85 protein-coding genes and 1 pseudogene are annotated in these 51808 nt (G+C 36.2%); 11 read left to right on the plus strand and 75 right to left on the minus strand.

The annotated features are described in order from the left end of the window. The first annotated feature begins 377 nt into the window (after positions 1–377). Genes GH715_RS02255 through GH715_RS02265 form a run of 3 tightly spaced genes read left to right on the plus strand, consistent with a single transcriptional unit; the run spans position 378 to position 860 of the window. Entirely contained in the window at positions 378–554 is a 177-nt protein-coding gene (locus GH715_RS02255; protein WP_163578409.1) for a hypothetical protein, read from the plus strand. After that, a complete protein-coding gene (locus tag GH715_RS02260) occupies positions 554–715 on the plus strand; it encodes a hypothetical protein (RefSeq protein WP_153834036.1) in 162 nt (53 codons plus the stop codon). The genes GH715_RS02255 and GH715_RS02260 overlap by 1 nt, the downstream gene beginning before the upstream one ends. Position 716: 1 nt before the next feature. Further along, positions 717–860 carry a hypothetical protein gene (locus GH715_RS02265; RefSeq protein ID WP_163578410.1) on the plus strand — a complete coding sequence of 48 codons (144 nt, stop codon included), beginning with the start codon at positions 717–719 and terminating at the stop codon, positions 858–860. 259 nt (positions 861–1119) lie between these two features. Here the strand turns inward: GH715_RS02265 and GH715_RS02270 are convergent, their stop codons facing one another. From GH715_RS02270 to GH715_RS02500, 50 genes are all read right to left on the minus strand, one after another. Then, complete coding sequence (locus GH715_RS02270; RefSeq protein WP_153834035.1) at positions 1120–1998, minus strand: peptidoglycan recognition protein family protein; 879 nt, start codon at positions 1996–1998, stop codon at positions 1120–1122. An 11-nt stretch (positions 1999–2009) separates the two neighbouring features. Beyond that, positions 2010–2243, minus strand: coding sequence for a phage holin (locus GH715_RS02275; protein WP_153834034.1), 234 nt, complete (start codon positions 2241–2243; stop codon positions 2010–2012). 12 nt (positions 2244–2255) lie between these two features. Next, the gene (locus GH715_RS02280) at positions 2256–2528 is read right to left on the minus strand and encodes a hemolysin XhlA family protein (RefSeq protein WP_153834033.1); all 273 of its coding nucleotides are present in this window, start codon (positions 2526–2528) and stop codon (positions 2256–2258) included. A gap of 168 nt (positions 2529–2696) precedes the next feature. Further along, the gene (locus tag GH715_RS02285) at positions 2697–2879 is read right to left on the minus strand and encodes a hypothetical protein (RefSeq protein ID WP_153834032.1); all 183 of its coding nucleotides are present in this window, start codon (positions 2877–2879) and stop codon (positions 2697–2699) included. 15 nt (positions 2880–2894) lie between these two features. After that, the gene (locus GH715_RS02290) at positions 2895–5120 is read right to left on the minus strand and encodes a phage tail protein (protein ID WP_153834031.1); all 2226 of its coding nucleotides are present in this window, start codon (positions 5118–5120) and stop codon (positions 2895–2897) included. Between the two features lie 286 nt (positions 5121–5406). Then, entirely contained in the window at positions 5407–8091 is a 2685-nt protein-coding gene (locus GH715_RS02295) for a hypothetical protein (RefSeq protein ID WP_153834030.1), read from the minus strand. Between the two features lie 12 nt (positions 8092–8103). Further along, a complete protein-coding gene (locus GH715_RS02300; RefSeq protein ID WP_153834029.1) occupies positions 8104–8940 on the minus strand; it encodes a phage tail family protein in 837 nt (278 codons plus the stop codon). An 11-nt stretch (positions 8941–8951) separates the two neighbouring features. Further along, positions 8952–11054 carry a phage tail tape measure protein gene (locus GH715_RS02305; protein ID WP_153834028.1) on the minus strand — a complete coding sequence of 701 codons (2103 nt, stop codon included), beginning with the start codon at positions 11052–11054 and terminating at the stop codon, positions 8952–8954. A gap of 4 nt (positions 11055–11058) precedes the next feature. Continuing rightward, positions 11059–11703 carry a Gp15 family bacteriophage protein gene (locus GH715_RS02310; RefSeq protein ID WP_153834027.1) on the minus strand — a complete coding sequence of 215 codons (645 nt, stop codon included), beginning with the start codon at positions 11701–11703 and terminating at the stop codon, positions 11059–11061. Positions 11704–11708: 5 nt separating this feature from the next. After that, positions 11709–12107 (minus strand): hypothetical protein, encoded by a 399-nt coding sequence (locus GH715_RS02315; RefSeq protein ID WP_153834026.1) that lies wholly within the window; start codon positions 12105–12107, stop codon positions 11709–11711. Between the two features lie 44 nt (positions 12108–12151). Next, positions 12152–12913, minus strand: a complete 762-nt coding sequence (locus tag GH715_RS02320) for a phage tail tube protein (RefSeq protein ID WP_163578411.1) — start codon at positions 12911–12913, stop codon at positions 12152–12154. A gap of 11 nt (positions 12914–12924) precedes the next feature. Beyond that, positions 12925–13311, minus strand: a complete 387-nt coding sequence (locus GH715_RS02325) for a phage tail terminator protein (protein WP_153834025.1) — start codon at positions 13309–13311, stop codon at positions 12925–12927. Between the two features lie 11 nt (positions 13312–13322). Then, positions 13323–13667, minus strand: coding sequence for a minor capsid protein (locus tag GH715_RS02330; protein WP_153834024.1), 345 nt, complete (start codon positions 13665–13667; stop codon positions 13323–13325). Next, positions 13668–13994, minus strand: a complete 327-nt coding sequence (locus GH715_RS02335; protein WP_163578412.1) for a putative minor capsid protein — start codon at positions 13992–13994, stop codon at positions 13668–13670. Continuing rightward, positions 13984–14403: a head-tail connector protein gene (locus tag GH715_RS02340; RefSeq protein WP_153834022.1), complete on the minus strand. Its 420-nt coding sequence runs from the start codon at positions 14401–14403 to the stop codon at positions 13984–13986. The genes GH715_RS02335 and GH715_RS02340 overlap by 11 nt, the downstream gene beginning before the upstream one ends. An 11-nt stretch (positions 14404–14414) precedes the next feature. After that, complete coding sequence (locus tag GH715_RS02345) at positions 14415–14606, minus strand: hypothetical protein (protein WP_153834021.1); 192 nt, start codon at positions 14604–14606, stop codon at positions 14415–14417. A 13-nt stretch (positions 14607–14619) separates the two neighbouring features. Then, the gene (locus tag GH715_RS02350; RefSeq protein WP_153834020.1) at positions 14620–15609 is read right to left on the minus strand and encodes a major capsid protein; all 990 of its coding nucleotides are present in this window, start codon (positions 15607–15609) and stop codon (positions 14620–14622) included. Between the two features lie 21 nt (positions 15610–15630). Further along, entirely contained in the window at positions 15631–16215 is a 585-nt protein-coding gene (locus tag GH715_RS02355) for a phage scaffolding protein (protein WP_153834019.1), read from the minus strand. Between the two features lie 174 nt (positions 16216–16389). Further along, positions 16390–16527: a hypothetical protein gene (locus tag GH715_RS02360; protein WP_163578413.1), complete on the minus strand. Its 138-nt coding sequence runs from the start codon at positions 16525–16527 to the stop codon at positions 16390–16392. A gap of 183 nt (positions 16528–16710) precedes the next feature. Further along, positions 16711–17817, minus strand: coding sequence for a phage minor capsid protein (locus GH715_RS02365; RefSeq protein WP_153834018.1), 1107 nt, complete (start codon positions 17815–17817; stop codon positions 16711–16713). Next, on the minus strand, positions 17817–18056 hold the full coding sequence (locus tag GH715_RS02370) for a hypothetical protein (protein ID WP_153834017.1): 240 nt from the start codon (positions 18054–18056) through the stop codon (positions 17817–17819). The genes GH715_RS02365 and GH715_RS02370 overlap by 1 nt, the downstream gene beginning before the upstream one ends. Then, positions 18028–19554: a phage portal protein gene (locus GH715_RS02375; protein ID WP_228760232.1), complete on the minus strand. Its 1527-nt coding sequence runs from the start codon at positions 19552–19554 to the stop codon at positions 18028–18030. The genes GH715_RS02370 and GH715_RS02375 overlap by 29 nt, the downstream gene beginning before the upstream one ends. Before the next feature lie 12 nt (positions 19555–19566). Then, positions 19567–20871 carry a PBSX family phage terminase large subunit gene (locus tag GH715_RS02380; RefSeq protein WP_153834016.1) on the minus strand — a complete coding sequence of 435 codons (1305 nt, stop codon included), beginning with the start codon at positions 20869–20871 and terminating at the stop codon, positions 19567–19569. Then, positions 20858–21355 carry a terminase small subunit gene (locus tag GH715_RS02385; protein ID WP_153834015.1) on the minus strand — a complete coding sequence of 166 codons (498 nt, stop codon included), beginning with the start codon at positions 21353–21355 and terminating at the stop codon, positions 20858–20860. The genes GH715_RS02380 and GH715_RS02385 overlap by 14 nt, the downstream gene beginning before the upstream one ends. 121 nt (positions 21356–21476) lie before the next feature. Then, positions 21477–21671, minus strand: a complete 195-nt coding sequence (locus GH715_RS02390; protein ID WP_163578414.1) for a hypothetical protein — start codon at positions 21669–21671, stop codon at positions 21477–21479. Positions 21672–21751: 80 nt separating this feature from the next. After that, complete coding sequence (locus GH715_RS02395) at positions 21752–22207, minus strand: sigma-70 family RNA polymerase sigma factor (RefSeq protein ID WP_153834014.1); 456 nt, start codon at positions 22205–22207, stop codon at positions 21752–21754. A 222-nt stretch (positions 22208–22429) separates the two neighbouring features. Then, entirely contained in the window at positions 22430–22576 is a 147-nt protein-coding gene (locus GH715_RS02400; protein WP_153834013.1) for a hypothetical protein, read from the minus strand. Positions 22577–22659: 83 nt separating this feature from the next. Continuing rightward, positions 22660–22842: a hypothetical protein gene (locus GH715_RS02405; RefSeq protein ID WP_153834012.1), complete on the minus strand. Its 183-nt coding sequence runs from the start codon at positions 22840–22842 to the stop codon at positions 22660–22662. A gap of 11 nt (positions 22843–22853) precedes the next feature. Next, entirely contained in the window at positions 22854–22976 is a 123-nt protein-coding gene (locus GH715_RS21725) for a hypothetical protein (protein ID WP_267463668.1), read from the minus strand. A gap of 18 nt (positions 22977–22994) precedes the next feature. Then, positions 22995–23162, minus strand: coding sequence for a hypothetical protein (locus GH715_RS02410; RefSeq protein ID WP_153834011.1), 168 nt, complete (start codon positions 23160–23162; stop codon positions 22995–22997). A gap of 3 nt (positions 23163–23165) precedes the next feature. Beyond that, a complete protein-coding gene (locus GH715_RS02415) occupies positions 23166–23495 on the minus strand; it encodes a Holliday junction resolvase (RefSeq protein ID WP_240469337.1) in 330 nt (109 codons plus the stop codon). Between the two features lie 32 nt (positions 23496–23527). After that, a complete protein-coding gene (locus GH715_RS21730) occupies positions 23528–23653 on the minus strand; it encodes a hypothetical protein (protein WP_267463667.1) in 126 nt (41 codons plus the stop codon). A gap of 10 nt (positions 23654–23663) precedes the next feature. Further along, positions 23664–23870, minus strand: coding sequence for a hypothetical protein (locus tag GH715_RS02420; protein ID WP_153834009.1), 207 nt, complete (start codon positions 23868–23870; stop codon positions 23664–23666). A gap of 1 nt (position 23871) precedes the next feature. Then, the gene (locus tag GH715_RS02425) at positions 23872–24192 is read right to left on the minus strand and encodes a MazG-like family protein (RefSeq protein WP_205601831.1); all 321 of its coding nucleotides are present in this window, start codon (positions 24190–24192) and stop codon (positions 23872–23874) included. 15 nt (positions 24193–24207) lie between these two features. Continuing rightward, positions 24208–24753, minus strand: a complete 546-nt coding sequence (locus GH715_RS02430; RefSeq protein WP_153834008.1) for an NUMOD4 domain-containing protein — start codon at positions 24751–24753, stop codon at positions 24208–24210. Further along, positions 24754–24927, minus strand: a complete 174-nt coding sequence (locus tag GH715_RS02435) for a hypothetical protein (RefSeq protein WP_153834007.1) — start codon at positions 24925–24927, stop codon at positions 24754–24756. A gap of 5 nt (positions 24928–24932) precedes the next feature. Continuing rightward, positions 24933–25223 (minus strand): hypothetical protein, encoded by a 291-nt coding sequence (locus GH715_RS02440; protein WP_153834006.1) that lies wholly within the window; start codon positions 25221–25223, stop codon positions 24933–24935. A gap of 12 nt (positions 25224–25235) precedes the next feature. Continuing rightward, positions 25236–25505: a hypothetical protein gene (locus GH715_RS02445; RefSeq protein WP_153834005.1), complete on the minus strand. Its 270-nt coding sequence runs from the start codon at positions 25503–25505 to the stop codon at positions 25236–25238. A 114-nt stretch (positions 25506–25619) separates the two neighbouring features. Then, on the minus strand, positions 25620–25781 hold the full coding sequence (locus GH715_RS02450) for a hypothetical protein (protein WP_153834004.1): 162 nt from the start codon (positions 25779–25781) through the stop codon (positions 25620–25622). Between the two features lie 4 nt (positions 25782–25785). After that, positions 25786–26481: a sigma-70 family RNA polymerase sigma factor gene (locus tag GH715_RS02455; protein ID WP_163578415.1), complete on the minus strand. Its 696-nt coding sequence runs from the start codon at positions 26479–26481 to the stop codon at positions 25786–25788. Next, a complete protein-coding gene (locus GH715_RS21735; protein WP_267463666.1) occupies positions 26465–26590 on the minus strand; it encodes a hypothetical protein in 126 nt (41 codons plus the stop codon). The genes GH715_RS02455 and GH715_RS21735 overlap by 17 nt, the downstream gene beginning before the upstream one ends. Beyond that, the gene (locus GH715_RS02460; RefSeq protein WP_153834002.1) at positions 26587–26859 is read right to left on the minus strand and encodes a hypothetical protein; all 273 of its coding nucleotides are present in this window, start codon (positions 26857–26859) and stop codon (positions 26587–26589) included. The genes GH715_RS21735 and GH715_RS02460 overlap by 4 nt, the downstream gene beginning before the upstream one ends. Beyond that, entirely contained in the window at positions 26859–27032 is a 174-nt protein-coding gene (locus GH715_RS02465) for a hypothetical protein (RefSeq protein WP_153834001.1), read from the minus strand. Before GH715_RS02465 ends, GH715_RS02460 begins: the two co-directional genes overlap by 1 nt. Positions 27033–27042: 10 nt before the next feature. After that, positions 27043–27261, minus strand: a complete 219-nt coding sequence (locus tag GH715_RS02470; RefSeq protein ID WP_153834000.1) for a hypothetical protein — start codon at positions 27259–27261, stop codon at positions 27043–27045. A 30-nt stretch (positions 27262–27291) separates the two neighbouring features. Beyond that, positions 27292–27549 carry an IDEAL domain-containing protein gene (locus GH715_RS02475; RefSeq protein ID WP_163578416.1) on the minus strand — a complete coding sequence of 86 codons (258 nt, stop codon included), beginning with the start codon at positions 27547–27549 and terminating at the stop codon, positions 27292–27294. A gap of 10 nt (positions 27550–27559) precedes the next feature. Beyond that, a complete protein-coding gene (locus GH715_RS02480; RefSeq protein ID WP_153833998.1) occupies positions 27560–27991 on the minus strand; it encodes a hypothetical protein in 432 nt (143 codons plus the stop codon). Further along, positions 27981–29228: a replicative DNA helicase gene (locus GH715_RS02485; protein ID WP_153833997.1), complete on the minus strand. Its 1248-nt coding sequence runs from the start codon at positions 29226–29228 to the stop codon at positions 27981–27983. The genes GH715_RS02480 and GH715_RS02485 overlap by 11 nt, the downstream gene beginning before the upstream one ends. 2 nt (positions 29229–29230) lie before the next feature. Further along, positions 29231–29509, minus strand: a complete 279-nt coding sequence (locus GH715_RS02490; protein WP_153833996.1) for a hypothetical protein — start codon at positions 29507–29509, stop codon at positions 29231–29233. A 4-nt stretch (positions 29510–29513) separates the two neighbouring features. Next, positions 29514–30323, minus strand: coding sequence for a conserved phage C-terminal domain-containing protein (locus tag GH715_RS02495; protein ID WP_153833995.1), 810 nt, complete (start codon positions 30321–30323; stop codon positions 29514–29516). 14 nt (positions 30324–30337) lie between these two features. Beyond that, positions 30338–30559 (minus strand): helix-turn-helix domain-containing protein, encoded by a 222-nt coding sequence (locus GH715_RS02500; RefSeq protein WP_153833994.1) that lies wholly within the window; start codon positions 30557–30559, stop codon positions 30338–30340. A gap of 170 nt (positions 30560–30729) precedes the next feature. Here GH715_RS02500 and GH715_RS02505 point away from each other — a divergent pair, with 170 nt between their 5' ends. Beyond that, a complete protein-coding gene (locus GH715_RS02505) occupies positions 30730–30951 on the plus strand; it encodes a helix-turn-helix domain-containing protein (protein ID WP_153833993.1) in 222 nt (73 codons plus the stop codon). A gap of 156 nt (positions 30952–31107) precedes the next feature. On the opposite strand, the gene GH715_RS02510 is transcribed toward GH715_RS02505, so the two are convergent. From GH715_RS02510 to GH715_RS02590, 17 genes are all read right to left on the minus strand, one after another. Further along, positions 31108–31620 (minus strand): hypothetical protein, encoded by a 513-nt coding sequence (locus GH715_RS02510; RefSeq protein ID WP_153833992.1) that lies wholly within the window; start codon positions 31618–31620, stop codon positions 31108–31110. A 19-nt stretch (positions 31621–31639) separates the two neighbouring features. Continuing rightward, a complete protein-coding gene (gene rpmF, locus GH715_RS02515) occupies positions 31640–31837 on the minus strand; it encodes a 50S ribosomal protein L32 (RefSeq protein WP_153833991.1) in 198 nt (65 codons plus the stop codon). Between the two features lie 12 nt (positions 31838–31849). Further along, positions 31850–31987 (minus strand): hypothetical protein, encoded by a 138-nt coding sequence (locus GH715_RS02520; RefSeq protein ID WP_153833990.1) that lies wholly within the window; start codon positions 31985–31987, stop codon positions 31850–31852. Between the two features lie 4 nt (positions 31988–31991). Beyond that, complete coding sequence (locus GH715_RS02525; RefSeq protein WP_153833989.1) at positions 31992–32405, minus strand: hypothetical protein; 414 nt, start codon at positions 32403–32405, stop codon at positions 31992–31994. Beyond that, the gene (locus tag GH715_RS02530) at positions 32386–32724 is read right to left on the minus strand and encodes an HNH endonuclease (RefSeq protein ID WP_153833988.1); all 339 of its coding nucleotides are present in this window, start codon (positions 32722–32724) and stop codon (positions 32386–32388) included. The genes GH715_RS02525 and GH715_RS02530 overlap by 20 nt, the downstream gene beginning before the upstream one ends. 24 nt (positions 32725–32748) lie before the next feature. Next, on the minus strand, positions 32749–33393 hold the full coding sequence (locus GH715_RS02535; RefSeq protein WP_153833987.1) for an ERF family protein: 645 nt from the start codon (positions 33391–33393) through the stop codon (positions 32749–32751). After that, on the minus strand, positions 33394–33927 hold the full coding sequence (locus GH715_RS02540; RefSeq protein ID WP_153833986.1) for a host-nuclease inhibitor Gam family protein: 534 nt from the start codon (positions 33925–33927) through the stop codon (positions 33394–33396). 104 nt (positions 33928–34031) lie between these two features. Further along, a complete protein-coding gene (locus tag GH715_RS02545) occupies positions 34032–34256 on the minus strand; it encodes a hypothetical protein (protein WP_153833985.1) in 225 nt (74 codons plus the stop codon). After that, positions 34249–34497: a hypothetical protein gene (locus GH715_RS02550; protein ID WP_153833984.1), complete on the minus strand. Its 249-nt coding sequence runs from the start codon at positions 34495–34497 to the stop codon at positions 34249–34251. Before GH715_RS02550 ends, GH715_RS02545 begins: the two co-directional genes overlap by 8 nt. After that, complete coding sequence (gene sinI / locus GH715_RS02555) at positions 34481–34606, minus strand: DNA-binding anti-repressor SinI (protein ID WP_153833983.1); 126 nt, start codon at positions 34604–34606, stop codon at positions 34481–34483. Before sinI ends, GH715_RS02550 begins: the two co-directional genes overlap by 17 nt. Positions 34607–34770: 164 nt before the next feature. Continuing rightward, on the minus strand, positions 34771–35058 hold the full coding sequence (locus GH715_RS02560; RefSeq protein WP_228760231.1) for a hypothetical protein: 288 nt from the start codon (positions 35056–35058) through the stop codon (positions 34771–34773). Between the two features lie 239 nt (positions 35059–35297). Beyond that, entirely contained in the window at positions 35298–35561 is a 264-nt protein-coding gene (locus tag GH715_RS02565; RefSeq protein ID WP_153833982.1) for a hypothetical protein, read from the minus strand. Positions 35562–35580: 19 nt separating this feature from the next. Further along, complete coding sequence (locus GH715_RS02570; RefSeq protein ID WP_153833981.1) at positions 35581–35820, minus strand: hypothetical protein; 240 nt, start codon at positions 35818–35820, stop codon at positions 35581–35583. Between the two features lie 13 nt (positions 35821–35833). Continuing rightward, on the minus strand, positions 35834–36118 hold the full coding sequence (locus GH715_RS02575) for a helix-turn-helix transcriptional regulator (RefSeq protein WP_153833980.1): 285 nt from the start codon (positions 36116–36118) through the stop codon (positions 35834–35836). Positions 36119–36356: 238 nt separating this feature from the next. Further along, the gene (locus GH715_RS02580) at positions 36357–36599 is read right to left on the minus strand and encodes a hypothetical protein (RefSeq protein ID WP_153833979.1); all 243 of its coding nucleotides are present in this window, start codon (positions 36597–36599) and stop codon (positions 36357–36359) included. Continuing rightward, complete coding sequence (locus GH715_RS02585; RefSeq protein ID WP_153833978.1) at positions 36596–37369, minus strand: phage antirepressor KilAC domain-containing protein; 774 nt, start codon at positions 37367–37369, stop codon at positions 36596–36598. The genes GH715_RS02580 and GH715_RS02585 overlap by 4 nt, the downstream gene beginning before the upstream one ends. Continuing rightward, positions 37369–37623 carry a helix-turn-helix domain-containing protein gene (locus tag GH715_RS02590; RefSeq protein ID WP_163578418.1) on the minus strand — a complete coding sequence of 85 codons (255 nt, stop codon included), beginning with the start codon at positions 37621–37623 and terminating at the stop codon, positions 37369–37371. The genes GH715_RS02585 and GH715_RS02590 overlap by 1 nt, the downstream gene beginning before the upstream one ends. 158 nt (positions 37624–37781) lie before the next feature. Here GH715_RS02590 and GH715_RS02595 point away from each other — a divergent pair, with 158 nt between their 5' ends. From GH715_RS02595 to GH715_RS02605, 3 genes are all read left to right on the plus strand, one after another. Next, positions 37782–38135: a helix-turn-helix domain-containing protein gene (locus tag GH715_RS02595; RefSeq protein WP_163578419.1), complete on the plus strand. Its 354-nt coding sequence runs from the start codon at positions 37782–37784 to the stop codon at positions 38133–38135. 549 nt (positions 38136–38684) lie between these two features. Further along, positions 38685–39248, plus strand: a complete 564-nt coding sequence (locus GH715_RS02600) for a hypothetical protein (RefSeq protein WP_153833975.1) — start codon at positions 38685–38687, stop codon at positions 39246–39248. Between the two features lie 38 nt (positions 39249–39286). Next, entirely contained in the window at positions 39287–40720 is a 1434-nt protein-coding gene (locus tag GH715_RS02605) for a recombinase family protein (protein WP_153833974.1), read from the plus strand. A 27-nt stretch (positions 40721–40747) separates the two neighbouring features. Here the strand turns inward: GH715_RS02605 and GH715_RS02610 are convergent. The 4 genes and pseudogenes from GH715_RS02610 to yjbM form a co-directional block, all read right to left on the minus strand. After that, positions 40748–40837: pseudogene (locus tag GH715_RS02610) on the minus strand (ribose 5-phosphate isomerase A); the annotation flags it as partial. Positions 40838–40918: 81 nt separating this feature from the next. Beyond that, entirely contained in the window at positions 40919–41815 is an 897-nt protein-coding gene (locus GH715_RS02615; protein ID WP_153833973.1) for an RluA family pseudouridine synthase, read from the minus strand. A 19-nt stretch (positions 41816–41834) separates the two neighbouring features. Continuing rightward, positions 41835–42641 carry an NAD kinase gene (locus tag GH715_RS02620; protein WP_153833972.1) on the minus strand — a complete coding sequence of 269 codons (807 nt, stop codon included), beginning with the start codon at positions 42639–42641 and terminating at the stop codon, positions 41835–41837. 14 nt (positions 42642–42655) lie between these two features. Continuing rightward, positions 42656–43279 carry a GTP diphosphokinase gene (gene yjbM / locus GH715_RS02625; protein ID WP_018933327.1) on the minus strand — a complete coding sequence of 208 codons (624 nt, stop codon included), beginning with the start codon at positions 43277–43279 and terminating at the stop codon, positions 42656–42658. A gap of 142 nt (positions 43280–43421) precedes the next feature. Here yjbM and GH715_RS02630 point away from each other — a divergent pair, with 142 nt between their 5' ends. From GH715_RS02630 to GH715_RS02640, 3 genes are all read left to right on the plus strand, one after another. Next, entirely contained in the window at positions 43422–44003 is a 582-nt protein-coding gene (locus tag GH715_RS02630; RefSeq protein ID WP_153833971.1) for a CYTH domain-containing protein, read from the plus strand. A 183-nt stretch (positions 44004–44186) separates the two neighbouring features. Then, positions 44187–44588: a globin domain-containing protein gene (locus GH715_RS02635; RefSeq protein WP_018933329.1), complete on the plus strand. Its 402-nt coding sequence runs from the start codon at positions 44187–44189 to the stop codon at positions 44586–44588. After that, positions 44585–45478 carry a ClpXP adapter SpxH family protein gene (locus GH715_RS02640; RefSeq protein WP_018933330.1) on the plus strand — a complete coding sequence of 298 codons (894 nt, stop codon included), beginning with the start codon at positions 44585–44587 and terminating at the stop codon, positions 45476–45478. Before GH715_RS02635 ends, GH715_RS02640 begins: the two co-directional genes overlap by 4 nt. A 229-nt stretch (positions 45479–45707) precedes the next feature. Here the strand turns inward: GH715_RS02640 and GH715_RS02645 are convergent, their stop codons facing one another. Beyond that, entirely contained in the window at positions 45708–46712 is a 1005-nt protein-coding gene (locus GH715_RS02645) for a nuclease-related domain-containing protein (RefSeq protein ID WP_153833970.1), read from the minus strand. 29 nt (positions 46713–46741) lie between these two features. Here GH715_RS02645 and GH715_RS02650 point away from each other — a divergent pair, with 29 nt between their 5' ends. Further along, on the plus strand, positions 46742–46918 hold the full coding sequence (locus GH715_RS02650; RefSeq protein ID WP_018933332.1) for a hypothetical protein: 177 nt from the start codon (positions 46742–46744) through the stop codon (positions 46916–46918). 178 nt (positions 46919–47096) lie between these two features. Here the strand turns inward: GH715_RS02650 and pepF are convergent, their stop codons facing one another. From pepF to GH715_RS02665, 3 genes are read right to left on the minus strand one after another with little or no spacing between them, the layout of a single operon-like run. Continuing rightward, entirely contained in the window at positions 47097–48914 is a 1818-nt protein-coding gene (gene pepF / locus GH715_RS02655) for an oligoendopeptidase F (protein ID WP_153833969.1), read from the minus strand. A 55-nt stretch (positions 48915–48969) separates the two neighbouring features. Then, positions 48970–50055, minus strand: coding sequence for a competence protein CoiA (locus tag GH715_RS02660; protein ID WP_153833968.1), 1086 nt, complete (start codon positions 50053–50055; stop codon positions 48970–48972). A gap of 52 nt (positions 50056–50107) precedes the next feature. Next, positions 50108–51502 (minus strand): DHA2 family efflux MFS transporter permease subunit, encoded by a 1395-nt coding sequence (locus GH715_RS02665; protein ID WP_153833967.1) that lies wholly within the window; start codon positions 51500–51502, stop codon positions 50108–50110. Between the last annotated feature and the right edge of the window lie 306 nt (positions 51503–51808).

The raw sequence follows: 51808 nt of genomic DNA on the forward strand, positions 1-51808 counted from the left end.
GAACCAGTATATACTATAGACGCATAAAGTGTTGACCGATAGTTATGTTATGCTATAATATAAACACAAGTATAAGGTTTGACACCGCCATTTTATTGTGGCGGTTTTTTCTTTTGTGTGGTATAATATAAGTAATCTTGCTTTTTCGGTTGAAGTATACTAATTAAACTCTCGGCATGGAGAACTACATTGCAAAACCGATAATACGCTGATCTGACATGTTTCAGAAACAGACTGTCTGACTTCGCAATGCGATAACAGACTTTTAAAACGGCCATCTTCGGTTAGAGGAAACCACTTGATTACATTAGTAGTTGAGTGGTTTTTTCTTGACTTCATTTACTACGCATAGTAAAATATAGTTAGAAGGTGATAACATGAATCAAACAGAATATAACAAGAAATGGCAAGCTAAGAATAAGGAACGTGCTAGATACTTAAGTAACAGGTCAAGAGCAAGAAGTTTTATCAAGAATCAAGCTACATTAGAAGATACAGAAGAATTTAAAGAGTTGATCAAGGAAAGAGAATCTAAATTAAAGGAGGTGAAGTAATGGCTTTTTATATTTACCATTGTGACGCACCAGGTTGTGATATGGATTATGCTGTGATAGAAAAACCGTTATCATGTCCTTATTGTGACGCAGGAGCATTGGTTGATGAACCCGTTTCAATAATAAGTAATTATAAAGTAGAAAAACTAAAGGAGGAATAACTTGAGTTTCAAGTCCTTGATCTATAAGATATTAAAGTATTCTAATGATGTAGATGCGGTTAGAAAGGGTAAAGTAGGAAAGCGTGTTGGAAGAAGGGTAGCTGGTAAAGCTACAGGGAAGATGTTGAAAAATATATTTAAGTAGGTGCTGATATGGAAATTATTAAATATATAATGCTTAGTATTATATCGTTTGTGCTTATCGGATATTTTCTTTGTATCATCCCAATATTTTCGGATAAATCTGAAACAGAATATGAACTAAAAGAGAATCTAAAATCATGCTTTGTTATATCTGCATTTTTAGTTGTAATCTTTTGGTTTATGCGTTTTATATCTTAAGGGTAGGTTTTCCACGCCTACCCTTCTTTAACTACATAGATTATATTGTATTCACGACTTACTTAAGAAAATAATTGTTCAAATGTGTTAGGTCCTGCTATACCATCTACACCAAGACCGTTATCACGTTGAAATGCTCTTACTGCACTTTCTGTGTTCTTACCAAAGATACCATCTACACCTAATGTGTCATATCGCTTGCATGTGAGAATAGCTTGTAAGATCCACGTTAAGTTACCTTCTGCACCTCTTTTGATGTTAACAGATGCCCTTTTTGTTTTAGGTCCCCATATTCCATCTACTGCAAGACCTCGTTTGAATTGTTTGTTTAATTCCCTTTGATAGCCTTTAACAAGTGCTTTTTTAGTTTCAGGACCAAAGATATTATCTACTGCAATTTTCAATCCATAACGGTCATTTAACGTCTTTTGGATATATGCAATAGTACCTTTTGTTGTCGTTTCAGACTTAACCTTTGACTTTGGTGCATCAACTTTGGATCCTTTTAACCTTGCCCTTACTTTCTTCATATCGATACCAGGGCATGCTGTATTTGTTCCACTAAATTCATTATGACCATTCACATCATTTACAGATAAATTGAATCTTTCCATGTTGTATTTAGCGCGTTCATCAAACGCTTTTTCTTGTGCAGCTGTGAAATTACCATTACCCACTAAACAAATGTGATACGTGGTGTTATTGTGTCCATAGATACCGTTTGTGACTACGTTAGAATCATAGTTGAGTTGTACAGTTCCATCACGCAAGATAACCTCATGATAACCACCTGTTACCCAACCTAAGCTTTTCCAGTGACGCTGAAAAGAAAACACGTCACCTACATCTGTTGCGCTGTGGTGACGTGCTATGTTTTTGATTGTAGATCGTTTAGAGTTACCGCCCATTGTTTTACCTCGTAAGTCTTGTATTTTAGCCATGATATCCCTCCTTATTTAGTTAATCCATTACGATCTAATACTTCTTTTTGCTTTTTACCAGTAGCAGTTACATAGTTATTTTTAAACCATGCCCATACTGCTGCACCAATAGTGATAGCAGAAGAAATAACTTCTCCCCACACTTCCTCACTACCAGGAATAGGGTTTAATCCTGTTGTTACTAATACCTGGTTAATTAACGCAACAACAAGCACTGCTGTACGAATAAATGTTTTCTTATCCATGCTTTCACCTCCTTATAATTGACTAAAAAATAAAGCAATCACACCACCGATTACTGCTGTTGCAATGGCGGTTATAATTGCTTTAGTTATCGTTCTTCTTAACCATTTTGTATCTTCTTTTATTTCGTAAAGCATCTGTTTAAGATAGGATATTTCTTTGTCTTGATCTGAATCCTTATGCTTCAAATCTTTGATGTCATCTTTCATGATATGTTGATCTCTCTTGATGTCATCTATTTCTTTCCTGACACTCTCCTTCCAGATATCCATTTCATTCCCCTCCATATTAGTACCCCCTATGCGTTCGTTTTTGCGAATTACGCACAAACTATAGATTTTTATACGTATTTACGCTTATACTATAAGTAGCACCGCATTTCCTATGCGTGCGGTGTTAGGTCGGTAGATGATCCCTACCGGCCGATCTGGTTTATTGCAATAAAAAAAGAACCTCTATTGAGATTCATCTTCCATTTCTTCTATTTCCTTATTTCGATACTCTGCTAATTCTTCTTCAAGTTGCTTTATCTTTTGGTTTTTCTCCACAATTATTGCGTCCCTACTTGCTAATTTTCCTGCATTTTCTGCGATTTGACCGATTAGCGACTGAACAACATATTCTTGATTTTGTTCCATTATCAAGACCTCCTATTATGCGATTTTATTTCCTTGCTTTGGTGGTCGTTCTTCCATGTAATCATTTTCGAATCCTTTTCTTAAACCTAAGACTGAAAAAATGACATCTGCATCTCTGTCGTCCATTACCTCAACAACAAAGTTATCAGTGTTTTCCTGTAATATCCTTACCTCTACCCCGTTTCTGACAAATGGCAATACATAAAAACCATTAATAGTTTCTAAGAACATTGGGTCTATATCAATCGTGTGTTGTCCTTTAGGTAATGTTTCTTTGATATACGTTTTGAAATAACTTTTCGTTGATTCCTCTGAATACATTAATCGATCACCATAACTATCAGTAGGGACAACAGCGTTTTTTGCTCCTGTTACTTCAAAATCTCCATATACTCGAGCACTTCCGTTGCTACCACCAGAACCCACGTTAACTTCAAAAATTGAATAATCATCAACATCTGAAATAGTGAAAGTCTTTGAACCTACCATTGACTTTAATCCTAGTTTAGTATCAGATCCAGAATTATATTGAACAAATTCCCACGCTCTTTCGATGTCAAATCTCATTCTTTTAATATCAATAGAGTTTACATTTGTTATGTTCCATTGCTCCATGTCTATATCAAGGAAAAATCTAGATACATTCGCGTTAAAATCCAATTCTAGCACGGGTGAAGCTACTCTTGTGTCTGGATCACCGGCATCAATCGTAAACCCATCACTAAAACTTGTGACTGTGAACAATCTATCTCCGGGATTGTTTTGTTTCCAAGAAACACCTAAACCTCCAATTAAGGAACCAGGATTCGGATTAGGATCGTCGGTGCCGCTATCATAGAAGTGTGCTTGGTGATTGGATATTAACACACCTAAAACACCATCTTCGTACGTATGCACTCGACCATCTTCAATTAATACTCGATCACCATTGCCGCTATCACTTATGATGGTGATACCACTCAATGTACCAGCAGTGATATAGTCAGCAACAATACCATCACCTGTTATCGCGTTCGGAAAAGTGTTGCCTCCATCATTCGATACACCTAATCCACCAGATGTTAAAGCGACCATCTTGTTGGGATCGTTTTTATCAACTGCCAATATCCCACCACTGTCCGGGAATTGCAATTCAGTTTCTGCATTCTTAATAGATTTTGTCGCTTGTGCTACTGCTTCATCTAATACACTGAATGGTATTTTAGTTCTTCCTTCCATGATAGCGTTGATTTGTTCTGTTGCAGAACGCAAATTAGATTGATACCGTTGCACAATACCAGGTGTTCCTAGGTCTACTTTTAAATCTCTTACTTTACCTTGCCAATCTTTTTGGATTTGAATTCGTACAATACGTACTTCTTCGTCAAAATCAATGCGCTCATCTATTAAAAATACCCTGTCACCATTCATAGGTTGCGCTAACGGATATCCCTGTTCCCGTAAATCGTGAATGTCCGTGGTCACGCTAATTTTTAATGATTCATTTACTAATGTTTCTAATCGTTCGTCCATTGTTTCTTGAGATGTAATCCGACCATCTTTAATCGGTGGAGCTTCTCGTGGTCCGAGTATGTCTGCTAATGGCGATGTATATTCTCTAATTAAATTAGCACTTTGCCATCCATCTTCTTCCGCATAGTCACCATACCCTTTGGCATAGGTGTAATAAGCACTAGCATCGTTTTCCTGCGATATATTAGAGGCGTTTAGTTTATATCGATACATAAAGCTTGTATCACGCCCGACTTGTGATTCAAGATAAATAGTATTACCTGATCTTCTAAACTCACACCCATAGCGATTTAAACCGTCTTGGAACACTTCCATTTTGGTTGCACCACCGCCAAGTCCTTGCCACGATTGAGCGTTAAATGAATCAACTAATACATAGTTATAATCAATGTCATCAAATACTAAATCAAAGAACGCACTAGCTGTCATGCTGCCGTTGTACTCGTCCTCGATTCGTTTCACTGATAAAACATCATAAAAAAGAGGAATAGCTTTTATCTGTACTGATAAAGTATTCCCCTCACCTTGTTTCTTTGCATATATGATTTTATATTCCTCATCGTCATGGTCTACTATCTCCCACATTTCTGTTATATCATTAATAAACAGCTTGTTAACCTTTGTTGGTAATATGCGACACGATAATGTGATATTACCGTTTAATTCACTATCAACAGTATAGGTTACTTGAATAGGGTATTCATTTCCTTCTAAGTCTCTTACGTACATGTATTCACCTCTTTTCGGACATAATAAAAAGAGCACCTAGTTAGATGCTCTTTTATTGCAGTTTGTTTTCGTGGTGTTTTATCTTTGTTTTTATTTTTAGATGCATTTTGGGGTCGATACAATCTTCGAGTAATTGATAAAGAAAAATGAGACGAAATTTATGCCATAACTTCAAAATAACACCACCCGTTTACTCCATTTTACTATAATTTTGCATATAATCAATCTTTAAACCCAGTGGAATAACAGAATATTTTTAGGTAGTTTTAAGGGCTTTAATGTTACTTTAGATAAAGTAATTGGTATTGACATAGCCATCTAAATTGGTAGGATATCCTGTAGTTCCCGTGCGTGCTGAATTACCCATCGCTCTGATATTTCTTGTGTCTATTCCGATATGCGTTGATGTTATATCTCCTGCAAATATATTGTTCAAAAATTGAATTCTGAAATGACCATTGATATTCGTTCCGTCCATTTCGCTGTATTCTATTATAAAATCCCCCACGTTTTCTGCGGTTTGTGATGTGTCCGTTTCGAAAATCCTTGTTATACTACTGTCGATAATTTTAACCAAGGAAAAAGAATCTTCGTGTGATTTATAATTTATATTTCTACAATCCGCAAAAATATATTCAAAAATTCTAGTTGCATCCACATTTATTGATTGTATATAGCAAGAGTCTCCGCCATTGTTAAACTCTATATTTCTAACTTTTATTTTTGTTTCTCTCGAACCATCGAAATGTTGGTCATTCCTAATAAAATGGTATGCGTAAAAACTACCACTGTACCCCTCAACAATAACATTGTCTATATCAATCGTTCCCCATGAAGTTTGAGGAAATTGATCATCATTAACCCTAAAAAAACGTAATGAACTAGGGGTAGATTGTGGAGTTATTGCCAAATCACGAATTATTGTTTTTTCTGGTCTTTTCATCTTTCGGCCATAGTCAAAAGTGTTTGGACTAGATTCATCCGTGCTAACCGCAACAAGCTCGCCGCCGTTAGGTTTCCAATCGCAATTTTCTACTACCCACTTACCAGCAAGTTCTTTTGTGTCCGCTCTTAACTTTGTCAAATTCTTACCACCAATGAGTTCAGAATTTCTTATTTTAAAATCCTTACCGCATACCGTTGTAACACTAGCGCCAACCTCTTCGGTAATAAGTTGTGCGTTATCTATATAAAAACCATCCGCCCAGTGCGTATCTACGGGAGATGTTATCGGTGAATGATAAACACCACCATTTACAAAAACCCTCTTCTGATGACGTCCTGTAAGAGCGTGTCTGCATTCTGTAATATTTCCGTTATTGATGACGACGTTTGAGGTGTCGTACATAGTGATTCCGTAACCGGACCCTGTTTTTTTGAACCCTTTTATTTTCGGTCTTTCAAAATTGATATTAGTTGATTTTCTGGTTGCGATTGCGGCGTTTAAATACCCGTTATCTTGCATGTTTTTTATGTCTACATCCACAACGTTTACATCACTTCTTATAACTTCTATAACACTACTTAAAGTTTCGTCGACTGTTCCTGTTACTTCTATTTTTAGATTGTTAATAATTAAAGCAGCTTCCTTGGGATAAAAGGTAACAGTTAATTGCGATGGGTCATACGTGTGTTCAAGTGGTGGGTAGATTTTCCCGTTCCCGTTTATTATCTCGGATGTTTCACGCTTTGTGTAGGAAGGGTTACCACCAGTTCGTTTTATTAATTCCTCTGTTGAATAGAAGTATAAAGTTCCGATTCTACCTTCTAAACCAGTTATTAAAGTTGATTCTTCTGTTAATCCTCCTAATGTGTTTGGATCAATGTTCTGCTCCGGCAAAATACGATTGATGTAAATTTTGTTTCCGATATCTGCATTAATAACAAAAGTACCTATACACTCTAAATCCGTATAGATAATAACGTCTTTCTTAATTTCAAATTTACCATTCGGAACAAAGACTTTGCTGTTGATATTTTTTGCGTAATTGCTTGCTTCTTGGATGGCTTGCGCGTCGTCATGTTCTACACTTGCACTTAAAACATCTGTGTTAGCACTATCTGCAATTGTAAAGGTAGTACCATTTATTGCTATGATTTCTGTTACTAAGTTATTTCCTCTAGCACCTTGCGTAGTAGTTGTCATTGTCCCTGTTGCACCAGTTCCGTTATCGTTGTATACGGCATCTTGCTTTTCTCCTGCAGTATCACAAGTGAATGTGACTGTATCCGTTCCTGCCGTTCCTCCTGTTGTCCATCCAGTGAATGCTGTATTACGTATTTTGTCAGCTACCGCAATAGCTGTATCTTCAACAGCAGGATCAACCGCAATAGCTGTAGAAATGCCGTCCAATGTCACAAGTACATCTCCTGCTGTTGTCGGTGCAGACGTAATCTGTAATTCTGCAACTTCTGCAACTCCGCCTGGTCCAGCACCTTCAATTAAAATACCTTGTCCTACTTCAAAATCGATAGCATCTGTAACGGTTAATTCATTACTTCCGGATGAAATACTACCCGTTGTGGATTGATCTGAACCAGAAGCGCCAAACCATTTTACATTTACTCCGCGTTCTGCGAATTCATTTTCCATTTTTTCTATTACACTTGGATCAAATTCTCTAAATTGTGTTATATCTCCTAAGTCGTTTACTATTTGGCTATATGGCCCAGGGTCTATTTGGAATTTGTATTTCCATTCCGTTCCGTTATATCTATATACTTTACCTTCGCTAATAACGCCAACTGCATCACCAATAGAAGGATTGGGGTGTGTTGTTTCTATATCAGCAAATGTATCAACTGGCGGTGTGAGATAGTTTAATCGTATACCATCTTCTACTTGTGATACTGCTTCATCAATTGTTTTTTGAACAGCATTATTAAAGTTATTCTCGATCATATCCCAGTTATCATTTGTTCTAATTCGTTGCTCTCTATCCCATTTCACGCCATTTCTATATAATTTCATGCCATCACCTCTTTAGTAGTAATAAAACCTAAAATCAAAAGCTACCCTTGCACTTGTCGCCCCTGTCACTTGAAACTCATTCCAACCAGGTACAAGCGATATAAACTTTCGATTCGTGCTACGTAAAAAAACCAAACCATTGCTTGTGACGTTAGCGCCATCAAGTACGATAGTTTGACTGTCTGAAACTGCTTCTGTTACTTTGAATTCTGTTCCGTTTGTTGTATTCCTTAATACCAATTCACTTGTTGATCCTTGTACATTGTCTATCGTTATTTTTAATTCTTGTTCAAACGGATGAAGCACATCGATATTGCTAGGATTCCATATTTTGAATGATGTTCCTGTATGCGTGTATATTAAGCTGTCATCATTAGCTATTAATCCCATGCCGAAACCCCATACCTCGTCGTTTGCATCTATGCCATTCTCTTGGATGAACTGTGAAGTTTCCAATGATTCCGCATAGACGGTGTTACAAATCATATCTACATCAAATTTACCTAGTGTATAGGCTCGTTCCGGTTCAAATTCACCATCTACTTTAACCTTATACCGTTTCACGGGATATCGTCTGTCTATTAAATAGAATGGTTGCTTTGTTCGGAATATATGAAATACTTCATCACGCATTAAAACATAGTCATCTAAATCATAAGAAAATAGCGTGAATTGTCCTGTTATTGGTCGCGGTCCATAATCAGTACCCTTGTCTACTTCGCCATCCCTACCATCAATAGCGCTCGTTGTATGTCGTGAAGGGGGTGACGATACAATGATTTCTCTTGTTCGTATTCCTAATTCTTTTAAATCATAGGTTGTTCCATCTAATCGTTGAATATATGTCATTTATCCCCCTCCTATCTGCTGAAAAATCTTCCTTTTTGATCTATTGCATTTTCTTCATTTACAGCTGTAGCAAATGTTCTTCCATTCATATTGAAATTAAAGTTTAGATATTTTGCCATTGTTTTACCTAGTTTGTCATAGTCCATGCCACCATCACCTTGATATGGTCCTGCATGTTCAGCAGGTACAATCTTTTCTCCTGCGTGAATCATGGCTAAACCATCACGGGTAACAAGGTCTGTACCTACGTCAAGGCTTGGGATATTCGGTATATTAGGGAAGCTGATAGAACCGCCACCTTTACCGCCCATACCTGGAACCCAATCCGGTATTTTAGGTAAATTGATGTTCAAGCCATTTAAAGCATCAATCATGCCGTTAATGGCGCCGATTACACCATTTATTGCTCCTTTTACTGAATCAGTAATACCATTCCAAATATCGTCTGTAGATGATTTAACACTATCCCACACACCGGAAATAGTATCTTTGATAAAGTTAAACGCTGTTTTAACACTTGATTTCAAGCCATCCCATATGCCTGTTATGGTTGATTTAATACCATTCCACACGCTAGATGTAACGCTTTTTATCGTGTTCCATACGCTTGATATGAGACTTTTGACAAAATTCAAGCGATTCATGAATAAAGCTTTAATCGCATCCCAAACACCAGTAAAAAAAGCCGTTATTCCATTCCATACGGAAGAAGTAATGGTTTTGATAAATTCCCATGATGTTTTTATGAGATTTACCGTAAAGTCAATGGCTACTTTGAATGCTGTCTTGATTATTTCCCATGTAGCACTAAAGAACGCCCCTATAAAGGTCCATGTAGCGACAGCATATTCTTTGATTGTGTCCCAATTTGCCCACAACGCCACACCAATTGCAATTAATGCAGCAATACCGGCTATAACTGCCAATACTGGCCATGTAATACCCATTACCGCCAATGCTAATGATCCCGCCAACATAATAAGTGGTGGTAAAATAGCGATAATGGCACCGATGACCACGACAACTTTTTGACCGGTAGGAGATAGGTTTTGAAACCATTCAGCAACTGATTCGACAGCTTTCAACAGAGGTGGTATAGCGTTTTCGGCTAAATTAAGGAATATATCACCTAATGGCGCAAGACTTACATCAGCTTTATTCTTAAGTGTTCCCATCTTATCGCCGAATGTCTCTGTTGCTTCGGTGTTATCTTCTACTGCTCCCTTTGAATCTTCCATCGCTTTCCCTAAATCATCAAGCGCAGGAAGTGTACCATTTCTGATAGCAGTCATTAATCGTTGCGCACCTTCTGCTCCAAAGGCTTCTGTTGCAATAGTTAACTGCTCCGTTTCAGTTTCAGCGCTTTTCATACTATCTATCGTTTTTTCTAACTCTTCTTGCGCATTTTTACCTTCTTCTGCCCATTTACGAAAACCCATATTCAAACCAGGCATAATCCTAGAAACAGAAATACCATTTGCTTCTAACCTACTCATTAATTCCGCTGATTCTTCCATTGAAAATCCTGCATTATTCAATACGGAACCATATTCTGTTAGGTGGCTAGAAATTTGTTGCAAACCTACACCGTAATCTTGCGTCAATTTGAATAAACCATCTAACGCTTCCGAACCATCTTCTGCAGGTATTTGCCATTGCGCTAATGCTTTCCCAAATGCTTCACTATTTGCTACGCCATCTTCGCCAAGAGAACGAGAAGCATCGAGCACGTTCTCAGTAAGGTTTTGCAAAGTTTCTCCTGTAGCTCCTGTCAAAGTGTTTAGGGTAGCAAGTGAATCTGCTACTAAATCAGCACTGTCAGGAACTTCCGAGAATACTTCCTTAAAGTCTTCTTTCAGACTCTCAAGCGCTTCGCCAGTCGCTCCAGTTCCTGTTTGTATTTTTCCGTAAGCCTTATCTATATCATTAGCTGCTGCGAATCCTGCTGCGCCTAATGCAACTAATGGCGCTGTGATGTATTTGGTCATTTGACCGCCTACTTTTTGCATTTTCTTAGCTGAACCTTCAACGCTTTTCTGTAGGCTTTTAACACCTTTTTCAGCGCCTTTTTTATTGACTTTCGTATCAATGGTTATCTTACCGTCTGCTGCCATTTAATCACCTGCCTTTTTTAGCAGAATCCTTTAATGACTGTGCTAATGAATCCATATGAAAATCTATTTGTTTGACAGCATCTTCTTCTTTTTGTTCTAAGCTGTATAATTGTTTTAACTTTCGTAAGTTTCGCACTTCTTCTCTGTTGTGCTTTGTCTCTTTTGGTATGTCTTTCACTCTAATATGGACCACCTTTTTAAAGATGGAATCATCACTAAGGTTGTTTAAAAGAGCGACAAATTTCTTCCAATGTAATTTTCCTTGTTGCTCGAACAGATCAATGTTATAGTCATACAAAAAAGACGCATAGATTAAATCTGCGTCTTGGACTAAATCATGCGTTTTCTTTTGTGGTACTTCTTCTTGGTTTTCTTCCTCTTGCTCTTCCTGTACCTGTTCTTTTACAGTATCTTTTTCCACCAATTCATTTAGTATTTTTTCGATAATCATACTTTTTTCTTCTAAATCTAAAGGTTGCTCGCAATTAATCACTAGATTATCAAACATAATTACTATTTTTTCAGCGTCGCTTGCATCTTCTGCGTCATACAGTTCATACGTTCTTAAAATATTGTCAAAAGTAAAGTCTAATTTATATTCAATGCCCCTTATGTTTATCGTATCTTCTAAGTAATCTGTTAACCGCATTTACATCACTTCTTGCGCTTTGTTTTGTATTTGGAAGATACCTTGTCATTAACCAGTGATGTTTTAGAATCCATCCAATCAATCAACTGATTACAAACATGAATAAGATTAAAAGAGGATTTTCCGCAAGCTTCGAATATTTCATCAAATGTACCAGTTCCGAAAAATGTTTCGATAAATTCTTTGGCGATTTGGTCACTCTCTTTTTTTAATTTTTCCTGTTGTTCCTCTGTCATATTTTCGACATCTTTTTTAGCAAATTCTTTGGCTTGTTTCTCGTATTTTTTCGCCTGTTTATGATAACGTTCAATGCTTGCATCGTCGTAATATACGTTATATGTTTTGTTACCTATTTCAATTTCGTCATAAGCTTTACTTTCCACATCAAATGTTAACTTAGCCATATTTACACCCTTTCATAATAAAAAGGGCAGCTATAAAAGCCACCCTATGCTGTAGTGAAGTTTGTTACTTCTGTGTTCGCTAGGTTGTTGCCTGCAATGTCTCGAATGTTCTTAGATGCAATCGCAGTGTAATCAGTTGTTGCTGTTAAATCAGCAGATGGAGAGAATGTAACTGTTTCTTGGTTAGCGCTATGCGATAGTGTTCCAGCTACTATGGCACCAGTATCATCCATTACATAGAAGTTTCCGTCATTGACATCTTCTGCTCTAATAGCTTCGTCAAATGCCCATGTGATATCTGTAGTTACTGCTACACCTGTTGCTCCATCTGATGGTGTTACTGTTACGGTTGGCGCTGTAGTGTCATCTCCTGCGCTTGTTATAGCAGGTTTACCGTTGAAGTGAATTGCTACAGTGATTTCACCTTTTGCATTAGCATCACCACTAGCACCAGTGATTTCAGCCAATGTACATGGTCCTTCTATGATAGTTCCGTCCGGCTCTGTGATACGGTAAGTTGTTTCTCGTTCATTACCTAACCCGAAACGCTTAGAGAAAATAAAATCTTGCGCAGGATCACCATAATAGCGATGACCTGATAAAGTAGTTGTATATTGACCACCCATTACAGTAGTCGTTAAATAACCATCACCATCTAAATATGCTGTTTGGTCCGTTTCTTCATTCATCGAAGGATCTAAACCACTAAAACCCTTTGCAACACGTTCAAAGGTTGGTGTTGAATTAGGTGTCACGTCTATTTCTAACTTGTGTTTGGATTGTACTAAAAGTCCTTCATTCGCCATTGTATGACCTCCTAAATTAATAATTCAGCTTGAAATAAAGCTGTATAAAGGTTTCCGTAATTCGTTGGTTGTACGTAATTTGGTGTTGTCGTACATTCCATTAAAATCATTGAAAAAGAGCCATCACTTGATGTGATAGCCCCACTGTTTAAGTTTTCGTATGCACTTCTTAAATCTTCTATCATTTGATAAGCAATTAAGTTATCTTTGTGATGTACTAATATTTGAAAACTAAAAGGGTAAACCATCCCTTTGTTGAAATACTTTGTATCTGGATTAGACGGAGCAGGACGTATAGCCACGCTATTTCTATCTGATTGATAGGTGCCAATTTGAATTATAGAAGGTGTAAAACTTAGTTGTTCGGTATATTCCTTTAAACGTTGCAAAAAATCCATGTATACACCTCCTAAAACCCACTACGAAAGGCTTTTTCAGAACCTTTTATCCAATTATCTAAGTCTTGCGCCTTAGCTACTTCAAACCATAATCCTTGCGCGTTTGGGTTCTTATCCGTCGAAAAATCATATTGTGGGTTGTAATAAAGGCGACGACTATACGGCGTAACCCAATTTAATTCGCCACTACCAATCTTCGAATGCGCAATACTAGAATCTCTCAAATTCCACTCATCAGCTGGCACATAAAAGTTACTATCCTTTAACACCTCACCATCCAAAAACTTTTGTGATAGCATTGTAGCTTGATCTATTCGCTTATCGATGTTAAACCATTCGACCTTAAAATTAAGCATCTACACCACTTCCATTTCAAGATGGTGAGGATTTTCATCAAATGCTTTTGCTTTAACTACATTAGTTACCTCTCTATCGTTTATGAGATCTCCTGCCTTAGCATCTGTTGGGAAATATGAAGAATTAATGCGATCAACGAATATCAAGTCACTGGCTAACACGCCTTCACTATTAGAACTTCTATTCATGGAGGTTGCAGGCTCAATACGTACATGATTAATCGTTTGTGCTTCTCCATAGGTTTTATTCCACCCATCGTCCCCTGTTAAGGGTTTGTATGTTACGGTGTCTGGTAATAGTTTCTTTGGAATTGGTTTAATACGCACGATGCACCACTCCAATACCGCGATATAACAGTCCTGTTGGCTTTAAATGTTCTAATACAGTAGGACTTATTCTGTTTGCTTGTTTATTACTATAATTGGACGATTGACCGCCTTTTTGATAGTTAAAAGCACCGATACCAACACTAGAAAATACGCCATCTGTTCCGGTGTCTACTTCAAGGTAACCGTCTTTTTCGACATAAAATTCTACTTGTGCTGCAGTCGCCTTTTTTACTTGTGATTGAATAAACTGCGGTAAATCATCGAAAATCAAATGAACTAGGGCATAATTGGTTACTTGATCGATTAATTCACTTGCTCGCTTAATATAACGGTCTAGCGTCGCATCATCTGCCACTGGTTCGCCTTGATAATCGGTTCGGTAGTATTCTTTCGTTATATAAGGCATAAAAGCACCCCCTATTTAGAGGATGCTTTGCTAGTAGATTTTGTTTGTTTTGAAGTAGTTTTCTTTTCTTCTTCCACTTCATATCCTTTATTTTTAAACCATTGAATAAGCCATTTATCATCTGTTTCAGCTTCACCCTTAACAAAGGAAACACCGGCGCTAATGCCGGTATAATCCTTGTTAGGTGCTTTGATTTTAGCCAATGAGAAAACCTCCTTATTGTACCTTGATGTTACGTAATACGCCTGCTTTACGTGTAGCTTTCAATGCGATAGCTCCAACCATTTCCACTTCACCTTTTTTAACTGCTCCTGGTGCGTTGAAATCTGGTAAGAATGTACGGATTACACCGTTTCCTGTCGGTGATACACCGTGGAAACCATCCATACCTAAGCTAACAGCATAAAGGTCAGTTAAACCAGAAGTAGGAGTAGTGTCACCGTCTGGATCTCTTTCCACAATCGGTACAACTGGATTAGTGCTAGTTCCGTCGTAGAAGTATCCTAGATCCACTAATGGAATGTTGTCATAACCTGTTACAGTACGACCAAATGCATCTTCGTTTGAAGTAAGGTAACCAGCACGACGAGCGATCGCTTTAATTTTAGTGATCAATTTAGAGTTACCCATTAACATAGAAGGGCGACCGTCTAATTCAGCTAAGAAATTGTCGATTTCCTCTAAGAATGTGAACTTATTAGAATCAAGACCGCTTGCTGTTGACAAATCAATATGTGAATCTGTATTAAGTTCTGTAGTAGAACCTGTAAGTGCTTTGTCTAATCCATCAAATGCATTTGCATCAACGGCAGAATCGCCATTGATTACAGTATTGTGGAACAAGTTCGCTGCACCTCTAATTTTTTGATTAAGTTGGAATTCCATTTCGTTAATTTGACCAGATGTATCTTGGATAACACGGTCAACCTCGAATGCTCCACCAAAGATTTTTAAGTTAACGAATTGATTTTCTCGTACTGCTTCATTTGCTGAATATTCGTTATTGATTGCACGGAAACCGGCAGTTGAAGGTGTTTTCAAACGAGTGTAACCATACGTTAATGTCGATCCACCAGTACCTGGTGAAACCGCATTGTCAAATGTTAATTGGTCTAATAATAGTGATGAACGACGAAATTCATCTATAACTTGTTGGTCGATATGGTCGGCCATACCTACTTTTGCTTCTTGTAATGTGATTGGCATTATAAATCATCTCCTAAATTTTTATTGTTTTTGTGCAAATTTCTGTGCTAGGGCTTCGCCTAGGCTTGAAGGTTCACCATTTCCTTGTTGCTTTTGGTGATTACCTGTTGTAAAGCTTGGTTTTGGTGGTTCTTGTTGTTCTTCTTGGAATAGATAAGGATCACTTTCTTTTATGTTCTTTAACTGATCATCTAAACCTAGCAATTTGTCACCGTCTAACTTAATAGATTCGGTGTCTAGTAATGCTTGAACAGCTTTAGGGTTACGAACCTTATTAGCTTGCAAAGCATCTTTTAGTGTGTAATCAAATGTTTGCTTTTGAATTTTAGCTTCATAATCATCCTTGATTTTCTTGTTGTCATCTTGCAACTGTTGAATTTGCGCTTGCAAATCTTCATTACCAGTTGCTTTTGTTTTTAAATCGTCTAGTTGCTTATCACGATCACTAACTTGTTTCTTGTAATCGTTCTTTTCTTGGTTCACTTGATCAAATTTATCTTTCGGAATATAACTTCCATCCGACACGATAGCTATCTTGTGTTCATCTCCTGCTTTTTCTTTCACTTGGTTATATAGTTCTTCTCCTAGTAATTCTTTTAAATCCATTTATATCAATCTCCTTATTGATGTTTTTTAGCGTGTCACACCTCACGCTTAAGGTTACGCTTAGTTCTACCCCAAGCCTTTAAAAAGGGCATAATAAATAAGCCTGTTTACCGACTATTGCTTAAAGTCCAGTCTGATAACCGAGACTAACGGAGATGTAGGATCACCACCTTTCTAAGCGAAATACTCTGGTTTGTCTTTCTGCTCTAACTGGTGAAGCCTTTTTCCTAGTTGTAAGACCATCCGTTCAAGATGATCATGTCTTTCTTTCAACTTCTCGAATTCTTTTTTACTTACTACGATGGTGATCACCTCCTAAAACCATGAGTTATATTTACTTTCCGACAATGTATAAGGTATTGGCTCACTATACTTCAATATATGTTCCGGAACATCAGTACTAGTTGTGCAATCGCACCACCTATACTGCAAATCTTTGTTGTGATCTGATAATCTTTTAAGTTCTTGAATATCTCTGTCCACATAAACACCACCTTAATGTATTTGTTCACGAGCATAACGCCTTGTGCGACCTGTTTGCTTAATAAATGCACGTTGATTCGCTTGTCTGTCTAAAACCTTCCTACGTGCTATCTCTGCCCCTTCTGTGTCGCCTATCTGCTCCAACATTGCTTGTTCACGCTTGGCATATCTGATCTGTCTTTCTAAGTAGCGTTGTTTTTGGGAATTATTATAAATTCTGTCATTCACTTCTGGACTTGTCGTGTTTTTATATCGCCTTTTTGAAATGCCAGGTATATAAGCATATTTAACGTGGGAACAATGAATGCCAAATAATCCATCTGGCTGTCCGTAACTGGTACTAGCTAAAGATGGATAATTAGGATCATTACCACTTAAACTGTATATCTTGCCTTGATCTTCAAAACATTTTGGTCTTGCTCCTGGGTAACTCGAAACCTCAAATAAATCTAGTCCGTATTCTCGGAATCTCTCATCTTGAAGATCATTGGCCACATTATTAGAAGTGGATCGCATAACCATATTTACATAAGCTTCTGAACTAAGCCTTGCACCATCTTTTCTGATTAGTGCAGGTGTACCAACTTCTGACCATTTTCGAACAGTTTTTCTAAGTGCTTGATCTGGTGTACTTATACCAGCTAATACTTCACCAGTAGTACTATTAATAATATCTAAATAAGCTATCCTCGATTGATCTAGCATCGTTGTGTTAACTAGATTAAAAGTTTGCAAGGCTTGTCGTTCATATGCGGTTAATATTCCTGCTAGTGCTGCGCTTTCTCTCATTGGTGGTGCTTCATTTAATACCCCTGCTTTGACACCTTGTTCTAAGATATCCTCATTGTCTACTAATGCCCCAAATCCTGCTTTATCTAATGCTTTTCTCACTTCTTCGGTGGTTTTACCTGATTGACTAGCGATAAATTGGATATTTTCATTACTCAATGATTCCAACTCATTCAATGCTTGTGTTTGCCATGCTTGTATATCATCTTCTGTAAGCAAAGAATCATGCTTTCCTAGACGTTTTGCGATGTTCAATAGTATCCCGCTCTCGATAGAGAGGTAAACATCAGTAACGGGTTGTGAGATACGTTGTAGTTCTCGTTTGTCCATTATTCATCATCCAAATATCTTTCAGTGATTGTTTCAACTTCTCCATCTATGTCTAATTCCAAATATCTAGGGTGCGCCACTATTGTTACTTCTGGTTTTTGACAAGCATCTAATCGTACGTTCACACTTCTAACCCATTTCATGTCCTGCTTTTCACCATCAATGTAATAATCATAATTTCCTATATGAACTGTGTTACCTTCTGCATCTTTACGCTTCTTGATTTGTATTCGTTCCATTATTTCCACCTCCTGTACCAAAGAAGTCTACACTTTCAGCAGTTGCGGTTGCTCGTTCTTCGTTAATCTCAGCAATCCAGTCAATAGCTTCTTCTTCTGTCAATCCGTAATATCGCATGATTGCTCGTTTCTTCGGAATGATGCCTTGTGATAATTCTTGTGATAATCTACCAATCTCTGCTGTTTTATCCTCTGCAATCGAATCATCAAAAGCTACTGTTACCTCATAATCATCTGGTGCTTTAAATATTCCGTATAGTTCTGCAATTTGTAGAATAGATGCAATTAATTCTTGTAATCCTGCTTCTATAACCGTCTCATGTGCTTTTTTAGATTTGAAAGTCTTGGATTGTTCACTCACAACCTCTGTAGCTGTTTTCATGCTCTGACCATCGAAACTAAATGAGCCAGGACTAAAACCTGCTTGCATAGAGAACAAATTTAACAAAGCATTGATTGCTGCAATATGTTCATCCACTCGCAAAGTAATTTCAATATCTTTAATCGTGTCTTGATCCATATCACCATAGTCAAATGCTTCATATGTGCTGTCGTTCGCATCAAAATAACGATGCGTTTTCCCTGTTTGTGGATCTACAACTGTTTTAACCATGTGAGCAGGTACAACAATACGCTTTTTACCAAGCACGAATTCTTGATGAAAACTATCAAATGCTGTATCGATCGCTCTAAGAGTGTCAATCGAATTAGCAAATATGCTTATACCTAATGGTGATTGCGTATCTACGTTATTGGCTATATTCGGTTTGAAATAAGCAAAGGAATTAGCTTTCTTATCTGGATTAACAGGTAATGTTGCTTCGATTGCAACACCTGGAAAAAACTCTTCAAATCTCCCTGTAATATCTACACCTAATTCTCCCTGTGTCTCACTAACATGCAACGTGTTTCGGATAATTAATGTGTTACCTTGCCATGTGTGCCATTCGAGATGTGTATAGTATTTCTTGCCTTTCCTAAACTCATTAATAAACACACCTTCAAATATACCGCCATTATCCCAAGATAACGGAATAAAACATTCAGCAGTAACAAAGGTTAGCTTCACTTTATTGTCTTGTGCATACGGTTTAATAACCATGCCACTAAGGCCGAACATAAATTCCAAATAATCTTGAAAATTCTTATTGAATTTGTTTTGTTTGAACACTTCGTCAATGAAATTTTTCGTTTTGTCATCACTTATGCTAATTTGACATTTCTCATTGAAAACTAAAGAAGCCATTTCCTCAGAAACGACCTTTGGCATACCTAGTGATTGCATTCTCCTTGTTTGATTTCCTTTTTCAATGGTGTGATACTTAACTTTGTGCATATCTTCATAATAACCTTTATATAGCGATTTCCACTTTTCTATTTCTTCGTACATTTCATCGTTTATGGATATGTCCTTGTGTTCTGATAGCTTTTTTACTCCATCGATCAATCCCATACGTTGCATCACCTCCTTAACTTTGGCTAATAATCGCTTAAACATGGTTTCACCACCTTAGAACTTCAATCCTAGTTTTCTTAAATTGTCGTTAACGTAATATTGGAACATATCGCAAGTGTGATCATCCTCTTTGATTACTTGCGGATCGTCTGTTTCTCTTGTTTCCTCTTTCCACTGATATTTCTTGTGTTCCTCAATAAATATTTTGTTATTAGGGGTATCTAAATAATAAAAACGCCCCTGCGCTAATAACACATGGACGTGATCAATCATATCTACTTTCTTTTTCTTAGCTATTGGATGCAATCTAATACCATAATCTAAAAACAATTGATTTCGTAAAGCGCCTTCTGCTGAATCGATCGTTTCCTTATCGATATTTCGTTTATACTTTTCAATTATCTCTTTTCTCCACTCGTAAAAATCTTTAGATAATTCGCTAGGTGCTTTCTTCTTAGCTTTATTGTGCGGAGAATAATAATAGGTGTCTAGTAGTATTACATTTTGTTTTTTAGTTAGTGCGAATGCTCCATGAGTAGTAGCTGATACTTGATGCCCTGTATCAGTTGAATCATCAATTAAAATGATATCGTCATCTTCTGGTAACTCCTGTAATGGTGTAAATAAATCCATGTTATAAACATTCGTACCAAGTCCGACTGGTTCACCTAAATATAAGTAACGGTAATAATCATAGTCATTGTTTTTGATTCGTTCGATGTCTTGCAACATTTGTTCTGTAACAAACCCTAGTTCATCATCTTGGTAACTTGAATGATGCACAAGATAATTTTTTTCGTCTTTCATGCTTTCAGACCATTCATTTATCCAAGAATAAGGGTTTCTCGGTGGGTTGTATGACCAAAAAAAGCGAACCATATCAACTAATGGATGCTTTTGTCTCATGAAAGTTGTATTCGTCTGGTCAAATTCTTCTGCATCTTTAAATTCTGCAGCTTCTTCATACCAAACAGCTATAATATTACCGATATCATTCGATTTTAACTTTTGAAAGTCATCTTGACCGTAAAAATAGAAGGTTGATCCAGTTTTTTTATGTGTGATTTTGAAAGGTGATACAGTACAAGTGAATCTATTCATTAAGCCAAATTTGGTAATGGCCCATTGTATTTTTAAATAAACGGAATCACGAATAGTATTGGCTACTTTACGAATAACGACTACATTTGCCTTTTCGCCTTTCTTGATCAGCATTAACATCATAAAAACGAGCAATAAAGCTATAACAGACGATTTAAACGAGTTACGACCGCCACGTAATATGTTATAAGGTTTATTTGTTTTCCAAACTTTTTTAAAATGTGGATTAACCTCTTTTTGAATGTCAATCATCTTCATCACTCCAACGATCGACAATAATAATTTCTTCGTCGCCCTCTTGATCGTCTTTTGCTAGTTTTTCTGCTTCAGCTTTCGTTTTATCAATCTGCGCTTCTAGTAATTTTTCTTTTAATTCATCATGTCTATTTGTAGGGTATCGCTTAAGAATACTCTCGATAGCTTTTTGCCTGTCTTTTATGTCTGGCTTTTTCTCGATGCGTTCTATGCCCATTTCAGTAGGGATATAGAGTTCTTCTGTCATTTCCCCTCTACCTATCGAGGTAAGCAATTCTAAAGCTTCCTGCGCCTTCATAATGCGTTTATCGGCTAATTTATTTAATTGCTTGTCTATATATGTCTTAATCCCAACATTCTCCAACAATTTATAACCTTGTGCATTTGCATAACTTTTGCTATAACCTGCTTTTATTGCTGATTCCGTTAAGTTCCCTGTCTCGATGTAATAATCAGCAAATCGCTTTTGCTTTTCAGTTAGTTTCATTACATGACACCTACCCCCTCAATCGTTATTTCTCTCTTTCTCCATCATTACAGGGCAGAAACGTTGTTCTGGTAATGTTTCTTTCGGTATTGTTTGCCCTGTAATCATGAAAAAAGACACCCTATTTGGATGCCTTTCTCTTTTCCTCGATAATCTCTTGTATAGTTATATCTGTTCCGTCTAATATCTTGTCAATTGCGTAATTTACACCTTTGATTGTTTCGTTTGACACTCCGTGATAAGGAGCATCTTGCATACTATAACCAAGGTGGAATATATTATCTTTGATTTTTTCTAGTAATTCTTTATCGTTCACGTAATCATCTCCTTTGATCCCATTGTATCAAATGGAGTGGTAGGACAGTAGTATTAACCTCGCCTGTCCTCCCTTCCATTCTAACATGTACTTTTTTCTTTCGTGAAATGCTGTGGAAAGTGGCATATTTGGCAGAAATGGTCGATCATTTCATCTTTTAATTCCCCTACTTTGTATCTACTAATGCCAAGGTGTGCGCCTATGCTTCTTAATGACATACCTTCCATCATGCAATCTAATATAATTTGGTTAAAATCATTGTCTAGGTGATCTGCTAATGATTCCACTATTTCTACATTCTCTTTAAAACGTATATAACGCTCATATAAGCGTTTTTCTCGCCTACCCATTGCATCTATCTCGGCTTTACTTTTCTCTTTTGTATTAGGCTTAGGAAGTGTCGCTTCAATGCCATATTGTGCTGTTCCTGCTCCTTGTGGTCCATCGATATTATTAAGTATTCTCGAGATACGTTCTACCTCTTTAATTTGCCAGTGGTAATTGTATATTAATTCTTGTAATTGCTGTTTATTCATTCCAACCCGCCCCTTTGTTGAAAAGATATTGTGCATATGTGCTACGTCTGATCTTTTTAATCACACCTGTTCTCCTATCTCTCCTTAATGGATGGATGCGCCACTGCATTTTATGATTCATATTATATCGCCCCTTATAATAAAATAAAGGACACTAACGAAAACGCCCCTGCTTCGTTAATGCCCTTCCTCGACTTATGTCCGATAGAAGTTGATTTAGTTTTAAACTTGCCCTTCTCGATAAACAAACTCGTATGTCTCTACACTGTTGTCTATTTCTAATTCAATACCGTAAATGGTGTTTATATTTGTTTGCTTTTCTGTAATTTCATACATCCATTTCAAACGGTCAAAATATTCTTGATTCATCTTCACCCTTATTGGTGATGATTTGCTTTTTTTCTTGGATCTCTGATAATTGATTCATTATTTGTTCAAAAGCACCCATATTGTTACTTCTCCCTTTCTGTTTTATCGCAATACTGAATCCTACTATTTTCAAATTTAGCTTCTAACTTACCGAATCCAGAAGTAGGCTTAAATCTATTTGCTTCGCCTTTCTTGATAATGATGATCTGATCAACGTCTGGATCGTAATTTATACTTCTTAATGTCTGTATTTGTTTATCTGCCATGATGTACCTCCTTAGTCTTTCCTATCGCTATTAGCCCATTTGCTGAACATCCATATCATAAATGCAGGAACTAATACAATTAAGCTTCCTATTAAGCCACCAATCGCAATGTTTTCCCATAAGAATTGGTTCACTTCACACCCTCCAATACCTTAATGATTATATAAATTCGCTTTTTGATACCAATAAGAGACATCTGTACTTGATTCACAATCTTGTTCCCAAACTACTCTTTTACTGGCTCTTAATTCGTCTGTATGAACATCTAACACTGTCACATTGTCGTCTTCATCTCGTTTAAGCACAACATACACATTCATACCTCATACCACCCTTTCACGCTCTATTATCTTAACTTGTACCCTAGGATTCTCTTTGTCTACTTCAAAAACATGTGCTACATTACCGATCTCTTTCCAACCGTCATTTTGAAGTACACCAGCTTCTACCAATCCATCAAATATAAACTTCTGACCACTTGTGATATTGTCCTTATCTTTGCGCTTATCTTGGCAATACCACGTAATAACGAAGTCTGCTCGCTCGATCTTTGGTAGTTTCATAGCATGTAATTTTACTAACTGTGTGTATTGCTTTTTCATAATGGAATACTGCATATGATGTTTCTTACTCATTTCGATTATTTCATTCATGCTTGGGAGTGTTCCTGGTATCGTGAACTTAATCATTGCCCCAACCACACCGATACCACTGCACAAATCAATCCGAATATCACTAATCCTGCTACATATAATTTAATAGTTAATGCTTTTATTATGTTTCGGTACGCATCTCTTTCTAGTTGTGTCATGTTATCCCTCCTACAGTTGACTAATATTGGTTATGACTAAATTATCCGTTTCTCTTCTCCTTTTAATTTCTTTCTCTAATTTTATAACGTCACTATATGATAATCGCTTTTTATCGTGGATATAGGTTCCACTATTTTCAAAATCGCCTTTTTCAGTTTTGTATTTGTAATGGACAAAATATTGACTTTTCTTATGCCTGTGACTTCTCCTTCTCATGTTATCCCTCCTGTAAGTCTGATTCTTTCACAAATGTTCCGTTGATTAGCTTTCCTTTGCGGTCTTTTATTTCGTTGTATGCAGTCTCTAAACATTCATCAATCGTCATATCGTTTTGTTGCGCTAAGATAATAAGTGTCACCAGAACATCGCCTATTCCATCTTTTAAAGCATCTTTATCACTTCTTGCTAATGCAGCAGCAACCTCGCCAACTTCCTCTGTTACTTTTAAAAATTGCTTGGAACTATCTGCTTGATCTAATCCTTTTTCTTCGCTCCACTGTTCCACTTTATTTGTTAAGTGCGACATTTCTAAACTCATTTACTCCAACCTCTCTTATTTGTTTTGTAATGCTTGACGCGCTTTGTTTGTTAAATGCTCCCATCTATAACCCCTGGCTATATCTGAAACGGTGCAAAAATGAACGTCAAACATACTAGCGACCTCTTTTGTTTTGAATTTTCCTGTTTGCATTAAGTGGTAAATTGACAAAACTTCTGCTTCGCTTAATTTTGATCTCCCATGTTTTTCGCCTTTTGCGGATTCCTTTAGTCCAGTCATGTAAGCATGTTTCTCGTTTTCGCCATTAGTCACCCATTCTAAGTTAGATACATGATTATTCCTCTTATTTCCGTCTATATGATTTACCTGAGGTTTATCATCAGGATTCGGAATGAAATGCATTGCTACTAATCGGTGGACAGAAAATCTTTTTTGAACGCCGTTTTTACATAAAATTATTTGGTAGTAATGACCGTTATCTTTTGATGACATCACTCTTCCGTTTTTATCTCTCTTAAAACTTTTAACTCGGCCGTGGTTGCTAATCTGGTACATGCCTTCAAAATCTTTTATATCGACCCATTCTTCCAACCTACTCATCTAATCCCTCCTAGCCGTCTTATGAATAGCATCCATTGCTATCTCTTTGATACGCTCATCTTTGGTTATCGTGGCTATGGTTCGCATTTTCTCTCTTAATAGGTGGTTGTGTCCTGTTAGTTTGTTATTTTCTACTTGTGTTCTATGCCATCTTTTCTCTTCTACAGTGGGCATGGTATTCACTCCCTAAGTTTATTCATAAATTTAATAGCTTCTTTTCCTCTAGCTATACTTTTATCGTTAAACTGCACATAAGCATCGTTATCATGTCCGTGTCCACAACAAGCATTCATCACTCCTGGTAACGTTCCGAGACAAGCGTCATGACCTTCTGGTGTAGCATGTTCTCCACAATATCCACAAGCTCTTTCTGTATGTGTTTCTACTGTTGATTCTTTAGTGTCGCTATAAACCCATTCTTTGCCGTTATGTTCTATTGGATGACCTCTTAAATGTGATGTGGCTGTCATGGTATTCACTCCTTAAACTAAGTCGTATTCCATTTCATTTCTAACACTTAACCAACGCTCTTCATCCTCGCTCTTTAATTCTCCATAACCGATCATGTCGCCATATTCCATATATCTACTCCAATATTCTTGACAGGTTTTACACCAGTAATTGCTTGCTATATCGCCACCATCAACAGTAGTGATCAATTGCATTTCAGACCCTTTAAAAACCTTCCTCGCACAACCAAAGCAATGATGATCTTTTCTGGTAGTTACTGTCTTTTGAGATAAAACATCCATTTTTTCACCCTTTCAAATTATTTAATATAAGCCGTTCTCAACGATTTTGTTTCTCTCGGGTGTATTTAGTCTAGTAAACTATTTAAAACGATTCTGTGATACTCTACGTTAGAATTAGAACCATGAACTATGTGGAGAAACAACTTTAACCTTGTAATAATTCAAAATCTTCACCAGTTCCTTATCCGTTTTCCCCTCTACATCGGTATAACCATGTTTGGCTAATTGGTTTTCTAAGTGACTGCGGTAATAATCTTGTTTAATAGCTGGTTGCATAGGATCACCTCGCATATTGTTGGTATTTCTTCCTCACCTTTTTCATGATAAATCCTGTATATCCTCTGCTTTTGTTAAAGATTTTTCCTATGTCCCTATCTGTGTAACCATCCATCTTTAGTGACAAAACTCTATTCTCTATTTCATTCAAGCGATCTTTGAATTCATTCACATATATTTCTGTTTCGTCGTATGGTGTTGAAGTTAAAATATCTTCTAAAGTATCGTCTGAATCTATTTCCGCCTTTTGATTTGTGCTTTTGATTCTTGTTTTCATTGTTTCTAGTGCGCTTGTAACATGTTCGATTGGCGCATCTAATTTCTTTGCTACCTTTTCTGGTTCTTCTTCTTCTAGTTCACACTGCCGTATTTTAGTCATTAGCCAATATATGTGAGAAGGTACTCTAACTAAGAAGTTATGTTTTGCAATCTCGTTCATCATATAGCCTTGTATATACGGTCCTGCAAAACTTAAAAATTTCACTCCTTTATCGCTATCAAACTTTTTAAATGCTTCGGTTAATCCCATTGCTCCAGAAATAAATAAATCCTCTTTTGTCATACCTATAAGGAAAGCTGTTTTCTTTAATGGATTAATTTTTTCTTTGATAAACCCTGTATGCTTTTCTAACAAGTCATCTACAGTTACCCATTCCCCATCGATGTATTTCTGTTCCATTCCCTCACCTTCTTTTGTCATCAAAAATGATATAGCTTACCTTTTTCGGTTTACTGTAATATGTCTCTACCTTCTGCAATACTTCACCATCACTATTCTTATAGGTGCTTTCTTTTACGTATTGTTTCATGCGATCACCTCACACAAATCTATAACCAATCGGCACATGTATTTTTTATTTCTAGCTAAATGACATACAGCCCAATGCACTTCCCATGGATCTCGGTTATATAATTTAGCAATCTGTGTCTCGTTAAATCCGTGGTTGAAAAGGTCAGCGATTTGTTCTAGCACAAAATCTTCAAAGCTATATTCCAGGTCCTCATTTACGATGGTGTAACTTTCTTCTTCTTTTAAGAAATAAGCATCTCGTAATGTGTTAATACTCTGACCTTGCACTATCCATCCCTCCAAACAAGATAATCCTGATATATGCGTTCAAAATTCTTTACACGTTGTTCCTTTTCTTCCTCTGTGCGTTCTACTTGGTGTATCTTGGTCTTTTGTTTATGTTCCTCGTACCAGTCTGGGATGATGTTGGGTGATGGTTGAGATTCTATTTCTCTATTCATCTAATCCCTCCTAAAATGGTAAATCGTCTGGATCTATACTTGGTCTTGATGCTTCAGCAATCTTTTCTTTTACTTCTTCATAAGATTCTTGAACTATAATTTGTTGCCCGAAATTGTGGACCGCCGTATCTATCCTGCAATTATCATTAGATTTCAAAATTGAAACGATATGATTAATGTTTATTGATGTAGTAAATCCGCCTTGTGTATCTGTTATTTCAATGAACATCCTTACCCCTCCTAAAAGTCTTTAAATTGATTACGCATGAGCGACTTCAATCTTCAATTTGTTTAATTCATTTGTCAGTTTGATAAATGATTCTTTGTCTCCGATGTCTAAAGCATGATTTATTTGCATTTTCAACATATCCTCATCAGTAACGGTTGTTTTACACTCGTATTCCATTTTTTCGTAAGACGGATCAGCATCATCAACCATTCTTTTTTTTATTATTTCTTGTTGCTTTTCAATTTCTTCTAACAAGATTTTTTTAAGAAAACTATGTTCGTTGTACATATTCATCCTCCTAAAAGTCTTTAAATTGACATTGATACATCCCAACCATCTTGCCTTTTAACTCAAGTAAGTCTGATACTTTAACGTCTCTGCCATCCATGTGATATAAATAATCTCTGGGACGAACATTCCATTTTTCTATTTGGATTCCGTTCATGAAGCAGAAACTTTTTAAATCGTCTAATGTTTTAGCTTTGATTAGATATACATGACCGTCATAAAGAACCTCATATAAATCTTCTTTGTCTGGTATCTTCTCTTTCATTTCGGTTATCAATGGATTCATGCGATCTCTAAATCTGTCTTGCACATAAAAATCTAATTCTTTCATGTCTTGATCTAGTGTTAATGTTTTTTTGTCGAATACAACGAGCATGATTAAAGCTTGTAAAGAAGGATAATTTTCCTCAATGGCTATGTTTAAACATTCTTTAATTTTCACTTAGGTCACCCATCTTTCCAGTTGCTTTGTTGTAATAAACCTTTGCTTTGCCTGTCGGACCATTTCTTTGTTTTGCTATGATTATTTCTAGTTCATTTTCGCCAATATCTTGGTTGTAATAATTCTCCCTATACAAGAACATGACCATGTCTGCATCTTGCTCAATACTTCCAGATTCACGAATATCTGATAGAAGTGGTCTTTTGTCTTGCCGTGCTTCAACTGCTCTTGATAATTGCGCTAGTGTCACAACAGGACAATCATATTCTTTGGCAATCATTTTTAAATTTCTGCTTATGTCCGTTACTTTTGCATGATCTGAATTAAATTTGCCTTCATGGTGAATTAGCGTCATGTAGTCAATAAATACAATGATTTGTCTGCCTTCGTATTTTTTCTTAGCTTTTCTCACTTTCGATCTGATGTAAGGAATGGTTTGCATTGGCTTATCGTATATTTCATAATCTTTTTTGAATAATTCGTTTGTTGCATACTTCCAGTCGTCTTTCTTTCTGTCAGATAATTCATATGGATTTGTTGCAATAAACAAATTAATTTCACCAATTGTAGATACAAGCCTTCTGGTTAGTTCCTCTCCTGACATTTCTAAACTAAAAACAAGAGGTACTGCATCTTGTTCAATTGCTTCAAGAACGAATTTAAGCATTGTTGCTGTTTTCCCCATTGAGGGACGGGCAGCCATAATGTAGCTTGACTGATTTCTGAAACCTTTCATGTAGTTGTCTAAATCTTTCAAACCAGTTGCTATTACTTGTTTGTCTTTATTATCTGTAAAAGCTTCATCATGTAATTTTGTTAGCATTGCGTTTTTATCTGGATCATCTTCTACAGCAAAATCATCCATTTTTTGAAGTCGGTCCAGTAATTGATCTATGTCCTTTTCTTCTTTCGATAGCCACGTTTTGACGATCTTTTCGCTTGCTCTAGCTTTAAACTCTTGCGTTAATTTCTTTTCGTAAGAATCAAAATTCTCTACATCTCCATGATGTTCGATTTGATCTATGAATGTTGCTCCACCTAATTTATCTAATATTTCAAAGTTTTCGCTTAGCAATGTAACCTTATCTATTGCTGTATCTTCTCTTGAGAGTTTCTGCATAGATTCATAGATTGATTTATTAATATCATCAGAAAAGAAATGCTTTGTAATAGCTGTGTCTTTAAGTAGTGAGTTGTCCTTTAAAAAACATCCAAGTATCTGTTTTTCTAAATACATTTTCACAACATCCCATTTTCTCTCAACATTTCTTCGTGTCTGATTTGATCTAACGTTTTCTTAGGTTCTGGTAGGTAATACTTGAGTAGTCCAGCTATAGTTGGATTGAATGTTTCATTATCAATATAGTCATCTATCATTTTGATGAATTTCTTTTCTTTATGATCTTTAAAGCGTTCATACCAAAGAGACAAATTTTTATCAGATACTTCAAAATTCCAGTTTGGATAATAAATCATTAATTCTTTCATTTTTTCTCTGAATAATTGTTTATCTAACATGCAATCACTCTCCAAAAGTTAAATTATCGAAAGCTGCAAGTTTGTCAGCGTGTTTTTGTGTTTTTCTTGAGTTGATATCTGTTACCTTTTCAGTCCAATTAAGCCTTTCTTCAAACTTGTTATTGAATAAAGTCGATGGTTGTAAATAGTCATCACCGTATGCTCCATTACCAAACTTTTGCCCTTTCCATTTCATGCAACAAATATCTATTACTTTATAAAAATCATCTTCTCTAAAACCTTCTCCCCATCTAGCAGAGATAACTTCTTTCGTCTTCTTGGTTGTTGGTCTAAATTTCTTATTAGTTTTTTCATTTAGATAATTGACGATATCAGCGAACGGTATATTATCTTTATCATTCTTTTTACATTCTTGATCATTATTGTTTATATCCGCCGACTGTTTCTTACCTTCTCCGTTAGGTGTTTCTTTACTGTTACCCCCATCCTTTTTTGATTGATATAAATCCCAATTTATCAACGTTACAAGTGTGTATTGTCTGTTACCCTTACCACGATCTATAGTGATCATCTGCTGTTTCTCCATCCATTTCAAAATGGTAGAAATTGTCTTCGGGTTAGGTTCTTTCCATTTCAATCCTTCGTAGTAACCTACACCTTGTGCTATTTGTCTTACGGAAGTTAATCGTTGCCCTGGTTTAACTGTGAAAAATTCTCCTGTGTCCATTGGTATCTTTTTTTCAGAGTGATTCACATTGTATTTTAAGTACTGCCATACTCTGTGATATAAAGGTGGCATCAACCAAATGTCGCTATTCAGTTCGTCACGATAGTCTTTGATATAACCAGGCATTTCAGCACCAACCTTTAACCAGTTTTCCTTTGTTCTCTGATATAAAATAAATCTCCAATCTCACAATCTAGCGTCCTGCATAATTTAACTAATAACTCAATGTCGATCGAGTTAGCTTCATTGTTTGCTAGTTTCCTAACCATGTAATAACTTAGCCCTGTTTTATCTGTGAAATCTTTTACTGACTTGTAACCCTTCTGGATAATCTGTATTTTTATGTTGTTCTCTAAGATCATTGCGCCCTGTCTCCTTCCTATAATCGTTAATTTTATTGTAATGAATATAATAACTATTGTCAAGGATATAATAATTTAGTGCGAATGTGGAAACATTCATATTTAGAATTAATAATTATTGTGTTGTGTGTTATAATAAAATTGTATTTACTGATACAGAGGTGTATAAAATGAGTGACGAATTAAAAAATAATATCCGTATATTGATGGCAAAGCATGATATACCTTCTATAATCGAATTAGAGAGACGCTCTGGCGTTAGTAGACAAGTATTGGATAGATTGATTAAGAACAAGTCAAAGCGTCTCGATTTCGATACTGTGGTTAAATTGTGCAATCTATTTGACTGTGAACCAGGGGACTTATTCTACATTGAAAAGGAAGAAGACTAATCCTCCTTCTTCCTCAACACCGCATACCATCCCTCAATCCTCACAACCTCCCAATCTGGTCTATTCCTGCTTATATAAGCCACTACATAACGTTTGAATAGTTTCTTATCCCCCTCTGACCAGTGTTTATATACGTGGGGGATGGGTTCTTTTAGTTCAGTTAGCATTGTCTAGGCGATCCTCTACAAAACAAGCAACTTTGAAATTTTTCTTGATTTTATCCCAACCGAAAATTAATTGATTTTCTTCAAACTTAACGGAATTTTCTAACGTAATATCTACTGTAAAAGATGCTCTATTCTCATGTAGCAAGTCTCCTTTTCGTAACTCCCACGCATCACGATCATGTCTAGCAAAGAATCGCCTTTCTTTCTCTTGTGCTATTTCTTGTTCTGTGGAATGTCTAGGATTCATAAAGAAATTAAATTCTTCATCATCAACCCAAGCTTTTTCACCGTCATAACCTCTTTGATCTATCTGTGCTACACGACCAGTTTTAGGATCTGTTACCCAATCCCCTTCTTTCCATTCTTCCTCTACCTCATAGCCGTTTTTTAATGCTTCAACAAATGTTTCAAAAGGCATTTTATTAAAGTTCATGCTGAAATCTTCTGTAAAACTCTCGATTAAATGTGCGTATTCACGTGTCAATTTCACTTTCTCACTCATTCGATTCACTCCTATTTAATTATTTGAATCCCATTCCTTCGTACTCTAGAAATTGTTTGCCTTTGTACTTACCGCAATCTGTGCAAATATGATGAACGGTTTCCCCAGATAAACTCTGAAATGTTGATTGTTCTGTAAAAGAACCAATGTTTTTATGTTTGCAAAATAACTGCATTAATTTGTTTTTCTTCTTGATTCCATTTGCATACTGTTTCATTTCCTTCACTCCTTATAATTCCTTCATAAAATAGCTTGATAATACAACAAACACTAGCGTTAATAGATAATGCACAGATAAAGATAAAAACGCACATACAATAAAGGTGCTGGCTAATCCTACATTGGCTAAGGATGATGCTTTTTTCATGGGATTACCTCCTGTCATTGACTGCTTGAAGTTCGTTCTCTAACCTGTTTCGCTTTTGCCTTAAATCTACTATCGAATTTTCTATAGCTGACTGTCTGTTTTTAAATTTGATATACAACGCATTTGCATCTCGTTCTTGTTTTCTATATTCATGTATGGTTAACTCTGCATTTGCTTCTTTCATAGCCACGGTTCCAGTTCCGTTTATTACTGTTTCAGCGTGTATTCTCTTGCGTTCCAGATAAGCTGTGTCTTTTACATATGCCGATTCTGCTACTAAGTCACCAACGATGTACAAGGCTTCATTGTATAACCTTACTAATTCGTAAAGGTGCGCTAATTCTTCATGATCAAGTTGCTTGATGTTGCTGTTTATTCTTTCTAGTTGTTCCATTCGTTTAATGATTTTGTCGTTCATAATATCCCTCTAACTCTCGTTTCTTTTGCTTGCGCCATTCCCTTCCCTCTTGGGTGTAATCTAACCAGTTGTGACATGTGCCAGAGTTAACGCTAGGGCCGCAAACTAAAATTAGATTGCTTGGATCATTTCCACTTCCTAAATGTGCAGCGCTTTGTAGATGTGCTACTTCAAATGCATAAGAAGAAGTACGGCCGCATTTTTCACATTTCCATCCTGATCTTCTTATAACTTCCTCCCTTGCTTTCTTGGTGATTTTAGTTATTTGTCCTCTTTTTGGTACTCGTCTTTTATGTTGTGGCTTTGGTACGGCCGGCATATAATCACTCCTTTAGGAAGGGCACTATTGAGTAGCGCCCTGTTTTAATGCTTCAAGGTTGTTGCAAACTGTGTCGTATTCTTGTTTATTTAGCTGTGCAACTTCTGTCTTGTTGTAATCCCTCATGATTACTCTTTTTACTTCTTCAGCTGATACATTTACTTCATTAGCTATAGCAAATAATCTTTTAACCTGTTTTTCTGTTAAGTTGCCATTTGGTGGTTTACCTTGTGTTTGATAGGTTTGTTTTGAATTATTTTGATTGTTCTGATTTTGGTATTCGTCTGTATCAGCATCTTTGGTGTCATCAATTAGATAAAGACCATTTAAAGCGTATTTTCGAGCGTATGAGGAAGCTGTTCCGGTTATCTGCGAGTCATCCATCCCTTTCTTGTTTAAAGACTCTCTAGCGTAAGCTGTGACCGAATGTGTTTCATTTCCATCTGTTATAGTTGCGGTTGCTTTTATATAGTATCTATCGCCTGTCAAAACCGGTTCGTCTGTTAACGTAAGCAATAACCCTTCTTCATCATTTAAAGGCTTTACGCCCTCTAAAATGTCCTCTGCTGACCTGTAATTGTAATTACCAAAGTTATTTTTTTGATCCTTTGGTACTTTAAGCTTGGATTGAACACTTAATAGTTTCTGAACTAGATTCTTTTCAGCCATTTAATCATCCACCTTTACCGTGAAATCTTCGCCTTGTTCCTCTACTGTGATACCTTCTATTACTTCACCAGTTTCTGGATTAAACACCTTTCCGTCTTGGACATCAAACAAACTTTTGATCCCCGCTATGTCGGGTTTATACGTTACTTTTATAAAATCTTGCATATTGTTTTTTGTAAGCGAATCAATTATTTTATCTTTATCGTAATTCCACTTCGCAGGCTTTTTGCGGAAGCCGATTTTTCCATGTGGTAGTTTTTGAGATTTGAACTTAGGATCTTCTTCTCGTTTTTTTACTGCGTATTGAGCGAGTAATCCTTGGAAATAATCGATAGACTGCTGTAGCTTTTCTTTCTCCTGTTGTTCCCATGATTCGATTTTCTCTATTTCAGCTTGTGCTAGTTCTGAATTGTTTTGTATTTGTTGTGTAATGTCTTTAATCTTGCGTAAGGCCCAATTAGCAGTTTGATCATTGTCTATCTGAAAGCTTTCATTCACCTGTTCTTCTTGGTCTAAATACTCTTGTAATTCCATGTATAACCCTCCGTTATTTGATTTTTTAGAGGACTTCTTATATAATTGAATTAACCTTATTTAAGAAGTCCCTAAGTGCTTACTGTGCGGTAAGTGCTTTTTTCTTATGCTTCATCCTCGACTGCGCCACATTCTGATAAGATAAGTTGTGTCTCTAATGACATATTTTCTTCTGCGAATACTTTCGTTTTTCCATCAACTTTTAGTTTGAATACTGGATCACCTTTTTTGATAGGTTTTCCCATCGAATCAAATACTTGTTCAGCAGGTTCAAAGATATATCCTTTACGTCTGATTTCCGTTACATCTGGATGTTGAATATCAAGCATGTTGTAATTCCTCCTTTGCTCTTTCTAAGCGTTCTTCTTTATCACCGTAAAATGCTGTAACTACAACTTTGTCAGATTCAATTGCAAGCCATTTTGTCCCTTGGTCACTTTCTTTTTCATCCAGTTCTCCTAAATCCATAAACGGCTTTAACTTTTGCATTGCTTCCTCTTTTGTAGTCGGTTCAAAGTAATAAATTTGGATTTTCCCTCCACTTTCCAACACATCATTTAACGTCTTCATCATCATTTCTCCCTTCAATAAAGTTTTTAACTTGCTCTACAGTGACACCATTCTTTCTAGCTAATTGCATCAACTGTATCCATTCATCTAAATCAACGTACTCTTTCAACTGTTCACCCCTTTCTACTAGTAAATCCTAGCGAGCACGAACGGTAGAACCAAAGCCGAGTCAAGACTTTTTATGGCAGCTCGTATTGACTGATACGATCATTACTTAAGGAGGTGTGGATGATCGTTCATGCTCGCTAGGAAGAACTAGCTTGTAGTCCTTCCTTAAATATCTTCAAACATTACCGTGTTAAATTTTTGATTTGGTATTTCTTCAAATTCAACTTCTGAACTTGATCTGCCGACATAAATTTCTTTTACTGTTAATATGTCGCCTTCGTTTATGTGTTTCCTAGCGTGTTCTTTGTCAAATTCATATCCGTTTTCGTTTAAAAATCTAACTTTTCTACCTGTTGGGGGTGTTTCACTTCCGTATCTATCAAAGTTAAGGCTATACATATCTACACCGCCACGAAGGCTCATGGTTGGTTTAGGATCAATAAAGTTAATCAATGACATCATCCTATCTATTAAAATTTTAAATATTGTGCTATACTGTACTTACAACAATTCAACTTTCTTTCTGTAAAGCGCCTTTTGCCGAAGGTGCTTTTTCATGTGTGTAATGCAATCATGAGGATAAACATTAATGAGATTGCTAGACTGATAAACTGTTTCATATGCTCACCGCTGAGAAGTAAAAGAATAATATTGCTATGATGAACAAGATTCCGTAATATGCTTTGACTACTTTATCGCTCATTCATCATCATCCTCACCTGAAAATCCGTTAATTCTTTGTAGTGCTTCATGCTGACTGGATTGTATTCTTTCTTTACTTTTGCGTAATCATCCAATGCTCTTGCTGATCTGACTAAGTTAGTAGCAAACAATAACATGGTGTCTGTATCGCCTTGTTTAGCTAGTTCTTGCATGCGTTCAGCACAATGTTCGATACAACGTATTTCTTCTTCTACTTCCTTTACATACACTCTTGGATAGTGTTTAGATAGCATTTCCATTCCTCCCTAATTTTTAGCTTTGATATTTTTCAAAAAAACTTTCGTGTTTTTCCAGCACTTCGCTTAAATTGTTGGAAGTTTCTTGTTCTATAATCCGTTCGTTATCATCATCTTTTCTCCATACAATCGTTTCCCATGCCCATGAAGTGAAATTAATATTTCCGTATTTTCTGAAAATGGTACTAATTCGATATTTAGAGTTGATTCTTGTATGAATATTTGTAAACATCCTCACATCTGTTTTTCCTTCCATCTAATCCCTCCTATTAAGCTACAAACGGTAATAATGGTGATATAAAACTTACTACTGTTGGCATGCTTGTAATTGTGTCACCGATAATCTGTGCGTTATGCATAAATGCTATTAGTTGATCTTGACCATTCGTTGTTTTGCTCCATCTGAATAAATCTGCTGCCGCTACTGTATAGACACCATTTTCTAATTTGGATACGGTAGTGCGAGCCATACCCATTTTTTCGGCTAACTGCGCTTGCGTTAACCTTGCTTTCAACCTCATTTTTCTAAGAAGATTCCCTATTTCAAGTTCCACCTTCTATCCTCCTTTCATGTGCTGTATCAGCACGTTCTCTATCAGAACACTATCTATTAATCTATCTCTCTATTTGGTAGTATTATATTGCGCCCTAAGGGATGACTGTTCATCATCCAAACCCTTATTTTTGTAATACTCTGCCTTGATCCGCGGCATTGATGTCTTAGCAAAAAAATCGTATATCAATGTCGCGGTATATTTTGGACTGGTCTTGAAGTGTAAATTTGCCATTAGATCACTCCTTATTAACTTTTTCGAGAACATAATTGAGTGTGTCTCTAAGAACTTTGGCTTCTTCCATGCTGATAAATACTTCTGATTCAAATCTTGGTTCGATAAAATTGTAATTTTCGCTTGATTCATCTTCATTTCTTTGTAGTTCAGTTACAGCTAGAACAATACTTAAATCATCGTGATTCTCAACTTGGATTTCTGCCATAGATTCTTTAAATAATAGATTTACTTTTTTCATATTCATTTGGTAGTCTCCTTTTCGTTTTCTAAATAGAATTCCATTTTCATTTGTTCCATAGTTGGAAGGATGCCTTTTTCTTTCAAAAATTCGTAAAGGAATAATCGTCCCTTTTGTGTCCATTTGGTTAGTAAACTTACACCTGGTCTGCCATCTGTGTGGTTAAATTGAGTAGTTTCAGATTTTGTATATCCATTTCCTTTGTATTTGGAATAAAGTAACCATTGACCACTCATTTTGTACTGGATACCATGCTCTTTTAACAACTTGTTGAATTGTCTAGCTGACATTCCATAATCATCTGCTATTTGGGAAACTGTCATTAAATCAGATGATTTGAGAATTTCATCTACATAAGTAACTTTTGGTTCGTATTCTGAAATTTGTTGTTGATACATTTTGTTTTCTAATTTCAATTTTTCTACTTGTTTATCAGCTATTTGCAGTGCTCTTTTCATAACCATTTCTGGACTATTCCACATTTTTTCTAAGTTCAGAAAATATTGTCTAGCTTGTTTTCCTTTTTCTGTTCTTTGGATCATTGATATTTCTTTAGCCATATCTAATCTAAGTAGATAATCTTTCGTTTCTTGTTTGTTGGCAGGGTGGACAAAAAAGTCCGTGGTGTAATCTTGATTTTCAACGAAACCATATTCAGTCATTCTCGGAAACCATTTTCTAAAAGGAGTGCTTACTTCTAAGAACTCATGTAATTCTCTTGCGCTTACGATTATTTCTCCTTGATCATTTTCTTGGGTAGTGATTAATTGATTCATTACATTACCTCCTGTTTTTGTTTGTTATCGCAATTTGCGATTTGATCATCAAAAAAAATTAGTTCATCAATCGTGATGTCATACAAATTCCTTAATTTGATTAAATGTTCAACTCTTGGTTGTCGTTTGCCAGTCTCAAATTCTGAGTAAGTGCTTGGTGTAACACCTAATTTCTTAGCAACGAACATAGATTTCATCCCGCGTTCTTCTCTTAGTTGTCTGAGTTTTTCGTGAATGTTCTTGATGTCTGACATATATTTATCACCTCTTTCAAAATCGCATTTTGTGATGTCTTGAGTATATAGTAACATCGCATTTTGCGATTGTCAACAAAAAAATAGCACGATTTGCGAATTTATATATAAAAAATCATGAAATGCGATATAATGGCTTGGTGAAAGGAAGGGTGTATATGGATAAAATAAAGCTTTCTGAGAGGTTGAAACAGCTTCGCAATAGCAAAGGATTGTTTCAAAAAGAAGTAGCTGACAAACTAGGTATTAAACAAAATACATTGTCTGGTTACGAAAATGGAACACGAAGCCCAGATAACGAATTATTAAAGGATATAGCAGATTTTTATAATGTAACATTAGATTATTTATTAGGTAGAAGTGACGATCCTACGTTAACTGAAAAAGAGAATAAAGACTTTTTGGAAATCAAAAAATTAATAGATAAAATGGAAAGGGAAGGGAAACATAATGAATTAGAACAACTAAAGTCGTACACTAAATGGCTAGCGCACGACTTAGAAGAGGATTAACTTTTTAACAACTCCTTGTAGCGATCAATTAATTCTCTTGCTCTAGGGTCTTTACTTTGGTAACGAATGATAGTTTTTAATGATTTCTCAAATGATTTTTCCAACAAGTACAACCCCTTTTCTGAATGCTTGTTACCCCCAACCCAGAAGTTTTCATGCTGTTTCACAGAACAAGCGTTCTTATAATGTATACTTTTATTGTAACATGATTGTCATAGAAAAAGAATATTAAAAATACATGTTTTAAAAGTTTTTGCACAGTTCTTTCAAATTTCGACAAAATCAGTCAAGAGAGTATCCAGTTTTGTGTAATTTAATGGATTTTATTGTAATTCTACGCTTACATATGAATCTAGCGTAAAAAATTAGGTATTCACCTTTTATATGATAATCTACTATTCTATCGTATTTACATCGTGATCTTATTTTATTAAAGTGATAGTCTGCTAATCTGGCTAGTTCGCATGCTCTGTTCATAATTATTTATTGTAAAATGTAGAAAATATATTTTATACAAGTAAATGTTTCCAATAGAAAAGGAGTGTTTTTATGAGTTTTGTATTTACTTTCGTAGGATTGATTTCTATTTTAGCAGGTGCTATAACATATTTATCTACAAGAAAAAAAGAAGATAAAGGGAAGATAGGTAAAGCAATCTTAATAACAGGAGCTGTCGTTTGGTTGATCGGTGTAATCATCCCAAGTGGAGGTAACGATACTGCATCATCGAACGAAGATTTAACTACAGAAGAAAAAATAGAAGAAAGTCTTGATGATTGGGAATTGAGAGAATTTAAAGAAAATGATGATAATACTGTTTATGTTGAAGCATTTGCGAATGAAAGTTGGTCGAAAGATACTTTAAAAAACAGTATTTTAATAAACATGGCAGATATAGCAGAAATACTTAAAGGCGAGAATTACAACAGAATTGATATAGATTTTTACACTTCTCTTGTTGATCAATACGGAAATGCGGAAGATGGATCAGTTTTAAGAACAGCATTTACTAAAGAAATTATGGATAAGATAGATTTCGAAAACTTCAACCCTGAAAATATACCAGAAGTAACAGTCGATTATTGGGAACACGATTTATTTAACAGGGAGTAAGCGTACCTAGTGTGCGCTTTTTTAGTAGGAGGAAAAATATGAGGGCAGCATGTTATATACGAGTTAGTACACAGGAACAAATGGAAGGTTACTCTATATCAGCGCAAAAAAGACAGTTAACAGCTTACTGTGAATCACAGGGTTGGGATATAGTAGGTTACTTTGTGGAAGAAGGGAAAAGCGCGAAAGACACCAATAGAACGGAATTACAACGGATGATTAAACAAATAGAGAATGGTTTGATTGATTGCGTGCTTGTATATAAATTGGACAGGCTTACTCGTTCTGTAATGGACTTATACAAATTATTAGAAGTATTCGAGAAACATAATTGTAAGTTCAAGTCTGCTACAGAAGTATACGACACCACAAGCGCCATAGGTCGTATGTTCATCACTTTAGTTGCTTCATTCGCTCAATTCGAGCGTGAGAGACTTTCTGAACGTGTTTCCATGGGTATGGAGGAAATGATGCGTGCTGGCAAGTGGAAAGGCGGAGACATTGGTTACGGACACGATAAAAAGGATGATAAATTTGTTATAGTAGAACATGAAGCAGAAGTAATCAGGGATATGTTTAAATGGTATGTTTATGAAGGATATGGTTACGAAAAGATTGCTGTTCGTTTAAACCAAGCCGGCATTACAACAAGAAGAGGAAGAGACTGGACTGGTGATGCAGTTAGAAAAGCAATGATAAACAAAAAGAATATCGGTATTCTGGAATATGGTGTGAGAAAAAATAAGGACAAAGCGTTTGAGGTAGAAGATATATTCCCTCCTATTATAGATCGGGAATTATACTTCAAAATGACAGGTGTCAGACAATCAAGGAATGAACTTCATGGAAAACAAGCGACAAGCGATTATTATTTTACTGGCATTTTAAGATGTAATAATTGTGGCGGTAAGTTAAAAGGAATATCATCTAACACAAAGTACGGAAGGATTAAAAGATATAGATGCAGGAATGTAACCTTAAAGAAATGCGACATGCCTTCTACATCTGAAGATCATATAGAACCACTCTTTTTGGAAGAATTAAAAAGAAAAATCATAGAAGATGAAAAACCAGAATTAGAGAGATATAAGGAAGCTGACACAGATGCGATAGATCAATATAATAAAATCAATAAAGAATTAGATAGCATCAAGAAAAGACGAAAAAAATGGCAATACGCATGGGCTAATGATCAAATAAGCGATGATGATTTTCAGGATAGGATGAAAGAAGAACAAACGAACGAGGAAAAGCTATTGCAACAAAGAGAAGAATTAAATTTCAATGACCAAGAACAAATGAACGAGGAATTAAAACAATTAATGCATGATACACTTGCTAACTGGGATAAATTAAATGATTTGGAAAAGAAGCAATTAATTTTATTAACAATTGAAAGCATTGTAATAGATATTCAAAAAACAGAAAGAAGAAAGAACAAAGTAGTAATTAGAGACATAACTTTTCATTAGGGTTATGTCTCTTTATATGCCTATCGTATGAACAGGAGAACCAGTTCCAAGACCGACTAGCATTCCGTCCTGTACATATTCAACAGCCTTTTCTCCTGCAATCTGCTTACTATCCATTTCATCACCTCTTCTTTTTTTGGGGGAGAAGCACGAAAGCCAGGCTCTCGTATAAAAAAGAGTGAACCTTTGCTTATTCGTTTATGACTTCGCTAATTTAAATCGTTGCCATGCCTCTTCTAAATCGTCAGCTAGTGAGATTTCGAATTCCATAAGTTCCTTTGTGAGCGGATGATGAAAGGAAAGCTGATGACAGTGTAATGCTTGACGCTTTAATTTCGTAGTATCACCGTCATATAAACTATCACCAATCAAAGGATGGCCAATCGAAGAGAAATGAACGCGAATCTGATGGGTTCTTCCCGTTTCTAATTTGATCTCTACGAGCGAAATGTCTTCTAACTCCTCTTTTACTTGATAATGCGTGATAGCTCTTTTTCCTGTAGATGCAACCACCCTCTTAATAATTGAATCTGGAGCTCGGTCAATCGGGTAATCTAGCACCCCTTTTTTCTCGTTAAGCTTACCAGCAATAATCGCTTGATATCGTCTGTTTACCTTCGCTTCATGCTGGTCTTGAAATAAAATGGAATGGCTATAACGATGCTTGGCGATTAATAATAACCCTGATGTATCACGATCCAATCGTGTCACCACATGAACTGTGTAAGGTACTTGCTGTTGATCATAGTGATAAATAATCCCATTCGAAAGTGTATTACTAGGATGGTGAAAGGACGGGATAGTAGCCATATACGGCGCTTTATTCAAAACTAGCACATCATCATCTTCGTATATAATATCAATCGGAATTGCCTCCGGGATTAATAACTCGCTTCTTTTTTCTGGAGGGAAAACAACCTCTACCAGATCATTCTCTGACAAGCGATGACGTACGGTGACGCTATTATTATTGACTAGAAGTTTACCACCTTCAAATTTAATTGCTGTTAAAATTCTCCGTGATATTCCTCGCACTTGTATTAAATATTCTCTTAACAATAAGCCGTCGTACTGCTTATTTACTTTCCACTTCAATTTATCCACCTACACTATATTATGATCTTTCATCAGAAATAAAGGAGTCGTGCACCCTTTTCCAAAAAGGAAAGGCTCGGAACCTAGCAAAGCGAATTTTTTCATCTGAGACACGACATTCGATTCGATCAATATTGGCATACTCCTCTGTATTATGATCTACAGTAATTAACATACTTCTATCATGATATAGTGGCAAAAGCTCACATACATGATGTTTCGGTAAAATTAACGGAGAACCAATTGTCCGGTAGACACGATTATTGATTGACGCCATCTCCGTAATTTGTAAGGCATTAAGGGACGGGTGGAGGATAGCTCCACCTAACGCTTTATTGTATGCTGTACTTCCAGATGGGGTTGATACACATAAACCATCTCCACGAAAACGTTCGAAATGTGCCCCTTTAATATGAACATCCATTGCAACTGTACTATCAATTGATTTGACCGAAACTTCATTTAACGCCACGAACTGTTGATACTGTTCACTATCAACTGGATGAATTTTTATATCTAATAACGGATATTCCACCACTTCAAAGGGCTTTTTAGCAATTTCAATAATTAATTTCTCCACTTCCTCTGGCACCCAGTCTGCATAAAAGCCTAAATGACCTGTATGAACTCCGATAAACGCGGTGTCTTTCAATCGATGTTTGTATGTATGGAAAGCCTCCAGAAACGTACCATCGCCACCTACAGAAATAACAAGTTCTGGCTTCTCTTCATCATATTCAAGTGAAAAATCCGTTAAATATTGTTTCACTCTCGACTTAATCACTTCTGACTTATTATCACTTCTTGACAGGATTGCAAAGCGCATGTTATCCCCCTCCATTACTTGTCATCACTTTCTTTGTTAGTTTTAAAAATTCGTTGTGCTTCTTGAATTTCATCTTTTACTTTAGCCATTTCTTCATCTAATTTAAACGCTGCTTCTGCAGCACGTTTTAGTCTTGATCTTACTTTTTCAGGTATTCTTCCTTCATATTTATAATTAAGAGAATGCTCATTTGTCGCCCAAAAGTTCATGGCCAATGTACGAATCTGAATTTCAGCAATAATTTTTCGTTCCCCGTGAATCGTTTCTACTGGGTAAGATATAATTAAGTGATAAGAACGGTATCCACTTTCTTTCTTATGATTAATATAATCACGTTCTTCTATTACTTCAAAATCATTCCGTGACTTTAAGCGGTCAACGATATCATATATATCATCAACAAATTGACAAACAACACGAACTCCTGCAATATCCTGTAATTCTTCTATATTATCCATATGTATATTTTTACGTTTCATTTTTTCTTTAATACTTGATACTGGCTTAACTCTAGCCGTCACAAATTCAATTGGTGAGTGGCTGGACTCATATTCAAATTGTGATCGCATCCCTTTCAGTTTTACCTTTAATTCTTCAACCACCTGTGCATAAGGTGCCAAGAAGTTCCTCCAATTCATGTCTTGCACCACCTATTGTTTACAATATCTGAGTTTATTTTATCATATATTCTGACAAAGAAGTAATCATTGCCATTTTCATTATTTTTGCTTTTTTGTCAGAAATCCTTCAAAATATAGAAAGCATGAAAGGATGAGTACAATGTCACAAGAAATTGAGATAGAATTTAAAAACCTTTTAACAAATGAAGAATACCAGCAATTAGTTAAACATTTTCACTCCTATCAGTTGACGGAAATTGAGCAGAAGAATCACTATTTTGAAACAACTGATTTTCAATTAAAAAAGCATCATGCTGCCCTTCGAATCAGAGAAAAGCAGCGGACATTTCAGTTAACATTGAAGCAGCCTAATCCGAAAGGACCTGGTTTGTTGGAGACTCATTGTCCTATAACACCGGATGAAGCACAACAATGGATCAACGGGCATATTATTGGAAAAGATGAAGTATCAAAAGCTCTACAAGCCATCCATATAAATATCCAGGATTTAAAATACGGTGGAATGTTGAAGACAAATCGTTTGGAATGTACGTATGACTATACTACCGTTGTCCTTGATCAAAGTCATTATAACGGTTATACCGATTATGAATTAGAATTAGAAGCGGAAGATGAGCAACACGGTAAAACCGTCTTCCAACAACTATTAACTGCTCATCAAATTCCAAAACGGAAAACCCCGAATAAAATTGAACGATTTTATCATACACTAAAGATATAGGAAACGCTTTCATTGCAAAACAAATATAACCTGCTATACTGTTCAATAACAGTTGAATACCTACTGCTAAAAGGATTAAACTACCAAAACACATAAGTTGCTAGTTCTATGTAAACACTGTTACAATATAGTAACATAAAGAGAGAACTATTTAGTAACATGAGATGAAAGGTTTGGAGGAATATGAGAGAAGAAGCGCGCTCCATCTATGAAGCAATTGGTGGACAGGAAAAAATTGATGAATTAGTTGAGGCTTTTTACGCACGAGTGTCTAAACATCCTGATCTAATTCCGATTTTTCCAGATGACTTTACTGAAGTCGCGAGGAAACAAAAGCAATTTTTGACTCAATTTTTTGGCGGTCCACCGTTATATATACAAGAACATGGGCATCCTATGATGAGGAAGCGTCATTTACGCTTTCCGATTACTCCGACAAGGAGAGACGCTTGGCTTTCCTGCATGGAAGGTGCACTGGAAGAAGCAAATATTGAGGAACCATTTCGAAGTGCAATGTTTGATCGGCTCACTCTTACAGCCAATCACATGATGAATACGCCTGAAGAGAAAGGAGAATCATTGTGAATTGGAATTCTGCCGGATCTTGGCAACCGCAAGATCGCAACCAAACTGCGCATTATCATTTTATTGATGTCTTAAAGAAACCAATTGAAATATATGTGTTTATTGATCCACTTTGCCCGGAATGCTGGTCTCTTGAGCCATATTTAAAGAAACTTACCATTGAATATGGGCGTTTTTTCACTATAAGAACAGTACTGAGCGGACAACTAACAAACTTGCATAAAGACAAATTTGAAAAACCACGAAAATTAAAAGATATCTGGGAAAAAACCGCAAGTCGTACCGGCATGAGTTGTGATGGTGATCTCTGGATCGAAAACCCAATTCATTATCCATGGCTCGCTTCCATCGCTATAAAATCCGCTGAATTACAAGGAAAAAAAGCGGGTAGACGTTTTTTACGCAAATTGCAGGAGCTTGCCTTTTTAGATAAACAAGATATTTCTCAGGAAGAAGTATTATTGAGTTGTGCTAGAAAGGTTCATCTCGATATTGAAGAATTTCGCGAAGACCTTTGTTCAAAATCGTCTAAAAAAGCATTGCAATGTGATTTGAAACTTACTAAAGAAATGGACGTTGAATATATTCCTACTATGGTTTTCTTTAATGAGTCAGAAGACGATGCGGGCTTAAAAATTTCTGGTATTTATCCCTATGAAATTTATGTCAAAGTTCTCAAACAAATGCTTCAAAAAGAACCACTTCCAGCGAAGAAACCTAAATTGTTGGATTTCGTATCACACTATGATTTTGTTGGAACAAAAGAAATAGCAGTTGTCTATGATTGGTCCATGGAAAAAGCTGAAAAAGAAATGAAAAAGTTACAACTGAAACAACTAGTTGAAAAAGTACCTGTAAAGTTTGGCTACTTTTGGAAATATGCGAAATAGCAAAGAGGACATGTTACGTAACATGTCCTCTTCTGCTTTACCTATTACTAGATAAGGGATGGGAGAAAGTTTCAGGTCAAACAAAGGGGTTGTTTGTTTTACCTTGTCTTTACTATACCAAGCGTGAATGCAGATGACAATAGGTTTGTGCACAAATTCACAAAAGTTTCACACTTCTATATTACAGTGTATATTACGATATATTGGTGCATTTATCAGTCACTTTCTTCTATTTATCAGTCACTTTTCTATTCTTATCAGTCACTTTTCTATTCTTATCAGTCACTTTTAATCGTTTATCAGTCACTTTACGAAAATCTAAAGAATAATATCCATTTTTGTTAGCTCCTCTTCGTTCGAACCATGCTCGGACTAACATTTTTCTGATGGCATCAGCAGATTGAACTAATAAAAAATCTCTTGCAAGTCGGTTGGTTACTTTATTTCCGCTTAACAAGGCAAGATGAAATAATGGTCGCAGATGTGCATCGTCACTACGTTTATCGCAATGAGGACATTGCCACCGATAACGTTCTCGTTTCATCGCAAAACGTCCACACGTTATACATGGTACACCTTTTTTCAAATCGTTCCATGACAGTCCATGTTTTTCCATTAGATTGATCTGATTCTCCACATGACCACTTTTGAGATAATTAACAAGATCCTCTTGTTGGTTTGAACTTATACTATTAACATAATGTTGATCCATTTTCTGAATATATAAAGGAAGTGCTTGACTAGTTAGAATTCGATCTTTATGGGGATAGTTAACTATTTCTAACTTTCCATTAGAATTTGTGAATACACAAACAGTATGAATCGGTGGAATAGGGTGAGGGAAATGATGCAAATATTGCATTAACTGTATTTTTTGTAGTTGAACTTGTAAAATGGGATCCGGAAAAATATCGATCTGTTCCTCCTTGTAACGGTGAAGTTGGTGGGAATGAGAATCAAAATGAATAATTCCAGACATATTTTTTACTTCAATGATTAATATATATTTAAGAGAGACTAATATTCTATCCATCTGAAAATAGTCATGATGTTTTAGTCGTAAACCTTTTATTAACTGTTTGCCATGGAGTCCACTCACACGAAAATAATAATCAAGAGAATCTTCTCCAAACAACCCTGATTGATATTTGCGGAATTGGCTATGTATGTCGGCATATTGAGGATGACGCGGATTAAGTCGTTCCAGTAATGCCTGATAGCTGGATAGTTTCATCAATTCACTCCTTTAAAGGTGGTGTCGTAATGAAAGTATTACTTTTCGTTCTACCGGTATTTGCGTTTATACTTAATATTTTTGGATTAATGCGAATGATTCCACTCTATTTCACTGTGCCACTATTATTTGTTACGATTTATATGACCATTTACTTTTGGCGAGACAGAAAACAATTCAAAGGATTTAAAAAGGCCACTAGATAAGAGTGGCCTTTTATAAAATTTGAGTATTTGTCTATAGCACTAGGCGACTTCATGAATCGTCCTACGATAAAGAAGTCTTTCAGATTGATGATCAAGAATAACAACTAGTGGAAGCGTAAATCTGAGCATTTAGTGATTAGGATTGAGTGAATTTTGCTCCGTTTTTCTTAATACCCATTTAATTAACCTGATCTAATAATTTTTCCATTTCCTCAAGCTTTTGTTCAAATACCTTTAATGCATTAGTAACAGGAGTTTTTTCGGTCATGTCTACACCTGCTTTTTTAAGCACTTCGATTGGATAGTCGCTGCTTCCTGCTTTCAAGTAACCGAGATAACGTTCTACTGCTGGTTCCTTATCTTCTAATATTTGAGCAGCTAATGATTGGGCAGCTGCATAACCTGTTGCATATTGATAGACATAATAGTTGTAGTAGAAATGTGGGATACGTGACCATTCTAAACCTATTTCTTCATCTACTACTAGGTCATCACCAAAGTATTTTTTATTTAAATCATAGTATAGTTCTGTTAAACGGTCAGCAGTTAATGCTTCCCCGTCCTGGGCTAACACATGTATGTTATGCTCAAATTCAGCAAACATCGTCTGTCTGAACACTGTACCACGGAATCCTTCTAAAAAGTGATTAAGTAAGAATAATTTTTCTTTCGGATCATCTGTTTTTTCCACTAAGTAATTATTCAATAATGCTTCATTACAAGTAGATGCTACCTCTGCAACAAAAATCGAGTAGTTTCCATAACGATATGGCTGGTGTTTGTGTGTGTAATAGCTGTGCATCGAGTGACCTAATTCATGTGCCAATGTAAATAAGTTATTTAAATTATCCTGCCAGTTCATAAGAATGTATGGATTAGTACTGTAGGAACCAGAAGAATACGCTCCACTGCGCTTCCCTTTGTTCTCCTCGACATCAATCCAACGTTCATTGAATGCCCTTTGCATAACATTTAAATAATCATCACCTAAAGGTTTAAGTGCTTCTGTCACCGTTTCTTGTGCTTGCTGATAGGTAAAGGACATGTCAACATCTTTTACTAATGGCGTATACAGGTCATACATGTGCAATTCCTCTACATCTAATACTTTTTTCCTTAAAGCTACATATCGTTGAAGTAATGGTAATCCTTCATGAATCGCTTCAATGAGGTTATCATATACTTTCTCCGGAATATTATTTTTGTTTAAAGCAGCTTGTCTTGCTGAATCATAGTTGCGGATTTTTGCATAGAAATTATCCTTTTTGACAGCACCTTGCAAGGTTGAAGCGAACGTATTCCTCAAGCTCCCATATGTTTCATACATTGCTTTGAAGGCATCACGGCGCACGCGTTGATCCTTTGATTCAAGAAAATTAATGTAGCGGCCATGTGTTAAATCTACTTCATTTCCTTGCTCATCTGTTACAGCAGGAAAGGTTAAATCAGCATTGTTAAGCATACTGAAAGTTTGAGATGCGTTATCTGTTACTTCAGATGCTTCAGCTAATAACGCTTCTTCTTTTTCTGATAAAACATGTGGACGTTGACGATTAATTTCATCTAATGTATGCTTATATAAAGCTAAATCTTCATGCTCTTTAAGATATTGCTCTAATGTCTGCTCGTCCAACTTTAAGATCTCTGGCGTTATAAAACTCATCTTACTGGAAGCCTGTGTAATCAAGTTCTCTGCTTTTCCGTTCATCGCTTGATAGAATGAGTTAGTCGTATCCTGATCATAACGCATATGCGCGTATGTATAAAGTTTGCTCAAACGATCTGATACTTCATCTTGCAATTGTAACAATTGATACACTTTCTCTGCGCCATCGCTTAATGTTCCTTGAAATGCTTCAAATTTAGGTAATAATGCTTGTACCTCTTCCCATTCCTTATCCCATTCATCATCTGTCGCGAAAATATCTTCTAATTTCCATGTTAACTCTTCAGCTATTTCCTCACGTTTCGGTAGTGATTTCTGAGCCTTTGCCATTTGAATTCCTCCTTCTTTTGCTCTTGTGTCTTATTATAACTTATTTACGTATTGTTCATACAGTAGTACGATTTACTTGGTATTTGGTTTCAGAGACCTCCTTTAAAATACCTATACGCACTAATAGCTGTAAATATTCACAAACTGGATGATTTTTAGATTGAATTAACGGAAAATGATCAAAAGGATGGTAATGATCACGGAGAAGATGCATCGCTACATCGATTGTGAAAAACTCTTTTTTTAAGAAGAGGTCAATATAAAGTCTTGATTGCCATATCCATGGTGGGCTTTTCATCCGAAATTGGGTAGTAACAGGAAGATAAATGAAGGAAGGTAAGGTTTGCACATTTAATTGATGAAGATATAACCAATGTCGCCAATTCATCTCTTCTCGTTGATAAGGAGGTACTGGGCGATTACGCCATTGATGTTTCTGTTGTTGCCAATATTTGCGGAATAAATTTTTATGTCGATATCTAGGTTGAAACAGATCATGCCATCTAAGTGAAGTTAACTTGGATATATGCATGGTCCCAAATGTGTTTGTTTTTGTTAAAAAAATCATATCTTGATAAATGATCAAACGTTTTGTTTCGGAACAGTAATAAAATAAGCTTAGTGGTAATAATGGATGGAATTGATGTAGAAAAGCTTGATCATTGGAAGGAATGGTAAGTGAGTGCGCGCCTTTTCTTTTTAATTTATTGGCTCCGAGTATCCAAATAGGAATAACACCTATGGAACGGTAACCTGCTGTTCTACGACAGATTTCCTGTATCGAAATCGGAGCACATTGATACTCAATCGCAATTTTTTTCTTTTTCACCTCCAAGGAAATATCAGCTCTTTGCTTAATGTTTGGGAAATAATGCTCTAATGTTACTTGATAGCCTCGCGCATGTAACCACAAATAAATATCTTTTTTTCCATTTTCATGATAACTGCCTTCACCAGAAAGACTGCAATTACTTTTCCTGTGATGAGCGAAATGCGGCGTATTCTTCGTCCCCGCCTTAATCATTAACCGCTCATGACAAGCTGGACAGAAAAACTTTTCCTTTCTCATTTGCTTAATTTGATCACGATTCAACTTCCAAAGTGGTACAAGCTCACCAGATTGATTGACTGCTTGCAACATAAAAAATCACCTCCATGTAATTATAATTCTACAAAGAGGTGATTATTCCTGCTTATGAAGCTTTTCCTGGTATCGAATTTTTGATAGAGAAGGCTAAAACAAAGCCTGCAATCGAGATAATACCTGCAACCATAAATGAAACATTAACACCATGGACCATTCCTGCTAAACCATCAGCAGGGATTGCTTGATTCATCATGACGGAAACGAGCAAAGCTGTTCCAAGTGCACCTGACATTTGTCGCATCGTATTATTCATCGCTGTACCATGCGGAATAACATCGTTTGGTAATTGATTCAATCCGGCTGTCGTTACTGGCATCATTACCATTGAGATACCAAACATTCTCACAGCATTCACAGTTGCAATATAAGCAAAACTTGTCTCTGTTGTTAAAATAGCTAGTAAAAAGGTGGTGATCGTGAGTAATCCTAATCCGATCACAGCAAGCCATTTTCCTCCAAAACGATCGAACAGACGTCCAGTGACAGGATTCATTAATCCCATTAATACAGCTCCCGGTAACAATGCTAATCCTGACTCAAGGGCTGTAAATCCTAGGTAATCCTGCATCATAATTGGTAGTATAATGGCCCCACCAATCATGGCTAGAAAGGAGATCATGCCGATAACAGTAGTTAAACTGAACATGCTATACTTAAATATCCGAAATTCCAGGATCGGTTTCTCTAACTTGAATTGACGGCGGATAAAGAAATATAACGTTACTGCTCCTACCACTAATGGTATCAGTACCATTCCACTTAACCAACCATGATTAACATCTCCGGCCATACTAAATCCATATAAAATGCCACCAAAACCTAGCGTAGATAAGATGATTGAAACCGTATCTACTTTAGGGAATGTTTGCTTTGTTACGTTAACTAAAATCTTATTTGCAACAATCAAATCTATTATAGCGATCGGTAACACGACGTAGAATAAGCTTCTCCACGGAAAAGTTTCCACTAACCAACCTGATAATGTTGGTCCAATTGCTGGTGCAAACGCAATAACCATCCCAAATAGACCCATAGCGGTTCCGCGCTTTTCAATTGGGAAAATTAAAAACATGATCGTCTGCATTAATGGCATCATAATACCTGCACCAGCTGCTTGCAATACTCTCCCAATCATCAAAACAGAAAAGCCAGGGGCTACTGCTGCTACCAAAGTACCTACAGCGAAACTTCCCATTGCTGTTAAAAATAACGCTCTAGTTGTAAAACGTTCAATTAAAAATGCTGTAACAGGAATCATAATCCCGTTTACAAGCATAAAAATCGATTGTAACCACTGAGCAGTAGCCGCATCGATTTCTAAATCTTCCATAATATGAGGTAATGCTGTTCCAAGTAATGTTTGGTTTAATATTGCGACAAATGCACCTGACATTAAAACAATCATCAACGGCGTTCGTTTTATCTCTATATCGTTGTTCATACTCTTCCTTCTTTCTATTTTTTACATACAGCATATATCATAACATAATTTATTTCGAAATACGAAATACTTTACAACATTTTTTATTTTTTCACTTCAATATTTATTAGTATGTACTAGATAGAACTTTATTATTTTTAATTGTTTTAACAAGAAAAACCGGCTAACTCCGCCGGTCCTTTATTACTTTAGTAGTAATGATGAAATATTTGAACAGCTTGACCACCGCTCCGGCTGCCCCCTTCCCTTTCCGTGGGGTTTGCCCTTCAGCTAACTTTTTCGAGCCAAAGCCGCTCGAAAAAGTGG

The organism is Gracilibacillus thailandensis (assembly GCF_010994055.1).
In the GTDB taxonomy this organism is placed as follows: domain Bacteria; phylum Bacillota; class Bacilli; order Bacillales; family Amphibacillaceae; genus Gracilibacillus; species Gracilibacillus lacisalsi.

What these genes read in the sequence shown, in the direction of transcription:
- GH715_RS02255 (WP_163578409.1), top strand. Translation starts at nt 378, where the DNA reads ATGAATCAAACAGAATATAACAAGAAATGGCAAGCTAAGAATAAGGAA.
- GH715_RS02260 (WP_153834036.1), top strand. Translation starts at nt 554, where the DNA reads ATGGCTTTTTATATTTACCATTGTGACGCACCAGGTTGTGATATGGAT.
- GH715_RS02270 (WP_153834035.1), bottom strand. Translation starts at nt 1,998, where the DNA reads ATGGCTAAAATACAAGACTTACGAGGTAAAACAATGGGCGGTAACTCT.
- GH715_RS02275 (WP_153834034.1), bottom strand. Translation starts at nt 2,243, where the DNA reads ATGGATAAGAAAACATTTATTCGTACAGCAGTGCTTGTTGTTGCGTTA.
- GH715_RS02280 (WP_153834033.1), bottom strand. Translation starts at nt 2,528, where the DNA reads ATGGAGGGGAATGAAATGGATATCTGGAAGGAGAGTGTCAGGAAAGAA.
- GH715_RS02285 (WP_153834032.1), bottom strand. Translation starts at nt 2,879, where the DNA reads ATGGAACAAAATCAAGAATATGTTGTTCAGTCGCTAATCGGTCAAATC.
- GH715_RS02290 (WP_153834031.1), bottom strand. Translation starts at nt 5,120, where the DNA reads ATGTACGTAAGAGACTTAGAAGGAAATGAATACCCTATTCAAGTAACC.
- GH715_RS02295 (WP_153834030.1), bottom strand. Translation starts at nt 8,091, where the DNA reads ATGAAATTATATAGAAATGGCGTGAAATGGGATAGAGAGCAACGAATT.
- GH715_RS02300 (WP_153834029.1), bottom strand. Translation starts at nt 8,940, where the DNA reads ATGACATATATTCAACGATTAGATGGAACAACCTATGATTTAAAAGAA.
- GH715_RS02305 (WP_153834028.1), bottom strand. Translation starts at nt 11,054, where the DNA reads ATGGCAGCAGACGGTAAGATAACCATTGATACGAAAGTCAATAAAAAA.
- GH715_RS02310 (WP_153834027.1), bottom strand. Translation starts at nt 11,703, where the DNA reads ATGCGGTTAACAGATTACTTAGAAGATACGATAAACATAAGGGGCATT.
- GH715_RS02315 (WP_153834026.1), bottom strand. Translation starts at nt 12,107, where the DNA reads ATGGCTAAGTTAACATTTGATGTGGAAAGTAAAGCTTATGACGAAATT.
- GH715_RS02320 (WP_163578411.1), bottom strand. Translation starts at nt 12,913, where the DNA reads ATGGCGAATGAAGGACTTTTAGTACAATCCAAACACAAGTTAGAAATA.
- GH715_RS02325 (WP_153834025.1), bottom strand. Translation starts at nt 13,311, where the DNA reads ATGGATTTTTTGCAACGTTTAAAGGAATATACCGAACAACTAAGTTTT.
- GH715_RS02330 (WP_153834024.1), bottom strand. Translation starts at nt 13,667, where the DNA reads ATGCTTAATTTTAAGGTCGAATGGTTTAACATCGATAAGCGAATAGAT.
- GH715_RS02340 (WP_153834022.1), bottom strand. Translation starts at nt 14,403, where the DNA reads ATGCCTTATATAACGAAAGAATACTACCGAACCGATTATCAAGGCGAA.
- GH715_RS02350 (WP_153834020.1), bottom strand. Translation starts at nt 15,609, where the DNA reads ATGCCAATCACATTACAAGAAGCAAAAGTAGGTATGGCCGACCATATC.
- GH715_RS02355 (WP_153834019.1), bottom strand. Translation starts at nt 16,215, where the DNA reads ATGGATTTAAAAGAATTACTAGGAGAAGAACTATATAACCAAGTGAAA.
- GH715_RS02365 (WP_153834018.1), bottom strand. Translation starts at nt 17,817, where the DNA reads ATGGACAAACGAGAACTACAACGTATCTCACAACCCGTTACTGATGTT.
- GH715_RS02370 (WP_153834017.1), bottom strand. Translation starts at nt 18,056, where the DNA reads ATGGAACGAATACAAATCAAGAAGCGTAAAGATGCAGAAGGTAACACA.
- GH715_RS02375 (WP_228760232.1), bottom strand. Translation starts at nt 19,554, where the DNA reads ATGTTTAAGCGATTATTAGCCAAAGTTAAGGAGGTGATGCAACGTATG.
- GH715_RS02380 (WP_153834016.1), bottom strand. Translation starts at nt 20,871, where the DNA reads ATGAAGATGATTGACATTCAAAAAGAGGTTAATCCACATTTTAAAAAA.
- GH715_RS02385 (WP_153834015.1), bottom strand. Translation starts at nt 21,355, where the DNA reads ATGAAACTAACTGAAAAGCAAAAGCGATTTGCTGATTATTACATCGAG.
- GH715_RS02395 (WP_153834014.1), bottom strand. Translation starts at nt 22,207, where the DNA reads ATGAATAAACAGCAATTACAAGAATTAATATACAATTACCACTGGCAA.
- GH715_RS02400 (WP_153834013.1), bottom strand. Translation starts at nt 22,576, where the DNA reads ATGAATCAAGAATATTTTGACCGTTTGAAATGGATGTATGAAATTACA.
- GH715_RS02405 (WP_153834012.1), bottom strand. Translation starts at nt 22,842, where the DNA reads ATGGCAGATAAACAAATACAGACATTAAGAAGTATAAATTACGATCCA.
- GH715_RS02410 (WP_153834011.1), bottom strand. Translation starts at nt 23,162, where the DNA reads ATGAATGTGTATGTTGTGCTTAAACGAGATGAAGACGACAATGTGACA.
- GH715_RS02415 (WP_240469337.1), bottom strand. Translation starts at nt 23,495, where the DNA reads ATGAATGAAATAATCGAAATGAGTAAGAAACATCATATGCAGTATTCC.
- GH715_RS21730 (WP_267463667.1), bottom strand. Translation starts at nt 23,653, where the DNA reads ATGACACAACTAGAAAGAGATGCGTACCGAAACATAATAAAAGCATTA.
- GH715_RS02420 (WP_153834009.1), bottom strand. Translation starts at nt 23,870, where the DNA reads ATGAGAAGGAGAAGTCACAGGCATAAGAAAAGTCAATATTTTGTCCAT.
- GH715_RS02425 (WP_205601831.1), bottom strand. Translation starts at nt 24,192, where the DNA reads ATGAGTTTAGAAATGTCGCACTTAACAAATAAAGTGGAACAGTGGAGC.
- GH715_RS02430 (WP_153834008.1), bottom strand. Translation starts at nt 24,753, where the DNA reads ATGAGTAGGTTGGAAGAATGGGTCGATATAAAAGATTTTGAAGGCATG.
- GH715_RS02435 (WP_153834007.1), bottom strand. Translation starts at nt 24,927, where the DNA reads ATGCCCACTGTAGAAGAGAAAAGATGGCATAGAACACAAGTAGAAAAT.
- GH715_RS02440 (WP_153834006.1), bottom strand. Translation starts at nt 25,223, where the DNA reads ATGACAGCCACATCACATTTAAGAGGTCATCCAATAGAACATAACGGC.
- GH715_RS02445 (WP_153834005.1), bottom strand. Translation starts at nt 25,505, where the DNA reads ATGGATGTTTTATCTCAAAAGACAGTAACTACCAGAAAAGATCATCAT.
- GH715_RS02450 (WP_153834004.1), bottom strand. Translation starts at nt 25,781, where the DNA reads ATGCAACCAGCTATTAAACAAGATTATTACCGCAGTCACTTAGAAAAC.
- GH715_RS02455 (WP_163578415.1), bottom strand. Translation starts at nt 26,481, where the DNA reads ATGACAAAAGAAGGTGAGGGAATGGAACAGAAATACATCGATGGGGAA.
- GH715_RS21735 (WP_267463666.1), bottom strand. Translation starts at nt 26,590, where the DNA reads ATGAAACAATACGTAAAAGAAAGCACCTATAAGAATAGTGATGGTGAA.
- GH715_RS02465 (WP_153834001.1), bottom strand. Translation starts at nt 27,032, where the DNA reads ATGAATAGAGAAATAGAATCTCAACCATCACCCAACATCATCCCAGAC.
- GH715_RS02470 (WP_153834000.1), bottom strand. Translation starts at nt 27,261, where the DNA reads ATGTTCATTGAAATAACAGATACACAAGGCGGATTTACTACATCAATA.
- GH715_RS02475 (WP_163578416.1), bottom strand. Translation starts at nt 27,549, where the DNA reads ATGTACAACGAACATAGTTTTCTTAAAAAAATCTTGTTAGAAGAAATT.
- GH715_RS02485 (WP_153833997.1), bottom strand. Translation starts at nt 29,228, where the DNA reads ATGTATTTAGAAAAACAGATACTTGGATGTTTTTTAAAGGACAACTCA.
- GH715_RS02490 (WP_153833996.1), bottom strand. Translation starts at nt 29,509, where the DNA reads ATGTTAGATAAACAATTATTCAGAGAAAAAATGAAAGAATTAATGATT.
- GH715_RS02495 (WP_153833995.1), bottom strand. Translation starts at nt 30,323, where the DNA reads ATGCCTGGTTATATCAAAGACTATCGTGACGAACTGAATAGCGACATT.
- GH715_RS02500 (WP_153833994.1), bottom strand. Translation starts at nt 30,559, where the DNA reads ATGATCTTAGAGAACAACATAAAAATACAGATTATCCAGAAGGGTTAC.
- GH715_RS02505 (WP_153833993.1), top strand. Translation starts at nt 30,730, where the DNA reads ATGAGTGACGAATTAAAAAATAATATCCGTATATTGATGGCAAAGCAT.
- GH715_RS02510 (WP_153833992.1), bottom strand. Translation starts at nt 31,620, where the DNA reads ATGAGTGAGAAAGTGAAATTGACACGTGAATACGCACATTTAATCGAG.
- rpmF (WP_153833991.1), bottom strand. Translation starts at nt 31,837, where the DNA reads ATGAAACAGTATGCAAATGGAATCAAGAAGAAAAACAAATTAATGCAG.
- GH715_RS02520 (WP_153833990.1), bottom strand. Translation starts at nt 31,987, where the DNA reads ATGAAAAAAGCATCATCCTTAGCCAATGTAGGATTAGCCAGCACCTTT.
- GH715_RS02525 (WP_153833989.1), bottom strand. Translation starts at nt 32,405, where the DNA reads ATGAACGACAAAATCATTAAACGAATGGAACAACTAGAAAGAATAAAC.
- GH715_RS02530 (WP_153833988.1), bottom strand. Translation starts at nt 32,724, where the DNA reads ATGCCGGCCGTACCAAAGCCACAACATAAAAGACGAGTACCAAAAAGA.
- GH715_RS02535 (WP_153833987.1), bottom strand. Translation starts at nt 33,393, where the DNA reads ATGGCTGAAAAGAATCTAGTTCAGAAACTATTAAGTGTTCAATCCAAG.
- GH715_RS02540 (WP_153833986.1), bottom strand. Translation starts at nt 33,927, where the DNA reads ATGGAATTACAAGAGTATTTAGACCAAGAAGAACAGGTGAATGAAAGC.
- GH715_RS02545 (WP_153833985.1), bottom strand. Translation starts at nt 34,256, where the DNA reads ATGCTTGATATTCAACATCCAGATGTAACGGAAATCAGACGTAAAGGA.
- GH715_RS02550 (WP_153833984.1), bottom strand. Translation starts at nt 34,497, where the DNA reads ATGAAGACGTTAAATGATGTGTTGGAAAGTGGAGGGAAAATCCAAATT.
- GH715_RS02565 (WP_153833982.1), bottom strand. Translation starts at nt 35,561, where the DNA reads ATGCTATCTAAACACTATCCAAGAGTGTATGTAAAGGAAGTAGAAGAA.
- GH715_RS02570 (WP_153833981.1), bottom strand. Translation starts at nt 35,820, where the DNA reads ATGGAAGGAAAAACAGATGTGAGGATGTTTACAAATATTCATACAAGA.
- GH715_RS02580 (WP_153833979.1), bottom strand. Translation starts at nt 36,599, where the DNA reads ATGAATATGAAAAAAGTAAATCTATTATTTAAAGAATCTATGGCAGAA.
- GH715_RS02585 (WP_153833978.1), bottom strand. Translation starts at nt 37,369, where the DNA reads ATGAATCAATTAATCACTACCCAAGAAAATGATCAAGGAGAAATAATC.
- GH715_RS02590 (WP_163578418.1), bottom strand. Translation starts at nt 37,623, where the DNA reads ATGTCAGACATCAAGAACATTCACGAAAAACTCAGACAACTAAGAGAA.
- GH715_RS02595 (WP_163578419.1), top strand. Translation starts at nt 37,782, where the DNA reads ATGGATAAAATAAAGCTTTCTGAGAGGTTGAAACAGCTTCGCAATAGC.
- GH715_RS02600 (WP_153833975.1), top strand. Translation starts at nt 38,685, where the DNA reads ATGAGTTTTGTATTTACTTTCGTAGGATTGATTTCTATTTTAGCAGGT.
- GH715_RS02605 (WP_153833974.1), top strand. Translation starts at nt 39,287, where the DNA reads ATGAGGGCAGCATGTTATATACGAGTTAGTACACAGGAACAAATGGAA.
- GH715_RS02620 (WP_153833972.1), bottom strand. Translation starts at nt 42,641, where the DNA reads ATGCGCTTTGCAATCCTGTCAAGAAGTGATAATAAGTCAGAAGTGATT.
- yjbM (WP_018933327.1), bottom strand. Translation starts at nt 43,279, where the DNA reads ATGAATTGGAGGAACTTCTTGGCACCTTATGCACAGGTGGTTGAAGAA.
- GH715_RS02630 (WP_153833971.1), top strand. Translation starts at nt 43,422, where the DNA reads ATGTCACAAGAAATTGAGATAGAATTTAAAAACCTTTTAACAAATGAA.
- GH715_RS02635 (WP_018933329.1), top strand. Translation starts at nt 44,187, where the DNA reads ATGAGAGAAGAAGCGCGCTCCATCTATGAAGCAATTGGTGGACAGGAA.
- GH715_RS02645 (WP_153833970.1), bottom strand. Translation starts at nt 46,712, where the DNA reads ATGAAACTATCCAGCTATCAGGCATTACTGGAACGACTTAATCCGCGT.
- GH715_RS02650 (WP_018933332.1), top strand. Translation starts at nt 46,742, where the DNA reads ATGAAAGTATTACTTTTCGTTCTACCGGTATTTGCGTTTATACTTAAT.
- pepF (WP_153833969.1), bottom strand. Translation starts at nt 48,914, where the DNA reads ATGGCAAAGGCTCAGAAATCACTACCGAAACGTGAGGAAATAGCTGAA.
- GH715_RS02660 (WP_153833968.1), bottom strand. Translation starts at nt 50,055, where the DNA reads ATGTTGCAAGCAGTCAATCAATCTGGTGAGCTTGTACCACTTTGGAAG.
- GH715_RS02665 (WP_153833967.1), bottom strand. Translation starts at nt 51,502, where the DNA reads ATGAACAACGATATAGAGATAAAACGAACGCCGTTGATGATTGTTTTA.